Below are 56710 nucleotides of genomic sequence, written 5' to 3'. Positions count from 1 at the left end.
ATATCCTCGTCGTCGATGATCACCGCCAGATTCGGGACTCGGTCACGCGATTTCTGGAACGCAATGGCATGCGGGCGACGGCGGCCAAGGATGCCCGGGAGATGGAAGAAAAGCTCGCGAAAGGTCACTTCGACCTGATGGTGCTCGACGTCATGATGCCGGGCGAGGACGGGCTTTCGATCTGCAAGCGCCTGTCGGCCGAGAAACGGCTTCCGATCATCATGCTCACGGCCCTCGGGCAGGATCAGGACCGGATCGTAGGCCTCGAGATCGGCGCGGACGACTATCTGCCGAAACCGTTCAACCCGCGCGAGCTTCTGGCACGGATCAAGGCGGTCCTGCGCCGCGCCCCCGAGGAGAGACTTGAGGCCGGACCGCTTTCGGGGCGCATCCTGCGGTTCGGCGGACTGACGCTCGATACCGACGCGCACATGCTGACCGACCGGGACGGCAATCGCGTGCAACTGACGACGGCGGATTTCCGGCTGTTGACGGTCCTTTTGGCGCGTCCGCGCACGGTTCTGAGCCGCGAGCAGATACTCGACCTCACGGCGGGGCGCGCGGCGGGGCCGCTCGATCGCACGATCGACAACCAGATCAGCCGGCTGCGGCGCAAGATCGAGATGGACCCGTTGCGCCCGACGCTTATCACCACCGTGCGAAGCCAGGGCTACAGTCTGAACGCCGATGTCGAGGTGGTCGAATGACCCGGCCGCGGATCGGCACCTTGCGCGCGCAACTCGTGCTTCTCATCCTCGGGGCCCTGGCCATGGCGCAGGTGGTGAGCCTGTGGCTCTTCGCGGACGAACGCAGCCTTGCCGTCCGCGCCGCCCTCGGCTTCGAGGCGGCCGGGCGCGCCGCCAATGTCGTGCGGCTGCTGGAGGAAGCGCCGCCCGATCTGTCCGCGTCCATCGTGCGGGCGGCGAACTCACCGCTCGTGCGGTTCGATCTTGCGCCCGCGCCAAGCGTCACCGTGCCCGACCATCATCACGCAGACTACATCGAAACGCGGGTCCGGGCCTTGCTTGACGACAGCTTCAGTCGCGACATCAGGGTCAACCTGAGGGAAACCACCCTCCCTCTTCATCCGATCCCGAATCTGTCCCCGCAAATGGCCGAGATGCATCAGGACATGATGCGCGGCCGAATGCAGGCGGTCGAGATGACTTTGTCCATCGCGCTCTCCGGCGGTCAGTGGCTGAACGTCGCCACGCGGTTCGAACGCCCGCCCTTGCAATGGCCTCTTTCCTCCTTTCTCGCCTTCGGGCTGACGGCCGGGTTGATCCTCGTCGCGGCGTTCTGGTTCGTGATGACCCGTCTGACCGGGCCGCTCCGCGATCTGTCGCGCGCCGCCGAGGGCCTGGGGCGCGGCGACGTGCGTGAGCCGCTGCCTGTCGCCGGCCCCGACGAGGTGCGCGACCTCACCCGCGCGTTCAATCGCATGCAGGATCGGCTGACGCGATTTGTCGCGGACCGCACACGCATTCTCGCCGCGGTCAGCCATGATCTGCGATCGCCCCTCACGGCGATGCGGTTCGATGCAGAACTCGTCGAGGACGTGGAGACCCGCGAGAGCCTGATCGCCTCCATCGACGAGATGCAGACGATGGCCGAGGCCACGCTCAACTTCGCCGAGGGGCTGGCCGGGCGCGAAGCCTCGGAGCTCGTCGACCTGCCCGATTGGCTCGAAACCCTGGCGGGTGACAAGGCCACGCCGTTCGTGCTGACCGGCGGCCCGCCGATGACGGTGCGCATTCGCCCGCTCGCCCTGCGCAGGGCCGTTCGCAACCTGGTCGAGAACGCCACCCGCTACGGGGGCGGCGCCACGGTCGGCTGGCACCGCGCGGGCGACGATCTGGTGATCGAGATCACCGATCATGGCCCCGGCATCCCCGAGGAAGAGCTCGACGAGGTCTTCGCGCCGTTTCACCGGCTGGAAGCGTCCCGTTCGCTCGAAACGGGCGGCCACGGGCTGGGCCTTGCCATCGCGCGGGCGATCGTGCGCGGACACGGGGGCGACATCCGGCTTGAAAATCGGGCCGAAGGCGGTCTGAAGGCGTCGATCTTCATCCCGCTGGCGGAGGACGCACAAAACAACGACCAGACAAAGCAGAAGGAGACCTGAAATGAGACAAGCGGCAATCTGGACGACCATCGGGCTTGCGGCGCCGACACTGGCCGCCGCGGACCCCGGGGAAAACTGGCAGGGAGGATATGGTCACATGATGTGGGGTGGCGGCTATGGTATGTTCGGCGGGCTGATGATGATCCTGTTCTGGGGCATCATCATCGCGCTCATCGTGTTCGCGGTGAAGTGGTTCACCGACAATCAGGGCGGCGGAAATCGCGGAAAGCGCGATGCGCTCGAAATCCTTCGCGAACGCTTCGCTTCGGGCGAGATCGACGAGGAGGAGTTCGACCGTCGGCGCAAGGCGCTGGAAAAGTGAGGCCGCCACTCGGCCGTTCCCGCCGCGGCGGGAACGGTCGAAACCATTTCCACGAAGAGCAGCGCCTGCCGCATCCCGAAACAGGTGCAACACGGGCGTTCAACGCTGGCCGGCGATGTCCCGTTCTTTCCCAACGGCATCGTCGAGCGCCGCCATGACCACGTCCGGGGTCAGCAGTTCCGGCAGGACGATGCCGTCCGGGGCGGCCGGACCATAGACCGCGTTGAACGGAATACCGTACCGGTCGAAGCTTTCCAGATAGCGCGAAATCGCCGGATCGGGCCGCGTCCAGTCGGCCTGCATGGGGGTGACGCCCTCGGCCGCGAGCACCGAGACAACCGGTTCGCGGTCGAGCACGAGCGCCTTGTTGGCCTTGCATGTCAGGCACCAGTCGGCCGTGACGTCCACGAACACGACCTCGCCCCTCGAGACACGGCGGGCGATCTCCGCCCTGTCGAAGCGCACCCACTCGGTCACCTGAGACGAAAGCGCGCGGGGCGTTGACGTGTCGGCCAGATACCCCGCGCCGAAGAGCATGATCCCCACAAGGGGCAGCGCGAGCCCGGCACGAACCGCGCCCCGCAGCCTCGACAACGACAGCAGCATCACGAGGCCGGCGGTCATCCCGAGGACCGCAAGCATCGTGGTCGTGCCGGCCACGCCCCGCAGCACCCAGACCAGCCAAGCCGCGGTGACGGCCAGCAGAAGGCCCAGCATCACCCGAAGCGCGATCATCCACCGCCCCGGCCTCGGCAGGTGACGGACCAGACCGGGGCGAACCGCGACCAGCAGGTAGGGGGCGGCGAGCCCCAGCCCGAGGAAGGTGAAGACCAGCGCGATATCCACGCCGCGCCCGGCCAGAGCGAAGGCAATCGCGGTCCCGAGAAAGGGCGCGGAGCAGGGCGTGGCCAGTACCGCGGCGAATGCACCGGTCAGGAAATCGCCCACATGCCCCCCGGCGCCGCCGGCCCGCGCAAGCCGGGTTTGCAGGCTTGGAGGCAGGCTGATCTCGAAGGCACCCGCGAGGTTCGCCGCGAAGATGGCGAGGATGGCCACCATCAGCGCAAGGAAGACCGGGTTCTGGAATTGCAGGCCCCAGCCAACGGTGACTCCCGCCTGCCGCAGCGCGAAAAGGACCGCGGCGAGGCCCCACATGAAGGCCATGACCCCCGCGGCGGAGGCGAGGAAGCCCCATCGCACGCGCGCGTGACCGGCACCTTCCAGCTTCATGGCAGAGGACAGCTTGATCGACAGCACCGGAAGCACGCAGGGCATGACGTTCAGGATCACCCCGCCCAAGAAAGCCGTCAGGGCGATCCAGACCATGCTGGAAAGCGGCGCGGTGGTGCGGGCTTCGGTGTAGGGCGGGGGCGGCGCGGCCGCGACCCTGTCCGGCGTCACGGTCACGGCCCAGCCATCGGCGTCGGTCGCGGTGAGCGATATCTCGGCCGTTGGATCGGCGGGCGGCGAAAGGATGGGCAGACGCGCCCAGAGCAGATCGCCATCCTCACCCAGCCTGATGTCAGGGGTGCCGAGAGAGGCACTTTCGCCGAGTTCCGGGAACACATCCGGCGCCTCGAAGGGCGAGGCGCGCCGCAGCGTCACGGTCAGCGCGGTGGCGTCGGCATCGACATGCGCGGTGGCGGACTGGATTTGCCCGGCTTCCGCTCCAACCGGGACGCGACCCGCGTAATCGGCGATGCGCGCGGCGCTGTCCGGGTCAATCGACGTGCCTTGGGGCAGGTCCAGCGACAGGCTGAAATCCTGCGGCACGCAAACATTGGAGCAGGTCAGAAGCGTCACCGAAGCGGAGAGATAGGCGGGCTGGCCCGGCTGTTCCAGCGCGATGCGCAGTGGAAAGACGACCTCGTCATGATAGCCGTAATTCTCTATGCCGAAGGCGGTGAACCGCTCGGGCGCGGGCCATTGAAATTCGACCTCGGCCACGTTGCGCGACCCGGCCCAGTCGATCCTGGGCGGGAAGCCGACCTCTCCCGGGGTGCGCCAGTAGGTCTTCCAGCCCTCGCCAAGCGCCAGCGTCAGCCCCGCCGAAACTGTCCCCGCGCCGGGCGCGATGCCGTTTTCCGCCGTGATGAGCTGCGCGCTGACCGCCGGTGTCGTCGCTCGGTCAGACGTTGCGGCGGAGGCCATCGGCGCCGCCATGGTCATCGACACAAGCGCCGCCGCCAGCAGGGAGCCGGCCCTGCCAATCAATCGGCGCAACATGCAGAAATCGTCCGTCACCGGCATAGGGTCCTTTTCGCGTTTCGGATCACGCGGCAATCATTGCGCCACTGTCTCGGGCTCATTGAACGCATAACCCACCCGCCCGTCATCGCAGGCGAGGATGAAGACACCGTCTGGGCCGGTCCGGACGGCGCGGCATCCATTCGGGAGTGCGACCGCCACGCCGCGCGTTGACAGCGTGGCGTCGGTATTCAGGCACTGCCGCACTCCCGCCCCGCAACCGGCAAGCGTAAGAAGGGCAACGAGCGCCAGTTTCGGGCGCGCGCCGTGGATCACTGCCGTGCAATCAGCGCGGGGCATGGACCGGGACAACCGCCGGGCCTTGTTCGGGTTTCTCGTCCGGGGTCTCCTCCCGGGGATCTGCGGTGCTGTCGTGGCAGGATCTGCCCATCATCCGATGCATCACGACATGCGCGCCGAGGCACAGCGCCAGCGGGGTCAGAAGCCCGAGATTGCCCGCAAGCCCGCCGAACGTTCCGCCCGCCACAAGAAAGGCACCGAGGGGGACAAGCATCACGGCGCAACAGGCCAGCATGCCAAGCTTCATTCCAGCACCTCCTGATAGCAGAGTCCGTGGGTTCCAGGCCATCATATCCTCCATTCCGCTGATGAGATAAATGATAGGCGGCTCTGCCGCGCAAAGGTCAAGGATACATTCGGATACAAAAAACACGGGGCCACCGGATTGCAACATGGCTGAGAGCCGATAAATAAACGATCAAATATCGAGTGGTCTGAACCTACAGTGCCCTGACCGGCGCTTAGGCGGAGCGGAGCAGGCCACAGGCAAGCAAAGGGCAAGGAACGTGGACAAGCTGGGGCTTCTCATCGGCGGTGTGTTTGTTGCCGGGCTTGGCATGGCGATATGGCAATTCACGCAACCGTCCGAGCCGCAGGCGGAAGGCATGGTCCACCCGGATCCAACAGAAACAAGCGAGCTGGCTCAGGGCGCGCCCATCGTCGAGGTTCGGCTTCCCGAACAGCTGTCGCCCGAGGCAACCATCGGCAAGCGCGCCTTTGAGGCAAAATGCGCGGAGTGCCACGGTAAAAACGCGGCTGGTCAGAACGGTGTCGCGCCGCCGCTGATCCACCGCACCTATGAGCCGAGCCATCATTCGGACGAAGCCTTTCAGATGGCGGTTCGGAACGGCGTGCGCGCCCATCACTGGCCCTTCGGCAATATGCCCCCGATCGAGGGTCTGACCCGCGCCGACGTTCAGTATATCACCCGCTACATCCGCGAAGTGCAGCGCGAGAACGGGATCAATTGATGCGAGCTCTGTCCTTTCTGGCCGCGCTCGGCGGTCTTGTCTCAATACTCATGATCGCGCTCGTGGCCCTCGCCGCGCCGACTCCCGGCCTCGCCGACACGTGGGATGCCCATTCAGACCTCGTCGAGGTCACGGACGGCGATGTCGCGACGGCCGAGCACGCTGCGCATGAGGACATGCACGACGGATCTTGCCATCCCGACCCGTCCTGTTCCCCGGCCGCCATTCTGATGACCCGACCGATTTTCGGGGCACACGGATTCCGGGCCGTGCGTCAGCCGCTCGCGAAAACAGCAACAGCCGGGAGAAACGCGCCCGTGGATCTTCCGCCTCCGCGCGCCCGGGCCCTGCCAAGACCGAATATCCTGAACGACACACAAACATGAGAGACCAAGACATGATCAAGACACTTCTGACCGGCACCGCCCTCGCGGCCAGCCTGACCGCTTCCGTGGCCCTGGCCGATGCAGGGCACGGCAGCGGTATCGGCAAACCCGGCGACGCCGCACAGGTCGACCGCACCATCACCATCGAAATGGACGAGATGAAATACAGCCCCGAGAGCATCGAGGTCGCACCCGGCGAGACGATCCGCTTCGAGGTGAAGAATGTCGGCCGCGTTGTCCACGAGTTCAACATCGGCACCAGCGAAACCTGGGACGGGCATCGCGGCGAAATGCGCACCATGATGCGTGAAGGCATGATGAACGCGCGTGAAATCAACCATGACCGGATGATGGAAGCCGGGATGATGCATGACGACGCCAACAGCGTCCTGCTGGAGCCGGGCGATACGGGCGAAGCCATCTGGACCTTCCCCGAAGGTGGCGAGATCGGATTTGCCTGCAACGTGCCCGGCCACCGCGAGGCCGGTATGGTTGGCGAATTCCGGATGGGGCACGACTCCTGACGCTCTGACGACAAGGGGGTGGGCGAGACTGTCGCCCGCCTCGACACTTTTTGCGGAAACATGGGCCATGCCGACACGACGCGCCTTTATCGGACAGACCGCCGCCACTCTGGGCCTGGCGGTGAGCGGTCGGCAGATCCTCGCCGCCTCTCACGCGCCCGCGATCCTGACAGCGCGCGAAGCCTCGGTCCAGCTTGCCCCCGACGGCTATCCGGCGACATCCATCTGGGGCTACGAAGGCCGCGCACCCGGCCCGGCGATCCGGCTGCGCCGGGGCGAACGGGTGCAGCGGCGGCTGGTCAACGACCTTCCGGAGCCGACCTCCATCCATTGGCACGGGATCCGCATCGAAAACGCGATGGACGGTGTCTCGGGCCTGACGCAAGAGGCCGTCGCGCCGGGTCAGGCTTTCGACTATGATTTCGTGGCGCCCGACGCCGGAACCTACTGGTACCACGCGCATAACCGGTCCTGGGTGCAGGTCGCCCGCGGCCTGCACGGGCCGCTGATCGTGGAAGAGGCCGAGCCACCGGAAGTGGATCGCGAGGAAACCCTCGTGCTCGACGACTGGCTGCTCGACCCCGAAACGGCGCTTATTGATGAGAGTTTCGACAATCCCATGCGCATGAGCCATGGCGGCCGGATCGGAAACCTGATCACCACGAACGGTCAATTCGATCTTGCAATCCCGGTAGAGCGGCACATGCGTCTGCGGCTGCGGCTCATCAACGCGTCGAACGCGCGGATCTTTCCGTTGCAACTTGCCGGTTTGCGGGGCTGGACCGTCGCGCTCGACGGTATGCCGCTTGCCTCCCCCGAACCGCTGGAGGACGTCATCGTCCTCGCCCCGGCGCAACGCGCCGATCTGATCGTCGATGTGACGGCCGAGGTGGGCGAGACAGCCCATCTCGTGCGGATCGGCAATGACGACCGGCCGGCCTCGCAGGTGGCGTTCCCCGTGCCGGGCAGCGCCGCGCAGACGCCGCGCTCGGCACCAGCGGCGCTGCCGCCCAATTCCGGCGAGGGGATCCGGTCGCTGGCAGATGCACGACAGTTACGGCTGGTGATGTCGGGAGGCGCCATGGGGCGGATGGACAGCGCCTTGCTGGGCGGAGAGCGTCTGGGCTTTCGCGACCTCGCGGCGCGGGGCCGGTTCTGGGCCTTCAACGACATGGCCGAGATGACACAGACCCCGCTGGCCGATCTTTCCCTTGGCGAGCCAGTGCGGCTGGAGATCGTCAACGAGACCGTCTTTCCCCATGCCATGCATCTGCACGGGATGCATTTCCGCGAAATCCGCGACGGCAGACCCGTCGGACCGATGCGCGACACGCTCCTCGCGGCCGCGCAAGAGACGCGCGAGATCGGCTTCGTCGCGGACAATCCGGGCGACTGGCTGTTTCACTGCCACATGCTCAGCCATGCGGAAAGCGGGATGATGACATGGGTGCGCGTGACATGAAGGCCTGGGTGATGATCGCCGCGTCGGCGGTGCTTGGCCTTGCAGGGGCCGGGGCATGGTTGACACTGCGTGACGCGCCGCAGGCCGCCGTGAACCCTGCCATGCCAGTGATGCCGGCGACGGTGGATATCGCGCAGGGCGAAGCGCTTTATGCCCAGAACTGTGCCGCCTGCCACGGTGCCAACCTCGAAGGACAGCCAGACTGGCGAACCCCCGATGCGGATGGGCGTCTGCCCGCGCCGCCTCACGATGAAACCGGGCACACGTGGCACCATCCCGACCGGATGCTGTTTCAATACACGAAACTCGGCGGACGCGAGGCCCTGGCCCGGCAAGGCGTGAAATTCGACAGCGGCATGCCCGCCTTCGGCGACGTCCTGACGGATCGCGAGATCTGGAACATCCTCGCCTACATCCAGTCAACCTGGCCCGAACGCGCCGGCGCCGCGCAGGCCGAACGCACGGCCGCTGATCTGGCAAACGAAGGAAATTGACATGAAACGACTGATCTCGACAATCTTGGTGTGGCTTTCCCTTGCGCTGCCTGTCCCGACAGCAGCCCAGGACCTCTCCGAAGACCGGGTGCGCGAGCTGGTGCTTGAGACGATCCGCGAAAACCCCGAGATCATCATGGAGGCCATCGCGATCCTCGAAGCCCGGCAATCCGAGGCGCAGGCAGCGTCGCAGGGCGAGGTGCTCGCCAAGGAACGCGACGCGCTGGAACGCGACCCCAATGCGCCGGTCCTGGGCAACCCGGAGGGCGATGTCACGGTGGTGGAATTCTTCGACTACAATTGTCCCTATTGCCGTCGTGTCAAGCCCGAGGTCGAGGCCCTGCTCGAGGCCGATCCGAATATTCGCCTTGTCTATCGCGAATGGCCGATCCTTGGCGAAGGGTCGGTGTTTGCCACCCGCGCCGCGCTGGCGGCGCGCGAACAGGGGCTTTACGAAGACTTCCATTGGGCGCTGATGGGCATGAGCGGCCGCGCCGAGGAATCGTCCGTCCTTCGGATCGCGGAAGACATCGGCCTCGACATCGCGCAATTGCGCCGCGACATGGAGGCGCCGGAGATCGACGCACATATCGAGACCTCGATGCGCCTGGCGCAGGCCCTCGGCATCACCGGCACGCCATCTTTCGTGATCGGCGACGCCCTTGTGCCCGGTGTCGTGGATGAGGAACAATTGAGTTCGCTTGTTTCTGATGCACGGGAGCCGGAACAATGACCGCAGCCGGAAAGACGGTCCTGACGCGCCGCCATTTCATCGTGACCGCAACCGCCCTGTTCTCGCCGCCCGTCTCAGGGCCGCTTCTGGCGGATAGCTGGCCGAGCGAGGCGCAGAAAAGCGCATGGGACGCCGAGGTCACGCCACCCTTCTTCGATCTGGAGGTATCCAATCCCTGGGGCCTCGATCCACGATTTCTTCCGCAACGGGTCGAGGCGCGTGCGGGCCTTGTTGCGGGGAACATTCACGTCGATGCCATTGCGCGCTACCTCTATCACATCGAGGAGGGCGGGACAGCCATGCGCTATGGCGTGGCCATCGCACGCGGCAATCTCTACGAACCCGGCACCTACACGATCCGGCGCAAGGTGCGCTGGCCACACTGGACCCCAACGCGCGCGATGATCGAACGCGACCCGGAGCTTTACGCGGACGTCGCCGACGGAATGGAGCCGGGTCCTGACAATCCGCTCGGCTCGCGCGCGCTCTACCTCTACGTGGGCAATCGCGACACCTATCTGCGCATCCACGGTTCGCCCTATCCCCGCTCCATCGGGGGCCGCGCAAGCTCGGGCTGCGTGCGCATGGTGATGGCCCATATCAACGCGCTCTACCCGCAGGTTGAAATCGGCGTCACAGCCTACCTGCACCCGCCCGAAGATTACGTCAACGCACAGAGTTGAGCGTCGAATTCGAGGCACCCGACAGACGCCCGCGACCCCGCTGCGCGAAAGGACCTGACTTGGGACGAAAAGTGATCAACAGCTTGGCATTGTCGGCCCTTCTGGGCGGATGCACCGCCGTCGTCGGCACCGAAAACACGGCTCCCGATCCCGTCCCCGAGCAGGTTGCTGCCCTGGCAGCGCCTTACCAGGATGTCTCGACGGCGCGCCTGTTGCCGCGTGACGGGTGTTACTGGTATCTCCACGAGGGGCCGGTCGAAGCCACCCTCTTGCCGCTTAGAACCATCGACGGGCGACCGATCTGCGCTGCGCGAGAGTAGAGGGCCGCGCTGTGGTTGGCCGTGATCATCGCGGGTCGTCGCTCAACTTCGGGACCTGGCGGCGCGGCGCCGCGACAATTCGCGATAGAGCGCCTCCCGGGTGACGCCCAGTTCGGCAGCCACCTCCTGCCAGCGACCCCTTTCAGGCAGGGCGTTACCTTCTCCGAGCCACGCGTCGAGACGGTCCGCCACCCTTGGCAGCGAGCGGATTTCGGCCCGGAGGCGCGCTGCCTGCACGCTGCGCGCCAGCAGCGTGGCCCAGCTTTCCGCGAGCGCTGGATCTCCGGCGAGCGCGGACAAAAAACGCGCCTTCGGCACGCCCGCGACGACGCTTTCCTCGGCCGCCGCGGCATCGCAGTGATAGCGCGGCGAATAGGCCGAGGCTTCGGCGACAACCGCGCCTGGTCCCGCGTTCTGCAGAACCATGTGCGCTCCGAGCGTGGTGTGTCGCTGCAGATGCATCAGGCCGGAGCGTACCATGTAGATGTTCGCGACATCTTCGCCCGTTGCGAACAATGTCTCGCCGCGGGTCAGCGCGGTGTCGCGTGCATCCTGAAATAGCAATAAAATTGGCTTCTGCATGATCATGATCATATGGCTTGCGGCATTCCTCTGCAATTAACGGGCTACGCACTTACAGGAGATCCCTATGATCCGTTTTGCATTTGTCGTTACACTTCTTGCGTCCCCCGGTCTCGCGCTGGCGCAGGATGCGGCCGGTCAGCATGGCGGTATGAGCCATGAGCACGGGATGTCTCACGAGGGTCATCGGATGAACGCAGACGCACTTTCCGCAAGTCTTACAGAGGGGGGGCAATCTGCTTTTGCCGCCATTCAGGAGGTTGTCGCGCAGCTCATGGCGGATCCGGCAACGGACTGGAGCAGGGTCGATATCGAGGCGCTTCGCCAGCATCTGATCGACATGGACAACGTGACGCTCAAGGCCCGTGTAGACGTCCAAGTGGTCGACGGCGGCGCCCGCTTCGAGGCGATCTCGGAGGACGCAGGCGTGATCAGCTCGATCCGCGCCATGGTTCCGGCCCACGTGGCATCGATGGATGGCGTCGAGGGCTGGACGATGCGGGCGGAAGATATTCCTGGCGGTGCGGCCCTGACCGTGACCGGCGCGGATCCAGACCGTATTCGGGCCCTGGGCTTTATCGGCATGATGACAGTCGGCATGCACCACCAAACCCATCACCTTGCTCTGGCGACAGGGCAAAATCCCCACGCGCATTGAGATCGACCGGGGCGCCGCCGCTATCGGCCTGGGTTATTCCGTCCTCGCTCGATCTCAAGAGCCTACGACCCGGCGCCACACCGTGGAAATTCGCCAAAGAGATTGATGACCACATCTGCACCTGCGTCTGGCCACTCAGATCTCCCAGCCGAGCAAGGATTCTCATCTCCCGTTCGCGCAACTGGCGGTAAGCAACGACAAGGAAATTCCCAGACCCGCAGGCGAGATCAAGAACCTGGATCCGGCCAAGTCTTTCGAGGACCTTTTTCAGGGCGTTGGGTTTATTCCAAGCCTTCTCGATGGAAGCGTCGAGATCATCGACGGAGAGCGGACCCAGGACTTTCAGGATGTTCGGCACAGAGGTGTGGTGCATCCCAAGCTCGCCGCGGGCCTTCGGGTCCCCGATCGACTGGATCATCGATCCGAAAATGTCCGGATTGATCTCCTGCCAGTCGAGCCGCGCGGCATCCTGGAAATACCCCCGGGCGATCTTGTCGAACTCGGGGCAGTCGATGTGGTCGGAGAAAAGACCGCCGTTCACGTACTCGAGCTCATGGGTCCAGGTCGGGAGGTCCTCGCGGGCCTCGCAAGGGAGGCTCATCGCCTCGAAGGCATGAACAATCGCAACATGCGCTTCTGCGCCTTTTTCGCCTGCGTGGTTCACCACAAGACGGGTGAACTGGTCCTTTGAGAAGATCCCAACATCCTCGGCAAAAAAGCAGAAGACCAAACGAGTCATGAACTGGTTGAGGTCGTGGCGTCGTGCCTCATCCGCCCAACCCGGGTTTTTCCTCAGTAGAGCGTCATAGAGCTTGGCGAGCTTGTCGGTCGCTTTGCCATCGACTTCGTTTTCTTCAGCTGCCTTGTATCGGGTCATACCGGCCGCTGGCAGGAAAAACCCGAAATGATGATGCATTTCGCTGTACGGGCATCGCAGCGTCTCTCCTGATGCCAGATGCTCGGCTACGAGATCCACACCATCTGTAGTGATCAGGATGGCTGGTTTATGCTTCGCGGTGTTTTTGGCCGCGCGAAGCTTCTCGAGAACCCCTTCGAAATCGCCGAGTTCCGCCGGGGCGTAGTAGAACTTCTTGCTTAGCAGAACAGCGCGCGTCAGCTTGGAGCGGTTCAGCGAACGCTTCCCAGGGCGGAGCTTCGATACTGTTGCCTTTGCGTTGCCTGTGCGGCTGCAAAGCCATAAGCGAATTCTCCCGAGTCGAACGGTGTGAGAACAAGCTCTTCGAGCGCATCGGAGACTTCAGACGGGTTCATGGTCGGCACTTCCTGGTCGGTTGATCCTCACGAAGTAGGACAGAACCGGAAAACAATCGAATTAAAGACTGTCATCGAGACGTTATCCGTCACCCGGATAAATTGCAAAGGCTTGAGGTAATGCCACTTTTCTCGTGCACCCGGGTCCATCTGATCTGCTCTAACGAAAGCCAGAACCCACTCGAGCTCACTGCCTGGATGTTTTCTGTGACCCTTCAAACTCGGCTGGGCCTTCGAATCTGATGCCCTCAAGCCAAATTTTCTCTGCCATCATCATCACTTTGATTCGAAGCCACGCAGACTTGCGGTCATAACTGCAGCGAAAAGCCTTCAAAACCACACCCGTGACTGCTTCAGGACAATGAACGGAAATTTTTTTGAGCACTACATCTTGTGTTCGCCATCATCCTGAGACTTCTACGTTTGAGACGTGACCCGCCCGACAGGATTCGAACCCTTGACCTTCAACCTCGGAAGTCAGCCCTCTATCCAAGTGAATTTCATTGCGGATTTCATTGCAGATTAAAATCGCCGGCGCAACAAGGTGAGCAAAAACCCAAGAAAATATGGCGCACCTGAAAGGATTCGAACCTTTGGCCTCTGCCTTCGGAGGGCAGCGCTCTATCCAGCTGAGCTACAGGTGCGTTTCCTGCGGTATAGACGCAGCCAAGGGGCCATGCAATCGGCAATTTCGGGATGGCCGGCTGCCACGGCAGCCGGCCAGCGGATCAGCCCAGCAGATCGTGTGCAAGCTCCATCGCCTCGACCAGGGTGTCGATCTCGGCCTCTGTATTGTACATGCCGAACGACGCCCGGCAGGTCGCGGTCAGACCGATATAGTCCATGAGCGGCCCGGCGCAGTGGTGGCCGGCGCGCACTGCCACGCCCTTCTTGTCGAGAATGGTCGAGATGTCATGCGGGTGGCCCGCCCCGTCGATGGTGAAGGAGAATATCGCCGCCTTGTCCGGGGTCGTGCCCTGCTGGTGCAGCCAGTTGAGCCCCGAAAGCCGTGCTTGCGTCACGTCGCGCAGGTGCTCTTCATGCGCGGCGATCGCCTCCATTCCAACGTCCATCATGTAATCAAGAGCCACCCCCAGTCCGATCGCCTGAACGATACCCGGCGTGCCGGCCTCGAATTTCATCGGCGGATCGTTCCAGGTGATTTCATCACGGTGGACCTCGCGGATCATGTCACCGCCGCCCATGAAGGGCCGCATCTCGGAAAGGCGTTCATTGCTGACGAAGATCGCCCCCGAAGCCGACGGACCATAAAGCTTGTGGCCGGTTATGGCATAGAAATCGCACCCGATATCGTCGATATCCACCGGCATGTGAACCGCCGCCTGCGAGCCATCCACGAGCACCGGCACACCCCTTTCGCGCGCACCCGCGCAAATCGACGTCACGTCGACCTTGGTACCAAGCACGTTGGAAAGATGGGTGACGGCAATCAGCTTGGTGCGCGGGCCGATCGCGTCGATCACCGCCTGCGGGTCGAGCGCGCCGTTGGCATCCGTCTCCACCCATTTCAGGACAACGCCCTGGCGTTCGCGCAAGAAATGCCACGGCACGATGTTGGCATGATGCTCCATCACCGACAGGATGATTTCATCACCCGCCTCCATGCGCGGCATCGCCCAGCCATAGGCGACCATGTTGATCCCCTCGGTGGTGCCGGAGTTGAGGATGATCTGCCGCTCGTCGGCGACGCCCAGGAAGCGCGCAACGATACCGCGCACGGCCTCGTACTTTTCGGTGGCGATATTCGACAGCGTATGAAGGCCGCGATGCACATTGGAATATTCGTGCGCATAGGCATTCGTCACCGCGTCGATGACCGCCCGCGGCTTTTGCGCCGACGCCCCGTTGTCCAGATAGACAAGCGGCTTGCCGTTCACTTCGCGCGAGAGAATGGGAAAATCGGCCCGGATTTTCGCGACGTCAAGCATATCAGCCCCCTCAGATTGCACCAGCGCCGATCGCGCCGAGAATGAGCGACAAACCAAACACCATCGCCAGAGCACCAACCAGAAGGACACCCGCCGCGCGGAACATGTTGTCAAACCCGTGCGCCCGGTCGATGAACGCAACAAGGATGTAGATCCCCCATACCGACGCGACAATGGTTATCAGACCACCGAGCAACGGTGCGACCACCAGAATCAGCGTCAGCAGGGCCTGAAGGCCGAGCCGCAGAACCTGCAACCACGTGATCAGTACCAGGATGTCATCAAGGCCGCCCCGGCCGCCGAAGATCTGCCCGATCCAGGTCAGGGCCAACACCACGATCACCAGCGTCCCGCCCAGGAACAGGGCGAAGAACAAGGGCGACTGGAAGATCGGCGGTACCATTGCCATCGCCGCCGGATCGCCGGGCGGCGCCAATGTCAACGACAGCGAATAGACGATCGTGTTGAGAACCGTCATCAGGCCGAGAGCCATCCACAGCGCGTTGCGTGGCAGCTCCAGCGTAATGAGCCGGCCGGCCGCCTCGCGCGGGTCAAAGAGCGTCTGCCGCACAAGATCGCCAAGGGCCTGGATGATCATCGGTCCGGCCATGCCGCCCCCCGCAATCCGGCGATCCAGACCCACAGGAAAACGCCCACCCAGGCGGCACCGCTCAGTTGCAGCCCCGGACCGGGGCCGTTGAAACCGGCCATCAACCCTGCCAAAAGCGCAAGCGGCGTGGCCGCCAACAGCGCCCAGAACATGCTCAGCCGCATTTCGTAGCCGCTGACCCTGACGCCGGCCAGCCGCGACGCGCCCCAGGCCAGCCCCGCAAGAAGGTAAAAGAAGATCGGGCAGAGGAACACGAACAGGATCGCGCTCCAGTAAAGCCGCGCCTGTAGGGGCACCTCCGGATCGAGATGCGCCTGGCGGGCCTGATATGGCGCCTGCGCGACGAAAAGAAGCCCGCAGGCCAGCAGGATGAAAACCAGCGCCCGATCCTCGCGCCGCCCCATGCCCTGAAGCCGGCGCAGGACGCGCCCGGGGCCACGGTACGTGGCCGCGATATCGCGTGTCAGCGACATCAGCCGCGCCGCCGCGACAGCCAGCCCTCGAGCCGGGTCACGATCTCGTCGCGAAGGGCCTCGTCCTCGATCTCTTCGACGGCCTCGGCCAGGAAGGCCAGTGTGAGCAGGTCTGTCGCGATCGACTTGGGGACGCCGCGCGCCCGCAGGTAAAAGAGAGCCTCTTCATCGATGGCTCCGGAAGTCGACCCGTGAGAGCAAGCGACGTCATCGGCGTAAATCTCAAGCTCGGGCTTGGCCAGAAACTGGCTGTCCTCGTCCAGCAGCAGCGACTGGCTGATCTGGTATCCGTCGGTTTTCTGCGCTCCCTCCTTGACGAGGATCTTGCCTTGGAACACCCCTGCCGCACCGTTGCGCAGCACCTTCTTGAAGACCTGCCGGCTTTCGCAACGCTCCGCGTCGTGTGTGATGAAGACCGTATCGTCATGATGGAAATCGCCATCGCCCATGCAGGCGCCTGCGACATGCGCCACGGCGTCGTCCCCGGTCAGTTCGATCACGCATTCATTCCGTGTCAGCACCCCGTTGGCGGTCATGGTAAATGACTTGAACACGCTTTCCTGCCCCAGGCGGGCAAAGATGTGGGTTGCGGCACGGCGCTCATGGTCACGCCCCTGGGTGCGCACATGCTGAAACCCGGCCCTGTCGGCGACATCAATTTCCATAACCTTGTTGAAGCGCGCCGCGGCCGGGCCGTTTTCCAGGACCGTCAATTCCGCGCCCTCCTCCAGCTTCACCACGTGGTGCAGGATCGCGTCCGAGCTTTCGGAGCGGTGATTGTAGACAAGGTTCACGGGTTTGGACGCCGCACCGGTGACACGGATCAGCACACCGTCAGACGCCATCGCCGTGTTGAGTGCCGCCAGAGTCCGCGGCACGGGAACCTGTCCGCGTTCCTCCAGAGCGCCGTAAAGGTCACGCGCCCAGTGGATATCGGTATGCTGCGCTTCGGCCAGCCGCTCGATCGTGACCCCCTCCAGCGCCAGATCATCGCTTGCCTCGGGGTCGAAAACGCCGTCAACGAAAACGATCCGCACGCAGTCCAGAGTCTCGAAAATCGGCGCCTCGTCACCGGTATCGAACAGCGCCGCGCTTGGCGCCTGCGCATCGGTCAGGGTCTCGGGACGGGTGAATTTCCAATATTCGTCGCGACGGTGCGGCAGACCCGTCTCACGCAAACGCGCCACCGCCGCGTCCCGCGCGGCCACCGCCCAGCCCGCGCCGTCGGGGCGTTCCAGGCCGGCAAGCCGCGCCTCGGTCAAATCCTGTTTCGCTTGCGGCAATGCCATCACGCCACCTCCGCCTTGATATCGCGGTACCCGTTCTCCTCGACCTCGATGGCGAGTTCGGGACCACCTGACTTGATGATCCGCCCATCCGACATGATATGGACGACGTCCGGTTCGATATGGTTCAGAAGCCTCTGGTAATGGGTGATGACAAGGAACCCGCGGCCGGCGTCGCGCAAGCCGTTCACCCCTTCGGCCACCAGTTTCATCGCGTCCACGTCAAGGCCCGAATCGGTCTCGTCCAGGATACACATCCGCGGCTCCAGCATCGCCATCTGAAGGATCTCGTTGCGCTTCTTCTCACCGCCGGAAAATCCCATGTTGACCGGACGCTTGAGCATGTCGGCGTCGATCTTTAGGTCCTTGGCCTTCTCGCGCACCAGCTTGAGGAAGTCGGCGGCGCTCATTTCCTCCTGCCCGCGGGCCTTTCGCTGTGCGTTGAGCGCGGTCCGCATGAAGGTCATGTTGCCCACGCCGGGGATCTCCACCGGATACTGAAACGCCATGAAAAGCCCCGCCGCGGCGCGCTCCTCGGGTTCCATTCCTAGGATGTCTTCGCCCTCAAGCGTGGCCGTTCCTTCGGTGACCTTGTAACCGTCGCGCCCGGAAAGAACGTAGCTTAGCGTCGACTTGCCGGATCCGTTGGGTCCCATGATCGCGTGCACCTTGCCCGCTTCCACGCTGAGGTTCACGCCCTTCAGGATGGTCTTTTCCTCTTCTTCAAGATCGACGTGCAAATTATTGATTTCAAGCATTTTCATTCCTTTCCTTATCTTCGGGGCCGTTGCGTTCACGGCTGTGTCATCATCTCGAACAGGTCCATCAACCGTGCCGGTGGGACCGGCTGCGGCGTGACCCGGAATTCGGCCATGCGCCCGATCAGGCGCGGCGTCCCAAGATACGCCTCGATCCGGTGGTACTGCTTGCGCCGGCGGTAATCGTCCACATAAAGGCTTACCGGTCGCCTGGTCAGGAACGCGGTCGCCATCGCGCAGCCTGTCCGAAAGCGTCCGTCAACCAGCACCACTTCGGGCTGTGCAAAGCCGTCCCGCCCCCAGACATCCAGCGGATAGCGCGCGAACCGGCGCCACGCCCGGTCATCAACCGGGTACCCCCATTCCTTCGTCGGCCCGATATCCGACCAGATCACCTCGGCCCGGCTGCCGGGCGCCGGCGGGTTGGCCGAGAACCAGCCGCGCATCATTTCCGCCCAGTCGGCATCGCTTTCTACCGAAAAGACCGTCTTGCCCGGCATTTCGGCCGCCATCACCGTGGACCCGCCAGACCCGTATTCAAGGATCACCGAGGCCCGCTCGTAAGCCGAACGCAGGGCCTGCGCCTCGGCCTCGGGCAGGGTCAGGACCGGCCGTTCTATGGTGGTGCCGCCTGCCATCTCAGCCCAGAACGACCGCCGTTCCGGACACCGAGACCATCAGCATCGAATCTCCCACGACCTCGTAGTCCAGATCGACGCCGACCACAGCATCGGCCCCCTTTGTGGCGGCCCGCGCCTCAAGCTCGTTCATTGCGGTGTCGCGCGCGTCCTGAAGCTTGCTTTCGTAGGCGCCCGAGCGCCCGCCCACCACATCGGTGATCTGGGCGAAGAAATCGCGGACCACATTGGCCCCCATGATCGCTTCGCCCACCACGATGCCGCGGTAATCGACGATTGAGCGCCCCTCGACACTGTTGGTGGTGGTGATGATCATGACCGGGCCCTCGATGATGGTGACGGCTGAATTCTCAACCTGCCGTCAACCGACGCTGCCTTCCAGCGAAATCGCCACAAGCTGCTGCGCCTCCATGGCGAATTCCATCGGCAGCGCCTGCAGCACGTCCTTGCAGAACCCGTTCACCACCAGCGCCACGGCCTCTTCCTCGTCCATCCCGCGCGCACGGCAATAGAACATCTGGTCGTCATCCACCTTGGATGTCGTCGCCTCGTGCTCGACCCGGCTGGAATTGTTCTTGACCTCGATATAGGGCACCGTGTGTGCCCCGCACTTGTCACCGATCAGCAGGCTGTCGCATTGCGTGTAATTGCGGCTGTCCCTGGCCTTGGGATGCATCGAGACGAGCCCGCGATAGGTATTCTGCGCCTGCCCCGCGCTGATCCCCTTGGAGACGATCCGCGAGCGGGTATTCTTGCCCAGATGCACCATCTTGGTGCCGGTATCGGCCTGCTGCCAGTTGTTGGTGATGGCAATCGAGTAGAATTCGCCCTGGCTGTCGTCGCCGCGCAGGATGCAGGAGGGGTATTTCCACGTCACCGCGCTTCCGGTCTCCACCTGCGTCCACATGCACTTGGCCCGGTCGCCCCGGCAATCTGCCCGCTTGGTGACGAAGTTGTAGATGCCGCCCTTGCCGTCCTCGTCGCCCGGAAACCAGTTCTGGACGGTGGAGTATTTCACTTCCGCATCCTCCTCCACGATGATCTCCACCACCGCGGCGTGAAGCTGGCTCTCGTCACGCTGCGGCGCGGTGCAGCCCTCCAGGTAGCTCACGTAGGATCCCTTGTCGGCGATGATCAGGGTGCGCTCGAACTGGCCGGTATTCTCGGCATTGATGCGGAAATATGTGCTCAATTCCATCGGGCAGCGCACCCCCGGCGGCACGTAGACGAAGGAGCCGTCCGAGAACACGGCCGAATTCAGCGTGGCATAGAAATTGTCCGACACCGGCACGACCGATCCCAGGTATTTGCGCACCAGTTCGGGATGCTCCTGTATCGCCTCTGAAATCGAACAGAAGATCACCCCGGCCTTGCGCAACTCCTTCTGGAACGTCGTTCCGACGGACACCGAATCGAACACCGCGTCGACGGCCACCCGGCGTTCGCCCTCGCGCGCTTCGGCAGGGGCGGCCTCGGCGCCCTCGACACCGGCCAGGATCATCTGTTCCTTGAGCGGGATGCCCAGCTTCTCGTATGTTTCCAGCAACTTGGGGTCCACCTCGTCCAGCGATTTCGGCTTGACCTCCATGCTTTTGGGACGGGCGTAGTAATACTGGTTCTGAAAGTCGATCTGCGGATAGTCGACCATCGCCCAGTCGGGCTCTTCCTTCTGGAGCCAGCGCTCGTAGGCCTGCAGACGCCAATCCGTCATCCATTGCGGCTCGCCGTTCTTCTCGGAGATCAGGCGCACGATATCGGGGGTCAGCCCCTTCGGCGCGTAATCCATCTCGATATCGGTTTCCCAGCCGTACTTGTAGGCCCCGCCCACTTCGCGCACGGCATCGACCGTCTCGCGGTCCACGCCCTCCTTGACGTCTGTATCATCGAGTGCCGCCATGATGCTTACCTCCGCTTTCACGCCGCGCGGGCGCGGTGTCTGGCTTGCAGCTCGGCCCATTCGCGGGCAAAGCTCGTTATGTCTTCCTCACGGGTCCGGGGACCCAGCGAAACGCGCAACGCGCACCCGGCCTGTTCCGGGTCCAGCCCCATCGCCTGCAACACGGTGCTGGCGCGGACCTTGCCGCTCGAACAGGCGCTTCCGGCCGATACGGCGAACCCCGCGAGATCCATCCGCATCACCTGCGTCTCGCCTTTCCAGCCGGGTGTCACGAAACAACTGGTATTGGGCAAGCGCGCGACCCGTTTCCCGACAAAAATAGTCTCTTTTGACGCGGCTGCAATGGAATTTTCTAGAATCTTTCTAAATTCCGCCACCCGCTCCCAAACCCCTTCGCGCAGATCCCGCATGGCGGCGGTGGCGGCGGCGGCGAATCCGGCGATTCCCGGCAGGTTCTCGGTCCCCGAACGGCGGCCCATCTCCTGCCCGCCGCCGCGAATGCGGGCCGAGACATCAAGACCGGGTCGCAGGATCAGGGCCCCGATACCTTTCGGCCCCCCCAGCTTGTGGGCCGAAACCAGGCCCATGTCGCAATCGAGGTCGTCAAAGCGCAGCGGCACCTTGCCAAACGCCTGGGTCAGGTCACTCACCGCCAGTCCGGGCGGCAATTCCTGGATGACGCCGGTTTCCGAATTGGCCGCCTGCAGGACGGACCGGGACGGCTCGGCCACCGTCACATGCCCGTCGGAAGATACAGGAAGGCGATCGTGCACCCACGCCCGGAGCGCGTCATGCTCCACGGCAGCGCCCTCGAGGTCACGCCCGGCACAGGCCAGGGCCGCGGCCTCGGTTGCCCCGGAGGTGAAGACGATATCCGCATCCCCTGCCCCGACAGCTTCGGCGATCCGGGCTCGCGCCGACTCGATCAGCCCCCGGGCGGCGCGCCCCTCCTCGTGCACGCTTGACGGATTGCCCGGCAGGTCCATCGCCGCGATCATCGCCTCGCGCGCCTCGGGCCTCAGGGGCGCGGTGGCGTTCCAGTCCATGTAGATGCGGCTCATTCGGCCCCCGTTTTCATCTTTCCGGAAATACTCCGGGGGAGGCCCGCACACCGTGCGGGGCGGGGGCAGCGCCCCCTCGGGCACAGCCGCCCGCAGGCCGTGCCTTGCGGTCCCCGCCAGGCTTTCATTCCTCGTCAACCACCGAGAACAGCACCGGCACCGCCGGACAGGGTGCCAGGTCGTTACCCACGACGTCACTCAACCGTGTCTGGTGCAGGAAAACGTAGACATGTGCGCTCAACCCCTCCCACAGGCGGTTTGTCATCGACTGCGCCTTCGAGCCGGAGGCCGCGCCCGTGGCACCCGCCCCCGTGTGCAGCGCGTCCACCGTTTCGTCGACCGCGGCGAGAATCTCGAAGGCCCGGATTTCCGACGCCGGCCGCGCAAGCCGGTAGCCGCCGCCGGGGCCACGCACCGACTCCACCAGCCCCGCGCGACGCAATTTCACGAAAAGCTGCTCGAGATAGGGCAACGAGATCGCCTGCCGCCGCGACACGTCGCCCAGGGTGACAAGCTCGCCACCATCCTGGAGGGCGATATCGACGAGCGCGACCATCGCGTAACGCCCCTTGGTGCTGAGTTTCACGGCGCTGCTCCCGCGAATAGATTGACCTTGGACCGGCCAGCGCTTATCTCGCTGCAAGCCGTGTCATGACACGCGCACCGGCAGAACCGGCGTTTAGAATTGTTCTAAGGTGCTGGCGCGTTTCCGTCAAGGAACCTCGCCGCACCGTCGAGGGGAAACAGGGAACACCATGCCCGAAGTCATATTCGCCGGTCCCGAGGGCCGGCTCGAAGGCCGCTACCATCCGCAAAGGGAACGCGACGCGCCGATTGCCATCGTGCTTCATCCGCATCCGCAATTCGGCGGCACGATGAACAACAAGGTTGTCTACAACCTCCACTACGCCTTCTACAACATGGGATTCACGGTGCTGCGCTTCAATTTTCGCGGCGTCGGGCGCAGTCAGGGGGAATACGATCAGGGCGTCGGCGAACTTTCCGATGCCGCCTCGGCGCTCGACTACCTGCAATCCATGAATGCCAATTCCAAGCACTGCTGGGTCGCCGGCTTTTCCTTCGGGGCGTGGATCGGCATGCAGCTTCTGATGCGCCGGCCCGAGATCACCGGCTTCGTCTCCGTCTCGCCCCCGGCAAACATGTACGATTTCTCGTTCCTCGCGCCGTGCCCGTCCTCCGGGCTCATCCTCAACGGCTCCGGCGACAGGGTCGCGCCGCCCGCGGACACCGAAGCCCTTGTGGCCAAGCTGCACGATCAGCCCGGCATTACCGTCGAGCATCAACAGATGGAAGGCGCGGGGCATTTCTTCGAGGAACCCTACACCGATGACATGATCGAGGCGGTCACGACCTATGTCAAAAGGCGCCTCACCGAAGCCACGAGGTAAACAATGGGTGTCACCGAGGACCTGGCCGACGAACTGGCACAGGAAGCCATAAAGTATATCGACGCGACGGGTGACGAGCAGATCATCTCTGATCTCGTGAAAGAGTTGGGCGCCACCTCGCAGACCGCCGAGGAAGCCTTCCTGACCTCCGTCCGGGTGCGCCGCGCCAACGCCCGCGCACGTCAGTTGCTGGCCGAGAAGGTCCGGGCCTACAAGGCGCGCAAGGACCAGTCCGGCGGCGGCTGACATCGACGTTAGAGTCGCGACGCACGCCCCCCTCGTCCTTTGTCGGGGGCCCGCCCTTGACGGCGCGGCGCTGCGTCAGCCCTCGGCGCGCTTTTTGCGCGCGGCCACCTTTTCCGCCAGATCCCGGGCGATGGCGAAGGCGCCCTTGATCTTGTCGCTCTCGCGGCGCCAGTCCCGCCGCACCACGATCTTGTTGTCGCGCACCTTGGCCAGACCGTCCTGGTCCTTGATGAACTCGACCAGCCCCTCGGGGGACGCGAACTTGTCATTGTGAAACCGGATCGTCGCTCCCTTGGGTCCGCCATCAAGCCGCGCGATCCCGGCACGCTTGCACATCGCCTTTATCCGCACCACCAGCATGAGGGTATTCACCTCGCGGGGCAGCTTCCCGAACCGGTCGATCAATTCGGCGGCAAATCCTTCCAGTTCAACTTTGCTCTTCAACCCGCTGAGGCGCCGATACAATCCCAGCCGCACATCAAGGTCGGGCACGTAATCGGCGGGGATCAGGACAGGCACCCCGAGGTTGATCTGCGGGGCCCATTGCTCGTCGGCCTCGCTGAGGCCCTCCATCTCGCCGGCACGGATCTTGGCAATCGCCTCTTCCAGCATCGACTGGTAGAGTTCGTAGCCCACGTCGCGCATCTGGCCCGACTGCTCCTCGCCCAGCAGGTTGCCGGCACCGCGCAGGTCCAGGTCCTGGCTGGCCAGGGTGAACCCCGCGCCCAGCGTGTCGAGGCTGCCCAGCACCCTCAGCCGTTTTTCCGCCGCCGGCGTCAGCGGGGCGCGCGGTTTGGTGGTCAGGTAGGCATACGCCCGCGTCTTCGAGCGCCCCACGCGCCCCCGGATCTGGTAGAGTTGGCTGAGGCCCATCATGTCGGAACGGTGGATGATCATCGTGTTGGCGGTCGGAATGTCGAGCCCCGATTCGACGATCGTCGTGGCCAGCAGCACGTCGAACTTGCCGTCGTAGAAGGCGTTCATCCGGTCATCGAGCTCGCCGGCCGCCATGCGCCCGTGCGCGGTGACGAAGCTCACCTCCGGCACCTGCTCGGACAGGAAGGTCTCGATCTCGGTCAGGTCACTGATCCGCGGCACCACGAAGAAGCTCTGCCCGCCGCGGTAATGTTCCCTCAGCAACGCTTCGCGGATGGTCACACTGTCGAACTCGCTGACATAGGTGCGCACCGAAAGCCGGTCCACCGGCGGGGTGCCGATGATCGACAGGTCGCGCACGCCCGAAAGGCTCAGCTGCAGGGTCCGCGGAATCGGCGTGGCCGTCAGGGTGAGCACATGCACATCGCTGCGCAGCTGCTTCAGCCGCTCCTTGTGAGTCACGCCGAAGCGTTGTTCCTCGTCGATGACAAGAAGCCCCAGATTGGCAAAACGCACCCCCTTGGCCAGCAGCGCATGGGTGCCCACCACGATATCCACCGTCCCGCGCGACAGCGCCTCGCGGGTGCGCGCGGCCTCGGCCTGCCCGACGAAGCGCGAAAGCGGCCGCACCGAGATCGGAAAGCCCCGGAAGCGTTCGGCGAAACTCTGGTAATGCTGGCGCGCCAGCAGGGTTGTCGGCGCGATCACCGCCACCTGAACACCCGACATCGCCGCAACGAAGGCCGCGCGCATTGCCACCTCGGTCTTGCCGAAACCCACGTCGCCGCAGATCAGCCGGTCCATCGGACGGCCTTCCTGAAGGTCGCCCATCACGTCCTCGATGGCGCGCAACTGATCGTCGGTCTCCTGGTACGGGAAACGTGCCGCAAAGGCTTCCCAGGCGTGATGTTCGGGCTCCAGCACCGGCGCGCGCCGCAGTTCGCGTTCCGCAGCGATGCGGATCAGCCGGTCGGCCATCTCGCGGATGCGTTCCTTTAGCCGGGCCTTCTTGGCCTGCCAGGCGCCGCCACCCAGCTTGTCCAGAAGACCCTCCTCATGGCCATAACGGCTGAGCAGTTCGATGTTTTCGACGGGAAGGTAAAGCCTGGACCCTTCGGCGTATTCCAGAGACAGGCATTCATGCGCGGCGCCGGCCGCGCTGACCACCTCGAGCCCGTGATACCGCCCGATTCCGTGATCGACATGAACGACCAGGTCGCCGGGACTCAGGCTCTGTGTCTCGGTGAGGAAATTCTCGGCCCTGCGGCGCTGGCGCGGGGCCCGAATCAACCGGTCACCAAGAATGTCCTGTTCCGTGATGACGGTCAGCCGTCCCTCGTCCAGTGGCCCCTCGAATCCGTGCTCAAGCTCCCATACCGCAAGGTGCAGCCCGCGCCGCCCCAGCCGTCCGGCATCGGCCACGGTCACGGCACCGGCCAGCCCCTCATCCTCCAGAAGGCCCTCCAGCCGCTCGCGCGCGCCTTCCGAATAGCTGGCCAGAAGGACCGGACCTTCCGCCATTCTTGCTTCAACATGATCTTTCAACGCCCCGAAAAGGCTAATGTTTTCCTGCTGTCTTTCCGGGGCGAAATTACGCCCGATGCGCCCCCCGGCATCCGTCACGCCCGGTCCCGTCGCCTGTGGCAACGCCATGAACTGAAGTGTGCGGCGCCCGTCGATGGAGGCCGTCCAGGCCGGATCGTCAAGATAAAGCTGCTCCGGCGGGACCGGTTTGTAGACGCTTTCGCCTTTCGTCTTCCGGGTCATCGCGTGCAGGCGCGCCTCGTACTGGTCGGCTATGCTGTCCCACCGGGCGCTGCGGGCTGCGCCGGCCTGGTCATCCAGCGTGATCGTGGCGTCGGGCACGTAATCGAACAGCGTTTCCAGCCGCTCATGGAAGAACGGCAACCAATGCTCGGTGCCGGCCTGCTTGCGCCCGGCGCTCACCGCCTCGTAAAGCGGGTCGTCGCCGCCGGCAGCGCCGAACTCGATACGGTAGTTCTGACGGAACCGGGTGATGGCCGCGTCGTCCAGAATGACCTCGGACACCGGTGCCAGTTCGATCCGGTCCAGCTTCTCGGTCGTCCGCTGCGTGGCCGGATCGAAGCGCCGCACGCCGTCCAGCACATCACCGAAAAGGTCCAGCCGCACCGGCCCGCCCTGTCCCGGCGCGAATATGTCGACGATACCGCCGCGGACCGCATAGTCACCCGGCTCGGTCACCGTGGGGGCCTGCACGAACCCCATCCGCACCAGGAACGCGCGCAGCGCCTCCTCGTCGATCTGGTGACCGACATGCGCGGTGAAGACGGACGTCCGCAGCAGATCGCATGGCGGCACCCGCTGCATGGCCGCGTTGAGCGTGGTCAGCAGCACGAAACGCTGCGGTGCCCCTTGTTGCAGCGTCGCCAGCGTGGCCATGCGCGCCGCGGATATGTCCGGGTTCGGCGATACCCTGTCATAAGGCAGGCAGTCCCAGCCGGGAAAATGCAGAACCGGCATGTCAGGCGCGAAAAATCGCAGCGCGGAAGCCATCGCCGCCATCCGCCGGTCATCCCGCGCGACATGAAGTACGGGGTTGGCACTCTTGCGCACCTCGTCCCGGACAAGGCGGGCGTCAAAGCCTTCGGGCGCACCCGAAACGGTGATATGGGCCTTGGATGTCATTGACATTCTACCTGGATCGGTCCGGCCTCATGTCACCCGCCAAGGGCGCTGGCCGACATGTTCTGGTACATTCCCCACATGGCGGTGATGAAAATCGACGCCACGCCGATCATGCGTGTGTGCAGGCGGTGCCGCCCGAGCCTCTTGATGAGCGCCTCGCCGGACAGTTCGTTCGAGCGCACCGCGCGGGCGGTGAAAATCGACAGCAGCCCGACAATGGTCATCGGAACGCCCAGCAAGAAGACCGCCTGTGCAAATTCGTGGCCGTAGACGAAACCGGTAAGCCCCAGAAAGGTGAAGAGAAAACAGGCAAACCCGGTCAGCAACAGGCCGGATTCCCCAACGATGTAGAGAAGCCGGTTGGTGTGGATCCGCACCATGTCCTCAAGGTCGATCTGTGCCTGACCTTCATTATCGCGGGCGCGCATGACCATGTCCCACGGGACGCCAAGCACCCAGTGATTGACCGTCGACCATATCACGGCAAGCACAATCCAGAACCAAAGGTTGCTGAAGCTGCGCATGTCGATAAGCTCAAATACGCTTGTATACCAGTCCACTGACCGCTCCGGAAATCATTTCGTCGCCCCTCTTATCGGTCGCTGGCAGCAATTCCTACCCTTGAGATGGCGGAATTTCCATGCCACTCAGGAGCCCGTCTTTGAAAGGAAAACCGCCGATGACCCCCATACAGGCCCCGTTTCCGGCAGCCCGCCTGCGCCGGACCCGCCGCAGCCCCGCGATCCGGGCCCTCGTGGCCGAGACGGCGCTGAGCCCCGGTGATCTGATCTGGCCGGTTTTCGTGCGCGAGGGCGAGAACGTGCAGGAGCCGGTTCCCTCAATGCCCGGCGTTGTCAGGCGCAGTGTCGACCGCGTGGTCGAGGCCGCCCGCGAGGCGGCGGATCTGGGTATTCCGGCAATATGCCTGTTTCCCTATACCGAAGCCGACAAGCGCACCGCCGACTGCGCCGAGGCATGGAATCCGCAAAACCTGTCCAACCGCGCCACAAGGGCGATCAAGAAGGCGGTGCCGGACCTCGCCGTGATGACCGACGTGGCTTTGGACCCTTATTCCGACACCGGACATGACGGTTTTGTGGCGAATGGCGAGATCGTCAATGATGCCACCGTCGAGGCACTTGTCAAACAGGCCCTCGCACAGGCCGAGGCCGGTGTCGACATCATCGGCCCGTCGGACATGATGGATGGCCGTATCGGCGCGATCCGACAGGCGCTGGAGGATGCCGGCCACCGGGACGTGCTGCTGCTCAGCTACGCGGCAAAATACGCCAGTGCGTTTTACGGCCCATTCCGTGATGCCGTCGGTGCGTCCGGTGCCCTCAAGGGCGACAAGAAGACCTATCAGATGGACCCTGCAAACAGCGACGAGGCGTTGCGCTGTGTCGCGCGTGACCTCGGCGAAGGCGCGGACATGGTCATGATCAAGCCGGGGATGCCTTATCTGGATATATGCCGCAGAGTTAAGGATACCTTCGGCGCGCCAACATTCGCGTATCAGGTCTCCGGGGAATACGCGATGATGATGGCCGCCGCCGGAAACGGCTGGATCGACGGGGACAGGGCCGTGACCGAAAGCCTGATGGCATTCAAGCGTGCCGGCTGCGATGGAATCCTCACCTATTTCGCGCCGGCGGTGGCACGTGCGCTTTCCGGTCAGGCCCCTGGACCCGGGTAACCGTGCCGGCACCGGCCGATGTCACGGCGTGTCACCCATCGCGGCCGGTGCCGCGTTCCCAAACAGCATGAGGCCGTTCCATTGCCCCGCCGCGTGGCGGATTGCATGCCGTGCCCGCGGGCACGGGACCATGGCGGGCTTGCGCCCATGACGTGATGTATATACACTTCATGGTTGAGTTGGAGTGTTCATGTTGCTTTTCGGCCTTGCCCTTGTTTTTCCGGTCCGTGATCGGGGTTCTATCCCTGCCGCGCGGCACGGGCGCGGGGTGCGATGATGAGGGGCGGGCCCGGCGGATTGCGGCGGTCGATCCTTTTGCCGACGTATGTGGAAATCTTTGGATTGCATTGGCTGACCCGCGTGCTCTGGGCGGATAGAGTGCCGGTATTCGAACCGCGCCGGTCCGGACCCGCGAAGATCCGGAACCGGGTGGTGGCCAGGCAAATCCAGGAGAAAAGAGCATGACCCGTATATTCGTGACAGGAACAGCCGGATTCATAGGGTTTCATCTTGCCCGGCTGCTGCTGGCGGAAGGCTGCAGCGTCCATGGCTTCGACGGCATGACCGATTACTACGACGTCCGGCTGAAGCAGCGCCGCCATGCCATGTTGCGCCAGAACCAGCACTTCGCGGCGACCGAGGCCATGCTGGAAGATACCGATGCGTTGAACCGGGCCATCGACGACTTCGCGCCGGATGTGATCGTGCACCTCGCCGCGCAGGCGGGCGTACGCTACAGCCTGGAGAATCCGCAAGCCTATATCAGCGCCAACATCCAGGGCACCTTCAACGTGATGGAAGCCGCACGCAGATGCCGGGCAAGACATCTGCTCATGGCGTCCACCTCCTCCGTTTATGGTGCCAACACGGAGATGCCGTTTGCGGAAACCCAGAAGGCCGATACTCCGCTGACGATCTATGCCGCCACCAAGAAGGCGAACGAGGCGATGGGGCATTCCTACGCACATCTCCACGACCTGCCGACCACGATGTTCCGGTTCTTCACCGTCTACGGACCCTGGGGACGGCCGGACATGGCGCTGTTCAAGTTCACGAAGGGCATCCTCGAGGGCACGCCGATAGACGTCTACAACCAGGGCGAGATGTGGCGCGATTTCACCTATGTCGATGATCTGGTGCGGGGCATACATGGTCTCATGGGCGTGGTGCCCGGCGGGCCGGAAACAGCCGTGGAGGGCGACAGTCTGAGCCCGGTGGCCCCATTCCGTGTGGTCAATATCGGCAACTCGGAAAAGGTTCGGTTGATGGACTTCATCGAGGCCATCGAATCCGAGGTCGGGCGTGATGCCATTCGCAATTACATGCCGATGCAGGCCGGCGATGTGCCCGCAACCTGGGCCGATGCCACACTTTTGCAGCGGCTCACCGGATATCGTCCGCAGACTCCGCTCCGGGACGGCGTGGCACAATTCGTCGCCTGGTATCGCGACTACTATGACGGGCAGCAGCACGATGCGCCTCCCCCGCCCCGGTGATCCCCCGCCGGTGAGGGCCGGCCCGCTTTCCATAGCGCTGCCGCGTCGGCCGGACCGCCGCGGACGAAGCCGGGCGGCGCTCAACCGAGGGTCATCGCGGGGCACCCGCAGACCGGCCGACGGGGCGAACGGGACGGCGCGGGCATGCTGATCCTGGGGACCGCGCAATTCGGGATGGAGTATGGTGTGGCCAACCGCACCGGCTGTCCGGACCTGACCCGGACGACAGAGATCCTCGACCACGCCTTCGCCCACGGCTTGCGGTATCTGGACACCGCCATGAACTATGACCGGAGCGAAGCCGTGCTCGGTCGTTGCGGGGTCGACGGCTGGAACATCATCACCAAGCTGCCCTCGCTTTCCGGATTGCCCGAAAAAAGCATCGAAGACGCCGTCCGGGGATACATTCTGCGCTCACTTGACCGGCTTAGAACCGCAAACCTCCATGCCGTGCTCGCCCATGATCATCGCGACATGAGGGGATCGCGCGGGCAACGGGTGATTGCGGCCCTGCAAACCTTGCGGCAGCACGGGTTGGTGGACAGGACCGGCGTGTCCGTCTACGGGCCGGACGACATTGACGGTCTGGACCCGGCGGCGACAGGGATCGTTCAGGCCCCCCTGAACGTGCTGGACCAGAGGATCCTTCGGACGGGCCTTGCCGACAGGCTGCACCACGGGGGAAGTGAACTTCACGTCCGTTCGGTGTTTCTTCAGGGACTCTTGCTGATGCCGGCGCGGCATCGGCCCGCCCGATTCAAGCGGTGGTCGGCTGAATTGGCACGTGTAAAGGCATACGCCTGCAAGACGGGGCTTGATCCATTGGCCTTGTGCCTCGGTTTCGTCACTCGGCAGAAACATGTCACCCATTGCGTCGTCGGGGTCGAGCGGCGCGAACAACTGGTGCAGATCCTCGACGCCTACGAGGCAGGTTCGCAAACACCGGTCGACACCGACCAGCTGCATGCGCACGATCCCCACCTGATCGATCCACGCCTTTGGACGGCCGGGGCATGAGCTTGCGGTTCGGCATCATCGGGCAGTCGCCCGGAAACGGGCATCCCTATTCCTGGTCGGCGATCTGCAACGGTTACCGGCCCGATGCAATGGCGCTGTGCGGCTTTCCCGCCATTCCGGACTACCTTGCGCGGCAGCAATGGCCGCACGACCGGCTGCCCGGAGCCCGCGTGACCCATGTCTGGGCGCAGGACCGCAAGACCGCGGCGCGGATCGCCCTTGCGGGCAGGATCGAAACGGTGGTCGCCCGACCCGAGGACATGATCGGCCATATCGATGCCCTGCTGCTGGCCCGAGACGACGCCCGCAATCACCGCCATTTCGCGGCACCTTTCCTGCGGGCCGGTCTGCCGGTCTACATCGACAAGCCGATCGCCCTGTCGATGGATGAACTCGATGCGTTGAACATGATGCAGCTCCGCCCCGGGCAGATTTTCAGTTGCTCGGCCCTGCGTTTTGCGCCCGAAATGCGGCTTGACGCGGAAACCGCCGCCGGTATCGGGCCGATCCGGCTGATAACGGGCATGACGGCGGGATCATGGCAAACCTACGCGATCCACCTTGTTGATCCGCTCCTTGCGATGCTGGGGCATGACACCGCGCCAAGGCTTCTCTTTTCGGCTCCGGCGGGTCATGACGGGCGCACGCTGGCGCTGCGCTTTCCCGACGGGCCGGACGTCCACCTGACGGCAGCCGGCACCGAGGCGCAACCACCGATTTCACTGCGGATCACGGGCCTGCACGGCGAAACCACGCTGACCTTCTCCGACAGTTTCGGCGCATTCAGGACCGCGCTCGCGGAATTTGCCGCCGCGGTCCGAGAGGGGCGCTCACGGCTGCCCGAGGCATTCAACCGGCGCGCGGTGAGCATCATCGAAATGGGTTTGCCATGAAACGAACCGTCCTGATAACCGGCGCAACCGGCAGGTTGGGGCGGGTCATGGCACGGTATCTGGCCGAACGCGGCTGGTCGCTGGTATTGACCTCGCGCGATGCCGCCCGATCCGCGCCTCTGGCGCGTGAGCTGCGTGCCCTCGGTGTTGGCGTTGCGACGGTCGATCTTGATCTCCTGTCGGTCCGCAGCCGGGAAACCCTTGCCGACCGGGTTGCAGACGCCGGCGTGACCGTGACCCATTTCGTCAGCAATGCGCGCTCGCTGGATACGCTGGAATGCGGCGCGAACGGGCTTGCCGGCGGGCAGGCCTTTCTGGACGAACTGACCGTCGGGGTGGTTGCGCCCTACCGGGTGCTCATGGCGTTCGCGCAACACCCTGCACATGATCTGCGGGCCATCGTGAGCATCGGATCGCAATATGGCGAGGTCGCCGCCAACCCCGCCCTCCACATTGACAGCCCGGGCGGCAGCCCCGTCCAGTACGGAGTGGGCAAGGCCGCGTTGCACCACCTGACCCGGGAACTGGCGGTGCGCTTGGCGCCGCGGGTGCGGGTGAATTGCGTGGCGTTCGGAGGCTTTGAAGGCCGCGCCAGCGTCGCCGTCCGGGACCGGTATGGCACCATGGCCCCCGCCGGGCGGATGCTTGCCGAACAGGACGCCGGCGGGCCGGTGGCTTTCCTGCTCGACGATGCGGCAAGCGCGGCGGTGACCGGCCATGTCCTCGTGGCTGACGGCGGCTGGAGCATCTGGTGACCGATATCGCGATCATACCGGCGCGCGGCGGATCAAAACGCATCCCCCGCAAGAACATTACCGGCTTTCGGGGCAGGCCGATGATCGGCTGGACGATCGAGGCTGCATTGGCAAGCGACCTCTTCGATCTCGTTCTCGTCTCGACCGACGATACGGAAATCGCCGAAATCGCCCGCTCCGAAGGGGCTGAGGCACCCTTTCTGCGCACCGGGCATGCCGATGACCAGACGCCAGTCAGCATCGCCGTTCTAACGGCACTTGAACAGGCGGAAAGCCATTACGGCCAGAGCTTCGGCACGGTCACCCAACTCATGCCCAACTGCCCGCTGCGCGGTGACGCCGAGATCCGCGATGCATGGACGCATTTCAAGTCCGGCACGCACCCGTTTCAGATCAGCGCCTCCGCCTTCGGAGCGATGACTCCCTGGTGGGCGGCACGGCTGATGCCGGACGGGCGGCCCGATTGGCTGCACCCGGATGCGCGCCTGCGGCGCTCGCAGGATCTTGACCCGCTCTATTGCCCGACCGGGGCGATCTGGATGGCGTCGGCCTCGGCCCTTCGCATGCATCGGACATTCTACGGGCCCGGCCATGTGCTGTGTCCGATATCCTGGACCGCCGCGATCGACATCGACGACCGGGATGATCTGTACCTCGCCGAGGCATTGGCGGCCCTGAAAGGCACGCATGACAACGGGAGCAGCGGACAATGCGCGTGATCTTCCGTGCAGACGCGGGCCTTCAGATCGGAACCGGGCATGTGATGCGCTGTCTCACACTCGCAGAGGCATTGCGCGAATGCGGCGCGGAGTGCGGCTTTGTCACCCGGGATCATCCGGGGCACCTGGCCGGGCGAATTTCCGCGCGCGGGTTTCCCGTTTCCCTGCTTCCGGCAGGGACGGGCGACTTCGTCTCCCCGCCGCCCGAACATGCCGGATGGGCCGGTGTGCACTGGACGCAGGACGCCGCCGAGACCCTCGCGGCGACCGGCGGCGCCGACTGGATGGTCGTTGATCACTACGCGCTGGACGCGCGGTGGGAACGGGCGGTCGCCGGCGGCCGCATGCGGCTCATGGTCATCGACGATCTGGCTGACAGGCCCCACGCCGCCAACCTGATGCTTGACCAGAAATTCGGGCACTCGCCCGCCGATCACGCCGGTCTGCTGCCCGCCAAGTGCCGGTGCCTTGCAGGGCCGCGGCATGCGCTCCTGCGCCCGGAATTCGCGCAGATCCGGGCACAGTCATTGTCAGACCGGGACGGACGCGGATTGCGACACCTTATCGTGACACTGGGTGGCGTGGATCGCGGCGATGCGACTTCGGCGGTACTGGAGGCGTTGAGAGCGGCCTGCTTGCCCCCGGACCTGCGGATCACGGTCATCATGGGCTCTGACGCGCCCGCGCTGGAACGCGTCAGGGCACTGGCGCGGGACATGCCAAGACCCACCCGGATCGCCGTGAACGTGGAGGACATGGCAACGCTGATGGCCGGTGCCGATCTGGCCATTGGCGCCGGAGGGGGCACCACGTGGGAGCGTTGCTGCCTCGGGCTGCCCTGCGTGACCCTGGAAACGGCACCGAACCAGAAGGGTGTCGCGCCGGCACTGACTGATGCCGGGGCCGGGTTCGACCCCGGGCCACCGGAGGGCCGGGATTTCGTCCACCACCTTCAGGCCGCAATTGCAGAGGCCGGTGATCCGGCGCGTCTCGATGTGATGTCGCGAAAGGCCGCGGCGCTGTGCGATGGCGATGGAACCCCGCGGGTGCTGGCGGCGCTTGTCCCGTCCGAAGTGGGATTCCGGTGCGCGACCCGGACGGATTCCCGGCGTGTCTGGGAATGGCGAGATGCGTTGGACGACTCGTTTCGAGTAAGCGACGAAAGAACACCCTACGCCGAGCATGACAGATGGTTCCGCAAAGCTGTCAACGAGGCGGATCCGATCATCCGTATCCTGACACAAGGCGGGCTTGCCCGGGGGTATCTGCGCCTTGACCGGACCGGCGCAACCTCTGCCCGGGTCAGCATCTGTCTGGCGCCCGATGCGCGGGGTCAGGGTTTGGGGCGACGGCTTTTGGTGGAGGCTGACCGGGTGGGGGCACGCCTCGGCCTCGAGCGGCTGATGGCGGAAATCCAAGAAGGGAATGGTGCGTCTCGCAAGGTGTTCGAGGCCGCGGATTATGTCGAACGGGGCAGCAAGGACGGTTTCCTCAACTACAGTCGGAGATTGGAGAACACGAAATGACCGAGATCAGGATCGCCGGCCGCCCCGTCGGCCCGGGTCACCCGCCCTATGTCATCGCCGAGCTTTCGGCCAATCATAACGGCAGCCTTTATCAGGCATTGAGGATCATCGACGCCGCAATTGAGGCGGGTGCAGATGCCGTGAAGATCCAGACTTATCACCCTGACACGATTACGTTGGAATCCGACGCCCCGGATTTCCGGATCACCGAGGGGCTGTGGGCCGGGCGCACGCTTTATGACCTCTACGAGTGGGCGCATACGCCGTGGGGGTGGCACGAGGCGCTTTTCGCCCATGCCGCCGAACGCGGGATCACGCTGTTTTCCTCGCCCTTCGACCCGACGGCAGTGGACCTTCTGGCAAGCCTCGGCGCGCCGGCCTACAAGATCGCCTCGTTCGAGATCGTCGATCTTTCCCTGATCCGCTACGTGGCCGCAAAGGGCAGGCCGATGATCCTTTCGACGGGCATGGCCGACCTCGCGGAAATCGCCGAGGCTGTCGATGCCGCGCGATCCGGCGGCTGCCTCGAACTGGCGCTGTTGCACTGCGTCTCGGGCTATCCGGCGCCGGCATCCGACTACAACCTGTCCACGCTGCGCGACATGGCGGACCGCTTCAAGGTTCCGATCGGCCTTTCGGATCATACGCAGGACAACGTCACCGCGATCGCGTCAATCGCCCTGGGGGCCTCGATCATCGAGAAACATCTCACGCTGGACCGGGACGGTGGCGGACCCGATGACAGCTTTTCGCTTGAACCGGCCCAATTCGCGGCGCTCTGCCGGGACGCCCGGACCGCGTGGCGGGCGATCGGACGCGTCGATTACGACCGCAAGCCGAGCGAAGCCGCCAACGTGGTTTTCCGGCGCTCGATCTACGCTGTTCGGGACATCGCGAAGGGCACGCGGATTACGTCCGCGCATGTCCGTTCGATCCGTCCGGGCCATGGGCTGGCGCCACGACAGTTCGACGTCGTAATCGGCGCCTGCGCAAAACGGGACATCACGCGTGGTGAAGCGATGCAATGGGACATGATCGAAAGGCAGGCATGACCGGACGCGGCCGGCGCGGCCTGTGGGGCAATGAACCTTTTCAGTTTCCTTCTCGGCTACCCGTTTCACCGCATCGTCGTCGCGGGTATCAGTTTCAGTACGGCGATAATCGCGGCACGCATTTTACCGGCCGGAGAGTTCGCGGCGCTGATGACCGCCGCGTTCATGGGCAAATTCCTTCAGGTCATGAACCTCGGTGCGACGGCGGGATATTTTGTCAGCCGGTATTCCGGTCAAGGGGCGCTGGCCTGCGGGACCATGGCGGATGAACGACGCTACCTCACCATGTTCATGGCCCAACTCGTCGTCATCGGGGGGATTGTGGCGCTGGCCGCGTTGTTCTGGTTTCGGCAGTATCTGCCCGGTACGCTGGTCTTTCTGATGATGGCACCGCTTTTTGTCCTCGAACCGTGCCTGCGTTACAGGAGGATGTTTTCCTTTTCGTTGCTGCCCGAACTGCTCTTGTCGGCTGCGCTGCTAGTGGTGGTGGCGGCGCGCGGGCCCGGCGGCGGACCCGCCGATATCATGTGGCTCTATTTGCCGGTCATCGCTGTTTTGTCACTGGTGGCCGTGGCGATGGCGATGCGCGGGGGATTTGCGTCGCGCAGCCCCGCCACGTCTGAACTGTCGTTCCATGAGTATCGCCGGATCGTCTTGCAGGGTGGGCCGGTCTACCTCGCGACGGCGATCTTCCTGGCCGCGTCTTCAATGGACCGCCTGATCCTGCCACTTCACGCCACGGCCGGAGAATTGAGCCTTTATTTTCTCGCCTATCAGTTGTCGGTCGGGGCGACGGTGCTCGTGACCGCACTGAACTTCATCAACACGGTGTCACTGGGAGAAGCCCGCCAGGGGGCAGACCCCGTCGAGTCCCGCATGTTGAAAGCCAAGCTACGGGCCGCCGGCCTGATCTCTCTGGCCTGCTTCATTGCGCTCGCGGGGGGCGCGGCCATCCTTGAACACCTCTTTCTGAGCACCGGTTTCGACGGCTTGACCCATGTCACCCTGACCCTTGGCGCCGGTCTTGCCCTGTTCTATTGTTCCAACGCGATCACCCCCATCGTTGCCTATTACCACCGTCAAACGCCCCTCACGGTTTCGATGGGTTGCGTGGCCCTGGCCGTTCTGGCCAACAACCTTTTCGCATTCGTTCAGGGTTTGGGTGCCTTGTGGCTGGCCTCGGGGACGGCCGCGGCCCTGATATTCCATTCCGTTTTTTCAATCTGGTTCACCTTTGTCACGATCGGGAATACGGCCTCGGCAAGCCTCGGGGCGCGGCAATGACCACAGGGCAGGAAAACTCCGGCTCCGACGGCCCGCTTTCCGACAGGGGGACGCCCGGATCCACGGGCACCGCGCAGCAACACGACACCTCCGCGCTGCCCGTGTCGGTCCTGGTGTATGTGCGCCCCTGGAACCGCGTGCAGATGGACCACCTCGCGCGGGGGGTCTGGGGAGATGACTCTAGGATTTCGGGGATGAGCGAACACGGATCGGTGGACGATTCGGGGTTCTGGAAAAGATTTCATGACGCCTTCAAGACGGTTAACACGGGCGCCACACCCCACCATTTCGGACCCGCGGAGATCGAGGACATCATCGGCCGGTGCCGGCTTCTGCGGCATCTGGACCTTGACACGGCGATGCGCCTTCTGGTGGCGGCGGAACGGGCGATCAGCGCGGTACTGGACCGCACACGGCCGTCCTTCATCCTGTCGCTGACTGTCGACAGCTACATTCTCGACATCCTTGCGCGCCTGGGACAACAGCGGGCGATTCCCTTCATAGGCATCGTGCCCAGTTTCCTGACGGATCATTTTCGCATCACGACCCGCGGCGAGGGGGTTCATTGCCGCGAGGTCGACGAAGACATGGTCGAAACCACGTTTGCAAATCTTGCTGTTGCCGACTACCGGCCTGATTTCCTTGTCCGTCCGGGACGTGAGGCAAGACGCCGGATGTGGCGCATGTGGATCCGCAACCTTCCAAGACCGGTCTGGTTCGCGCTCCGCAGGCGGCTGTCCGGGGACCTTCTGAACTACCACTTCTGGGTTTCCCAGATCGTCGCGAGACAATTCTGGACACCATGGCCGCAGGGTTATTCCGGCATCGGCAGGCATGAGCTGGACACGCTGGCCCCGAGATACCTTGGCCCGCCGCGGGTGTATCTGCCGCTGCAGATGTCGCCCGAGACCACGATCGACTACTGGAGCGCCGACAGGCGCTGGATCAACTACGAAGACCACATCCTCCGCCTGATCCGCGCCCATCGAGGAAAGGCATGCTTTGCGGTCAAGGAGCACCCCAATCTCGTCGGCTTTCGATCACCGGGCTTCTATCGCCGGCTTGCCGCAGAGCCCAATTGCACGATGGTTCTTCCGGAGGTGCGTTCGAACGATCTTGTGACGCTTTGTGACGCCGTCCTGGTCTGCACCGGAAGTGCCGGGTTCGAGGCGGCCATCCGTGGCAAGCCCGTCATCAGCGACAGTGCCCCCTATTATGCTCCGCAGGAGACACTGTTTCCGATATCCACCCTTAAAGATGGAAGTTTTGTTGACAACTTCCCGCTTAGATTGCAAAACAGGATGGTGAAGCACTTGCTGGAACGTACCCTTCCCGGACGGTTCCTGAACAACGGCACATGGTCGGCCCGCAATGCCGAACATCGTGCATGGAGCAGCACCATGGCCGCATCAATCAGACAGTTCCTTGGTTCGCAGGACGCGCCACGGACGGAGACGTGACTCCGGGCGGCGACAGGGACCGGAAAGCAAGATGATCCCATACGGCAAGCAGAACATTTCCCGCGAAGACGTGGATGCGGTCGTCAGGGTTCTGCAATCGGATTTCATAACCCAGGGTCCGGTTCTTCCCCGATTCGAAGCGGCCATCGCGCACCACTGCGGGGCGGTGCATTGCGTGGCCGTCAACAACGCCACCAGTGCCCTGCATATTTCCCTGCTCAGTCTCGGGGTCGGTCCCGGCGATCGGGTCTGGACAGTTCCGATCACATTTGTCGCCACCGCGAACGCGGTGCTTCATTGCGGGGCGGACGTCGATTTCGTGGACATATGTCCCGACACCTTCAACATGGATATCGGGGGGCTGGAAAGAAAACTGGCGCAAGCCAGGGCTGACGGCGCACCGCTTCCCAAGGTCGTTGTGCCGGTGCATCTGACCGGGCGCAGCTGCGAAATGGCCGCGATCGCGGACCTTTCAGGGGAATACGGCTTCCGCGTGCTGGAAGACGCGTCGCATGCGATCGGCGGCCATTACGACGGCACTCCGATCGGGGCCTGTGCCCACAGCGACCTTTGTGTCTTCAGCTTTCATCCGGTCAAGATCATGACGACGGGCGAAGGCGGCGCCATCACCACCAACGATCCCGGTCTAGCCCGGAAACTGTCGGTTCTCAGAAGCCACGGCATAACCCGGGATCCGCAGGAAATGGAACGCCATGACGGCCCGTGGCATTACGAACAGCACTGCCTGGGATACAACTACCGAATGACAGAAATGCAGGCGGCGCTCGGCCTGTCGCAGTTGACGCGGCTCGACCGCTTTGTCGCGCAGCGCCGCCGGCTTGCCGGGCGATATGACGTCCGGCTCGAAGGCAGCCGATATCTTCTTCCCTCTCCCGACACGCCGGCCTTCGGATCGTCGTGGCATCTGTATGTCGTCCGCCTGCCGCAGGGCAGTCCGCCGCTCGAACGTCTTCATCTTGTGGAAAAACTGCGCTCCGGCGGGATCGGCGTGAATGTCCATTACATACCCGTCTACCGCCATCCCCACTATCGCAGGATGGGATTCTCGGCAGCGGATTTTCCGGCAAGCGAGAGCTACTACGACCGCGCGGTCAGCCTGCCACTTTTCTACGACATGACAGAGAGACAGCAAGACGAGGTCGTGGCGTGTTTGCTGGAGCCGCAGGGCTTCCAGACGATTTTCTGAATGGAGGGCCCCATGCTCCGCAACAAGACGCTCTTGATCACAGGCGGCACCGGCTCGTTCGGATCCACGGTTCTGGAACGGCTTGTCGACAGCGATCTGCAGGAAATCCGTATCCTGAGCCGTGACGAGAAAAAACAGGAAGACCTGCGCCTGAAACACGCGTCCGAAAAGATCAGGTTCTACATCGGCGACGTGCGCGACACGGAGTCGATCCGTCCCGCGGTCGAGGGGGCGGATTACATCTTTCACGCGGCCGCGCTCAAGCAGGTCCCGTCATGCGAATTCTTTCCGATGGAAGCCGTCAAGACCAACGTTGTCGGAACCCACAACATGTTGACCGCGGCGATTGCGGCGGGGGTATCGCGCGTCGTGTGCCTGAGCACCGACAAGGCGGTCTATCCGATCAACGCGATGGGGACCTCTAAGGCGATGATGGAGAAGGTGATCGGCGCCAAGGCCCGGGACAGCGGCAAGACACGGATTTCCATTACCCGATACGGGAACGTGATCGGTTCTCGCGGGTCGGTGATCCCGCTTTTCATCCGCCAGATGCGCGAAGGTGGTGCGATGACCGTGACCAAGCCAAGCATGACGCGGTTCATGATGACGATGGAGCAATCGGTCGATCTGGTCCTCCATGCTTTCGAATACGGATCCTGTGGCGACATCTTCGTGCAGAAGGCCCCCGGCGCGCGGCTGGACATCCTGGCGCGGGCGGTCGGCGCCCTGATGGGCAGGAACGATCCGGAAATCAGGATCATCGGCAAGCGCCATGGTGAAAAGGACCGCGAGGCCCTGCTCAGTGTCGAGGAACTGGAGCGGGCCGAGGACCGGGGCGACTACTTTCGCGTCAAGCAGGATGCGCGCAGCCTGAACTACAGCCGCTTCACGATCGAGGGCGCGGACAGGAACGATGCCGACCTTGACGGTTATCACTCCGGCAACACCGAGCAACTGAACGCCGAGCGCGTCTGCGAGCTGCTGCGCTCGACCCGTGCTCTGGATTTTTGAGGCATGGGACGGATCGTCGTAACCGGGGCATCCGGTTTCGTGGGGCAGAACCTCGTCGTCGCCCTGAAGACCCGCACGAAGTTCGATGTCGTGGCGCTGACCCGCACCAGCGACCTGAATTCATTCTCGGGATGCAAGGCCGACCATATCGTGCATCTGGCGGGCACCAGCCGGGCGGCGACAGAAGATGAGTTCCGGACCGGCAATGTGACCTACATGCGGCAGGTGCTGGAATGTTTCGTCCCGCGCGGGCCGGCATCGTTTTTCCATTATGCCTCAACGGTCAAGGCCCCGCAGGGTGGCCTCTATGGCCGTTCGAAAAGGGACGGAGAGGACCTGCTGCGAAGCATCGCACCGCAAATGGGATGGATACCTGCCATCTGGCGGCTGCCGAACCTGTTCGGCAAATGGGCGCGACCCCATCACAATTCCTTCGTGGCCACATTCGTGTCGCAGGTCATCAACGAAGAGCCACTCAGCGTTCACGACCCGGACTCGGCCGTGGACCTGCTGTATATCGATGACCTGATCGACATTATCCTCCGCAAGCTGGACGCGACCGATACGGCAGGGGCAACGATCTTCGAAAGGTTTCCAACCCGGCGGACCACGGTCGGAGAGGTCGCCCGCGTCATAGAAGCCATCCACGCAACGCGCGACACATCGTGGTTGCCCGAGATCGACACCCCGCTGGGAAAACAGCTGCAGGCCACTTACCTGAGCGCGCTCGAACAGGAACGGCGCGTGCATACCCCCGGCCGGATCGGGTCGGAAACCGGCAGCTTCAGCGAAGTGTTCAAGTCCGGGAAATTCGGGCAGGTGTCCTTGCTTACCATAAACCCCGGCAAGACCCGGGGGCAGCATTTCCACAACACCAAATGCGAGCGGTTCCACCTCGTTCAGGGCCGAATAAAACTGGTGGAGCGCGACACCCGTGGCGGCACTCCGATTCACCGGACCGTCAACGAGAACCAATCATTCTGGACCCGGCCGGGCTGGATCCATACCCTCGAGAACATCGGCAAGTGCCCTGCCATCCTTCTCATATGGGCCAACGAGATTTTTCAGCCCGATGCCCGGGACACCTATCATGAGGACGGTTTGAAAAACGGGCCTCGGGACGGGTGATGCAATGACGCTCAACATCACAAGGACCCATCTGTGTTTCATCACCATCGGGTACACGCTTTTCCTGGTGTCGTTCTTTCAGGAATCCATTGCCCCGCATTACATGCCGTCCTTTCACGTGACCGGAGCGTCGCTTTTCGGACGGATCATTTTCGTGGTCATGATGGCCTTCTTTCTGGCAATGAACCTGATCCGCGGGCGCCACGTGCCCTGGCTGGCAAGCCATGTCCTCGTCATCATAGCGGGATTGTCGGTTCTGGGCCTCGTGACGGGAGTCGCCGCTGGAAACGGCACAAGAATGATTGCAGCCCATCTTTTTCACAACATCATAGCGTTCACCTGCATCGCCTCGGCCTCGACAATCGCCCTGGACTCGCACGCATTCCTGTTCCGATGGGCAAGGACTACGTCGCTCTTGATCCTCTCGTTCTCGACTTTCGTGATCGTGGGAATCTTCTCTACGGTCAGTGGCGCAATCCACCTCTCCGTTTCCCTTCAGGCGCTGGCGTGGCCGCTCTGTTTCGGGTTGGCATACCGGGGCCCCAAGGTGATACACGCCGTATTCGCGGCACTTCTGCTTTTCCTCACCCTAAAACGCGGATTGTGGGTTGCCGCGATCGTGGTCATCCTTCTGGGAAATGGATTGATCCTTTCGGCCGGTCTGGCCGTCATTTCAATTGTCCTGGCGCCGGTCCTGATCGCGTCGGATGTCGGGGCGGGCATTGCGGAAATGATCAATCTTCGACTCCTGCGTGATTTCGGGGGGCTCGATGATTTTACCAGCGGGCGCTGGAGCGTGATTTCCTCGGTTTTCCTAGAGTTACAAGAGGGCGTGAGATTACTTTTCGGGACCGGGTTCGGCTCGCAATTCAACGCCAGGGCCGCGATGGAGTTCAGCACAACAGACTGGATCACGAACGGTGTCGATGTCATCTTCGCACATTTCTGGCTGCTGTACGGTATTGTGCCGGGAACCCTCGTCTTTCTGGGCCTTTCGGCACTCGTCGGTCACCTCCTGCTCAGAAGCCGGCAATACGGGGACAGCCATCTGACCTTCTTTGTCCTGCTCGTCATCTTCACCTATTTCGCGAGTTTCTCGACCTTCATCGCCTGGGATCCTTTCATGTGGACAATCATCGGGCTCTCGATCGGGCGCCTGCGATCACTTGAACGTCACGAGGCCGGCGCATGATGCGCGCGCATTGCGAGAACCAATCCTTTCCGGGACGGGCATATCCATGAAACTCAAAATCCACACAATCCTTGGAACGCGGCCCGAGATCATCCGTCTGTCGCGCATCATCGCGCGTCTGGACAGGTATTGTGATCACAAGATCGTCCATACCGGCCAGAACCCCGACCCTGCCCTGGGTGAAGTCTTCTTCAGGGATCTGGACTTGCGGCAACCCGATCATTTCCTGGGCGCCGGCGGTGGCACGCTGGGCGAGATGCTGGCCAGGATCCTGACCGGAACGGAACGTATTCTCACGGCCGACAGGCCGGATGCCGTTCTGGTTCTCGGTGACACCAACTCGGCGCTTTCGGCCATGATCGCCAGACGGATGAAGATCCCCGTGTACCACATGGAAGCCGGCAATCGCTCCTTCGACAGGAACGTTCCCGAAGAAACCAATCGCAAGGTGGTGGATCACATCGCGGACTTCAACCTGGTCTATTCCGAACATGCCCGCCGGCACCTCCTGTCCGAGGGGATTCATCATCGTCGCATCTACCTGACTGGCTCACCCATGGGCGAAGTGCTCAGCCACTACCGCGGCGGTATCGACGCCTCGGACGTGATCGAACGCCTCGGCCTGAGCGCCGGGAAGTATTTCGTTGCCTCCCTGCATCGCGAGGAAAACGTTGACAATTCCGCACGGCTTTCCGGGTTGGTCGAGGCGCTGAACGCGCTGGCGCTCCGGCATGACATGCCGGTGATCGTGTCGACGCATCCGCGAACCCGCAAGCGTCTGGATGCGATGGAAGCGGGATCGTCCGACAACAGGATACGCTGGATGCCGCCATTCGGCTTTCACGATTACAACAAGCTGCAAAAAGATGCTTTCTGCGTCATCTCCGACAGTGGCACGATTGCCGAGGAAAGTGCGATCCTCGGGTTTCCGGCCGTTACCCCGCGCGACGCCATAGAGCGCCCCGAAAGCCTGGATGCGGGCAACATCATTCTGTCGACACCGGATCCCGAAGGCATTCTTGAGGGTGCCACGGCGGCCACGAGGATGTTCGCGGAATATCAGGGCAATGCCACCGCACGACCGGCGCCGACGGAATATTGCATCACCAACACGTCCGAGCGGGTGGTTTCGCTGATTATCGGGACAGCGCGCCTCTCGAATGGCTGGGACGGGATTCGCGGGAACGACCTTGGCTGAAGACGCGGCGGGAAAAGACACGGCGACAAGGCCCCGTATCATCCTCCTGATGCAGTTCTATGATCCCGAACCGGTCTACAAGGGCCAGGCATTCGCCGAGGCTGTCGCAGAGGCGGGATACGACGTTGAGGTCGTGACCGGGTTCCCGAACTATCCCGGCGGCAGGATTTATGACGGGTTCCGCATCCGGCCGCTCAGGCGAACCTCGCAGAACGGCATTTCGATCACCCGTCTCGCCCTGTTCCCCAGCCACGGGAAAAGCCGTATCGGACGCGCCCTGAACTATCTCAGCTTTCTTCTGTCCGCATTCTTGTACCTGACGCTGGTCGCACGCAGGGCAAATCTTGTCTATGCTTATCACCCGCCTCTTACGGTCGGCCTCGCGGCCACCGGCGCAAGCCTTTTTCGCCGCACACCCTTCGTCGTCGACATACACGATCTGTGGCCCGATACCCTGCCCGCCACGGGCATGGTTGCAAACCCCGCAATCCTCTGGACAATCAATCTTGCATGCAACTGGATGTACGCCCGTGCCGGTCACATCATCCTGCATTCGCACGGAATGTGCCAGAGACTTCGCGAACGCGGCGTCCCGTCCCGGAAGATGACAACAATCACAGGCTGGACGCAGGAGGCAGCGCATCTCGACGACCCGGGCCCGCCCCCCGGCAGTATGCAGGATCTTCCCGGGCTGAAGATTCTTTTTGCGGGCAACATAGGTCCGGCGCAGAACCTTGAAGCGGTGATAGGCGCGGCGCATCTCCTTGAACAACAGGGTTTTGGCAAGGTCGCGACTTTCTGCATTCTCGGGTCGGGCGTCGCGCTGACCGGGCTGAAGGACAGGACCAGGGCACTGGGCCTGAGGAATGTCGTCTTCCTTCCGCGCGTGGCGCCTTCGGATGTCGGCGCTTACCTGACCGCGGCGGAGGTTCTGTTGGTCCATCTGCACGACGACCCATTGTTCGCGATCACGATCCCGTCAAAGCTTCAGGCCTACATGCTGGCCGGCAAGCCGATCCTTCTGGGGGTTCGCGGCGACGCGGCGCGGCTGGTGGCCGACGCAGGGTGCGGATTGACGGTGGCCCCCGGTCAGCCTGCGGCAATCGCCGCAGCCACACGGACATTCGCCGGAATGACCCCGGGGGACCGCGCGGCACTGGGCGGGAAAGCACGCGCCTATTATTGGCGCGAACTTTCGATGCGCCGGGGAATGCGCAGGTTCCTGGATATATTCGAGCAGACCCGCCGGCAGTAACGCGCCGGGATGCGTCGCGCGTCGCCGGGGCCGCGCGACCCGTTGATCGGCCTTGACGTCGTCCTTGCCATCTTCCCGGGCCGGTCGCGTATCTAAACGGCGTCCGGTGCCCTTTCGATCATCCACGTCTCAAGGTTTGACAGTTCGACCGCCGAAAGTTCGCGCCCGCAAACCAGGGCCCCGTGAAGATGGCCTTGGTGAAAGGCCGTCGCGTTGGGTCTTGCACCGATACTCAGCGGGCCGTTGCCGAATGTCCCGTTGTTCTCGGTACCCGTGCCGATTGTCTGGGCAAATTCTTCGGAGTCGATGCGAAGCCGCACCTCCCCTCCGGCCGGGGCGGAGAAATCCATCCGTCCGGTAACGACCAGGGAAATGGGGGGTGTTCTCCATTGTGTCACGCCACACTGAGAGGTGCTGCCCGATGTCGAGCGCGCCAGAACCGAAACAAAGGCATTGGCCCCGGTGGAGGTCAGAAGATCGAACCCGCCCGGCGAAACGGATGGCACGTTGTGGCCCAGTACCACGCGGGCGTGATCGCTGCTCAGTTTGCGCAGACCGGCAACAGCCGTGGCCCGCTGTGTGGCCGTCATGTCCACTGGGGCGGTGAGAAGATGATCGTCAATGCCGTCAAACTCCAGGTACCGCCTGCCCTCCGGGTCCTGCCTGAGAAAAGGGCGCGCCGCCGGCGCGGCCTGAACCGCATGATGGCCGTTGCCCGACTTGTCGGCCATGTGCGCCACAGCATCGCCGGGCGCCGCGAGGATCGTGCCGGCCACATCAGTGAACACCGATGCGGCATCCATGGGATCGAACCAGGCCCCTTGCGCCCCGCCGTTGAACAGCCTGCCCGGATGCCAGGCGCGGCGGCCGGGCGCAGGCATTGCGGTGACGGAAAGATCCGTGATGATCTTCATGCCAGTACCAGCGCATGGATGCCCGCGGCCGTTGTCCCGGTGGACCGCACCCGGCGCACCCCGACCGGCAGGATCGAGAAGTCTGTCATCGCGAGCGTCCGGGTGCCGCCTGATACCGTATCCACGCTGACCGCACCGCCGGTTTCTATGTATAGGCCAATCGCCACGGCGGGCAGATCGGCCGCATCGTCGGGGATCACCGGCAAGGCATCCGTTGCCGGGCCGGAAAGGGACACGGATCGATTCTCGAAGGGATTCATGGGCGCTCCTGTGATTGCGGGCATACGCAAGACCGCGATGCCGGTTGAAGTGCACAGGGTTTTCGACCGGAAGGACCAACAAATCGTGGGCGGCGCGTCCGGGCAGTTTGGAACTCGTTAATCCCGGCCGCCGCAGGCGGGGATCTGTCAGGTTTCGTCTTTCGGAATGGTCCGCCGGCCCGGACGCCCCGGAAAGCCTTTTTCCGACAGCCAGATACCTGCGCCCACCAGAAGCATCGCCAATGCATGATGGGCGCCGAAACGCTCTCCGAGAACAAGGATTGCCAGCAATGTTCCCATGACCGGCACCAGATTCACGAACAGGCCACCACGGTTCGAACCTATGATGCTGACACCGCGAATATAGAGCGTCTGCGCGATGATGGCCGGGAAGACCGCGGCGTAAATGATCACCAGCCATCCCTGACCATCCGGCCAGATCCCGCGTGGCCCGGAAAGCTCCAGCAGTGCCATGGGCCAAGAGATCACCGTCGCGGCGATGGCCATGACCAGAACATGCGCGCTCCAGTGGATGTCCGGACGGAAGCGAAGCGCCACCGAATAGCTGGCGTAGAAAAGCGCCGCCAGAGCCATCAGTGCATCACCGGCACCGATCCGCAGCGCCATGAGCCGCGCCATGCTGCCCTCGGAGGCCACCACCGCCACACCTGCCAGCGAGATCACCACCCCGACAGCCTGCGCCCAGCTTGCCTGTACCCGGAAGGCCGCGAAATTCAGCATGAAGATGAAGATCGGAATCGCCGCCTGCCAGATTGCCACATTGATCGCCGTGGTGTGGTTGAGAGCGGAATAGAGCGCAATGTTGAAACCGGCGAAACCTATGGCGCCATAGGCGAACAAGAGTGGCAGATGCGCCTTCACCTTTTGTCGTTCCCGCAGTAGGCGCGGCCCTGCGATCACCGAAAGGATCGCCACCGCCACGGTCCAGCGCAACGCCGTGAGCACCATGGGCGAAACGTGCCCGACCGCCAGACGCCCCGCGACGGCGTTGCCGCCCCAGAAAATCGTCGTGAGTATCAGCACCGCGTAGGCAAGCCTCACCTGCGCGGATGGCGGGTCGGTGGTAAATCGGGACATCACTTCAACCTGATTGCATCGAGAAACGGTCGACCGGTCTCGCCCGAGGGGTATCCCAACATTCCCGGGGCCGCCACCCCCGCATCAATCCACGACAACGGACCCTGTTTTTCATCGCGGCATATCATTTATTGGACATGGCCGTTCGTGTCGGGTTTAACTTCCCGCGCAAACCCTTTTGGTGCGGAGGATCCCCTTGATACGCCATGTCGCCAGCGCCTTTGTATTTGCCATCAGCCTTGCGGGTTTTGCGCTTGCGGAACCCACGGGCACGTTTCGCTGCGCACATGATCTCGGTTTCGGTGCGCGTTCATCGCTCGATCCGATCGCCAACGGCCGGGTTCTGCAGGTTACGGAAAAGATCATGAACCGGCTCGTGCGTCCGGGTGCCGACGGAGCCCCGCAGCCCGCCCTTGCCACCGGCTGGAGCGCGAACGAAGACGCGACCGTCTGGACATTCGACCTGCGCGAGGGCGTGACCTTCCACGACGGCAGTGCCTTCGACGCCAGCGATGTTGTCTACTCCCTGCGTCGTGTGCTCGATCCGGAGCGTGACAGCCCGGCCCGTGCGCCGGTGGCGATGGTCGAAAAGGTCGAGGCACTCGGGTCGCACCGCGTGCAACTCACGCTCGGGTCGCCCTTCGCGGACATACCGTTGCAATTCATGGACTTTCGCCTTCGCATCATCCCGCAGGGCAGCGGCGAGACCATTGGTCAGACCGGCATCGGCACCGGACCGTTCAAGGTGGAACGGTTCGATCCGGACGGTATCACTGTCCTGACGGCCAATCATGACTACTGGGAGGGGCCGCCCGGCGTCGCGCGCATGGAGGTGATCGCCATTCCCGATGCGCAAGCCCGTCTTCAGGCCCTCCTTGGCGGTCAGATCGACATGGAGCGCGGCATCACGCCACAACTGCAGATCGTCCTGGAAAGCTCGGACCGTTACCGCGTTCAGCAGGTGCCGACGGGAAACTGGATCGGAATGGTCTTTCGCACGGATGTGGAGCCGTATGACGATGTGCGCGTCCGGCGCGCCCTGCGCCTCGCCGCCGATCGGCAGGAACTTCTGGACTTGGTGCTCGGCGGTCGGGGCGTCGTTTCCTGCGACACGCCCGTCGCTCCGAATGATCAGTACCGCGCGAATCTTTCCTGTCCGCAGAACATACCCGAGGCAAAGCGCCTGCTGAAGGAAGCCGGGTATTCCGACGGGATCGACGTCGAATTGCATATCTCCACCCTCGATCCCTCCTGGCCCGCGATGGCCGTTGCCTACCAGGAACAGGCCGCCGCCGCCGGCATCCGCGTCAGCATCGTGAAAGCCGCGACAGACGGATACTGGTCAGAGGTCTGGATGCAGAAGGATGCCGTGGCCACGCGATGGAACGAGCGTCCCGCAGATCAGGCCCTTAACGAGATCTTCCGGTCGGACGCGAAGTGGAACGAAAGCTATTTCGACGACCCGGTCTTCGACCGGATGCTGAAAGAGGCCCGGCGGACCCTCGACTACGAGGAACGCAAATCCCTTTATATCGATGCACAGGAATATATTTTCCAAAACTCGGGAACGCTGATCCCCTATCACGTGTCCCAACTGGTCGGGCTGACCTCACGCGTGCGCAACCTCGATCCCGTCAAGAACGATGCGATCCGCTGGCACCTTCTGGAAGTCGAGGACTGAGCTCGGCTTCATTGCTCAATATTGCCCGGCCACATACTTGGCGATCGCGCCTCCGCGTGAATTCACATCAAGCTTCTGGTATATCGTCTTGAGGTAATACTTGACCGTGTTCTCGGACAGTCCGAGACGCGCTGATATCTGGAAATTCGTCAGGCCGTTCACCAGCAATCCAAGTATCTCATGCTCGCGGCGCGTGAGGGAATCACCGTTATCGCTGGTCAGCCGGCGCAATACGTCGGTTGGAAGTATGCTGTGCCCTTCAACAAGCTTGCCAAGGATCTTGGGAAGGCTCACGAGTATCTGGCTCATCATGCAGACAGAATTCGCACCGGACTTGACCGCGGTGCGGATGAAGGCAAACTCCGTTTCCTCCGCGACGACCACGACCATCGCATCGGGAAATTCGCGGCGCAGCATGTCAAGGACGCCATTGATATCGGCATCAGCCAGCCTCACCCCAACGATGACGATCGTGCAGCCTTCCGTTTCATTCAGCGCGCGGCGCAGTCCGGCCATATCGGTGGCGTGGGTTCCAAGTGCCACATCCGGCAACTGCGCCACAAGCGAACCGATACCCTGACACACGATCGCCTGCCTGTCGGCCACTATGACGCTGGGAACCGTCAAGTTATGTTCCTTTTCTGCTGCCCGCAGCATACCAGACCCTTCGCGATAAGGTGAATTTCACCACTAAACGCGCGGAAGGCCATGAAATCAAACGAAAATTGAGTATGCAACGGCATGCGGTAATGGCTGTTTCGCACCTCACCCGAAAGGGTGGGCCACCCTACCCGTTAGATGACCGCACTCTGCCTTCGATGGCCACGGCCATACACACGGGCGTTTCCCGAACCGGTGTTCACGACGATACAGGACGGCAACACATCTTTGGAGACACCCATGAACGGCCACCAGCACCTATTCATCCCGGGCCCCACCAATGTGCCCGAACCCGTCCGACAGGCCATGAACATCCCGATGGAGGACATGCGGGCCCCCGATTTCGGAGATTTCGTTGCCAGTCTGCTGACCGATCTCAAGGCGGCCTACAGACTGGAAAACGGTCGTGTCTTCGTGTTTCCCGCCTCGGGAACCGGCGCCTGGGAGTCCGCCATCACGAACACGTTGAAGCCCGGCGATCGGGTCTTGATGTCGCGTTTTGGTCAGTTCTCACACCTCTGGGCCGACATGGCCGCACGGCTCGGACTGAATGTCGACCTGTGCGAAGTGGAATGGGGCAAGGGTGTCCCGACAGAGGAATACGCCAAAAGGCTCGAAGCCGACAGCGCTCATGAAGTAAAGGCGGTATTCGCGACCCAGAATGAAACAGCGACCGGCGTGACCTCCGACATTGCCGCGGTCAGGTCAGCGCTGGACGCGGCAGGCCATCCCGCCATGCTGTTCGTGGACGGCGTCAGCTCGATCGCGTCAATCGAATTCGAGATGGAGAAGTGGGGAGTTGACCTCGCCGTATCAGGCTCGCAGAAAGGCTTCATGCTGCCGGCGGGTCTGGGCATACTCGGTGTTTCGGACAAGGCGCTCGAGGCCAATCGCGCGCTCGCCGGAGCCGGCATGAATCGCTGTTATTTCAGCTTCGAGGACATGATAAAGCTCAACGATACCGGCTACTTCCCCTACACTCCGGCCACGCAGTTGCTACGCGGGCTCCGGGTGTCGCTTGACATGCTGCTTGACGCCGGAATGGAAACGGTATGGTCCCGCCATCAAAGGCTTGCGGGCGGGGTGCGCGCGGCCGTCGATGCGTGGAAAGGATGCGATCTGGTCGCCCATGGGCCACAATGGCATTCCGACACGGTTTCAGCCATCACCGTTCCGGATGGTGTGGACGCGCGTGACGTGATATCCACCGCGTATTACCGCTATCAGACGTCGTTGGGATCGGGGCTGGCGCAACTTGCCGGCCGTGCCTTCCGCATCGGCCACCTGGGATCGCTCAATCCGGTGATGCTTTGCGGCGCCATTTCGGCGGCGGAAATGTCACTTCTGGATGCCGGCGCCGATATCGAACCGGGTTCGGGCGTGGCGGCCGCACAGGCCCATTACCGCGCAACCGCGCAGTAAGCAGCAAGGAGACAACAATGGCAAAGCCGAAAGTCCTCGTTACGCGGGCTTGGCCGGACGCGGTTCAGAACCGGCTGGCCGGCATTGCCGATGCAGTGTTCCGCAACCCTGACACGCCGATGACAGACGCGGACTTCATGGCAGCGGCCAGATCGTACGACGCGTTGATGCCCACCGTCTCGGACAGGATCCCGGCGGTTTTCTACGAGGCCGCGGCGGGCAACGTGAAACTGCTTGCCAATTACGGTGTCGGCTACAATCACATCGATCTGGACGCAGCACGCAGCGCCGGAATCACGGTCACGAACACACCCGGTGTCCTGACAGACTGCACCGCGGACATCGCCATGGGATTGCTTATCGCGACGGCGCGTCGTATCGGTGAAGGGGAGCGGGAACTCCGTGGCGGAGACTGGAAGGGCTGGCGACCGATGCACCTGATCGGCCGCAAGGTCAGCGGGGCAACTCTTGGAATTGTCGGGTTCGGCCGCATCGGACAGGCAATGGCCCGCCGCGCCCATCATGGGTTCGGCATGAAGGTTGTTTTCCACAACCGCTCGCGCGTGGCGCAGGACATCTGCGATGCACATGCAGCCACGCAGCTGGACAGCATTGAGGATGTCGCGGCACAATCCGATTTTCTGTCTCTTCACTGCCCGGGAGGAATTGAAACGCGCCACCTGATCGGGACCAGAGTCTTTGATGCCATGAAACCCGGTTGCATCCTCGTGAATACGGCACGCGGAGACGTCATCGACGAAGAGGCGTTTTTCAATGCGCTCGACAACGGCAGGCTGGGGGGCGCCGGTCTTGACGTCTATCAGAACGAACCCGGGCTTGATCCGCGATTTCTCAGGTATGAAAGGTGTGTTTTGGCCCCGCACCTCGGCAGCGCAACTGACGCGACCCGGGCCGCGATGGGACATTGCGCCGTCGACAACCTCGAAGCCTTCTTTGCCGGTGACACGCCGGCTGATGTGGTGACCTGAAACCGGTTGCCCTTCCGGCGGGACCGGAGGGTTGGCAGAGTTTGCCAATGTCACCGGGCCTTCTGATCAACGGCCCCCCGGGGCCGTCTTCGTATCGTGCGCGATCCGCCAGGGGATCGCGTTCAGATACCGGATCGTACAGTGGCGTGAGGTCCTGTCCGGTAACAGGACTGTCGCCCGCCACGGCCCGGCAGTTTTCAGGACCAGAGATCAAATCGTTTCACACCTTGAGCCGCCAGGGCACGCCTTGTGCATGAGAACGGGTAGACTGATCCTACCCGTTCAGGTCCGCTGATCATCCCCGGGCATGGAATGCTACCCAACGGAAAGTGTTCCCGCGCCGGCGTTTCCGCCATCAATGACCATGACGAAAGCGAAACTCCGGGCGTCGCTCCGGTCATCGAGGGAGGAAAATCAACATGAGCTACACACTGCACCCGCTGAAAAGGCAGCGTCTGCAGCGCTCGGAACTTGCCGTACCGGGATCCAACCCCGGCATGATCCAGAAAGCCGCCGACAGCGACGTCGACTACATCTTTCTCGATCTCGAGGATGCCGTGGCGCCGCCCGACAAGGTTCAGGCCCGCGCCAACATCATCGAGGCGCTCAATGACATCGACTGGCGTGGCAAGGGCAAGACAATGTCGATCCGGATCAACGGTCTGGACACGCACTACATGTACCGCGACGTCGTCGAGATCATCGAGCAGGCTGGACAGCATCTGGACACGATCCTCGTGCCAAAGGTGGGAGTGCCGGCAGACCTGTACACCGTCGAAACGATGGTCAGCCAGATCGAGGAGGCGATGGGTTTCACCCACAGGATCGGTCTCGAGGCGCTGATAGAAACCGCGCTCGGAATGGCGAATGTCGAGTCCATCGCCGCCACTCCCGGTCGTCTCGAAGCCCTGCACTTCGGCGTGGCGGACTACGCCGCTTCAAACCGCGCACGAACTGTGGTGATCGGCGGACTCAACCCCGATTATCCCGGCGATCAGTGGCATTTCGCACTGTCGCGCATGACTGTGGCCTGCCGCGCATACGGTCTGCGGGCCATCGACGGGCCGTTCGGGGATTTCTCCGATCCGGACGCCTACACCGCCTCGGCCAGACGTGCCGCGGCACTGGGGATCGAGGGCAAATGGGCCATTCATCCCAGTCAGGTCACCCTCGCCAACGATGTTTTCTCTCCGCCCGAGGCCGAGGTGACCCGCGCCCGCCGGATCCTCGAAGAATTGAAGAAGGCCGAGGCGGAAGGCCGAGGCGCCGCCTGCCTTGACGGCAAGATGATCGACGCGGCGAGCGAGCGCATGGCCAACAACGTGCTGAGCGTTGCCGACGCGATCGCCGCCAGGGGATAGGGAGGTTCAGATGGATATCCACGAATATCAGGCCAAGGACCTGCTCCGGCGGTTCGGCGTGCAGGTGCCTCGTGGCGGCATTGCCTACAGTCCCGAGCAGGCGGTTTACCGCGCCAGCGAACTGTCGGGGGACAAGTGGGTGGTCAAGGCACAGATACATTCGGGCGCCCGTGGCAAAGCCGGCGGGGTGCGCATCTGTGCGTCCGAGGAGGAAATATCCGATGCCGCTCAATGGATGCTCGGGCGGAAGCTGGTAACACACCAGACCGGACCCAGGGGCAAGCTCGTGAGCCGCCTTTACATAGAAGAGGCCACCGACATCGCGCAGGAGATATATCTGGGTTTCGTGATGGACCGCAAGGAAGAGCGCGTCGTCGTCGTCGCCTCGGCCGAGGGCGGCATGGAGATCGAAGAGATATCGGCACGTGAACCGGACTCGATCGTACGTTCGGTCGTCGATCCGGCGGTCGGCATGCAGGCGTTCCAGGCCCGCGAGATCGCCTTTCAGCTCGGGCTGGATCCGTCCCTCATCGCCCAGGCCGTGAAGACGATAACCGGCTGCTACCGCGCCATGAGCGAGCTGGACGCGAACATGGTCGAAATCAACCCGATGGTCGTGACGCGCTCCGGCGAGATCGTGGCACTGGACGCCAAACTGTCTTTCGACGACAACGCCCTTTTCCGCCATCCGGAAATCTCGGAATTGCGCGACAAGAGCCAGGAAGACAGCCGGGAAACCTTCGCCGAGGATCGCGGGCTAAGCTATATCGGCCTTGACGGACGTATCGGCTGCATCGTGAACGGCGCGGGGCTGGCCATGGCGACACTGGACATGATCAAGACCGCCGGAGGAGAGCCGGCGAATTTCCTCGATGTCGGCGGTGGGGCCAGCCCTGAGCGGGTTCTCATGTCCTTCAAGGCCGTGCTCAACGACCGCAATGTAGAGGCGATCCTCGTCAATATCTTCGCCGGCATCAATCGCTGCGACTGGATCGCGGAAGGGGTGATACGCGCGGTGAAGGAGCTGCAGCTCGACATGCCGCTTGTCGTCCGCCTGTCGGGCACCAATGTCGAGGAAGGCATGCGGATCCTGGCGGAAAGTGGCCTGAACATAACCACCGCCGAAACGCTCGCGGACGCCGCTGAAAAGGTGGTCGCAGCCTGGAAGGCGGCGGACAAGCAACAAGCGGAGGCGGTCTGATGCCCATCCTGATCGACGAAAACAGCAAGGTCCTGGTCACCGGTCTTACGGGCCGCATCGGAAGTTTCCATGCCGAGGAAATGCGCGCCTATGGCACCAATGTCGTGGGCGGTGTCACCCCGGGCAAGGGCGGCGCGACCCATAACGGTCTGCCCGTCTTCAACACCGTCAAGGGCGCGGTAAAGGAAACCGATGCCGAGGTGGCGATCTGTTTCGTTCCACCACCTTTCGCCGCCGACTCGATCATGGAAGCCGCCGATGCCGGCATCCGCACCTGTGTTTGCATCGCCGATGGCATTCCGGCGCAGGACATGATCCGGGTCAAACGCTACATGCGCCGATATCGCGCCGAGAAACGCATGCGCCTGATCGGGCCCAATTGTGCCGGCATCATTTCACCGGGACAGGCATTTGCCGGGCTCATGCCACCACATATCTACTTGCCGGGCCGGGTCGGGATAGTTGGCCGGTCAGGGACACTCGGATACGAGGCGGCCAGCCAGATGAAGGCGCGCGGGATCGGGGTGTCGTCCTCCATAGGGATCGGCGGTGACCCGATCAACGGATCGAGCTTCCGCGACATTCTGGAACTCTTCGAGAATGATTCCGATACCGATGCCGTGGTCATGGTGGGAGAAATCGGTGGCCCGCAGGAGGCCGAGGCCGCGGCCTATATCCGCGACCATATGAGCAAGCCGGTCGCAGCCTACATAGCCGGGCTTTCGGCTCCGAAGGGACGGCGGATGGGGCATGCCGGCGCAATTGTCTCGGCATTCGGTGAATCCGCACAGGAAAAGGTCGAGATCCTTGGCGATGCCGGGGTTTGCATCGTTCCCACGCCCTCGGCCTTCGGTGAGGTGGTGGAGGAAATGCTGGCCGCCTGAGCCCGGGCTGGTCAAAGACCCCGGCGCTGCTCTGACGGTGCCGGGATCACTGTTTCCGCTTCATGCCAAGGGCAAGTTTGAGCCCACTTTGACCAATGCTGCCGTTTTCTCGAATTTCCGGTATCCGGATGGTTCAAACGTTCGAGACCTTGCGCGTGGGTCGCCACTTGGACCACATTCGGGCAGCCTTTGTTCGAGGAAAGCTAATGACCTATGGCGATTTCGGTGAACATGAGATTCCTGACGACCTTTTTGAATGTGCACTGTTTCTTAGATGTTCCGTCCCGGATGATCACATAGCCCCTCGTCGATCCGCGCTTTTCATGGCACGATCTGTTTTGAACGAGGTGCGAGACGGGAGATCGGCATGCTGATCAAGCTTCACAGCCAAGCGACGACCAC

Annotated in this window: 58 protein-coding genes and 1 tRNA gene (1 of these 59 cut by a window edge); 36 read left to right on the top strand and 23 right to left on the bottom strand. The window is 63.2% G+C overall.

The window, feature by feature from the left end:
• The 3 genes in view from DQW77_RS11000 to DQW77_RS10990 are tightly spaced (at most 1 nt apart) and all read left to right on the top strand, a layout consistent with a single transcriptional unit that may run on beyond the window.
• Positions 1–707 carry the 3' portion of a response regulator gene (locus tag DQW77_RS11000; RefSeq protein WP_113258274.1) on the top strand. 16 nt of this gene lie to the left of the window's left edge, so 707 of the gene's 723 nt are visible here — the last part of the coding sequence; its start codon lies beyond the left edge, outside the window; the stop codon is at positions 705–707.
• Positions 704–2125, top strand: a complete 1422-nt coding sequence (locus tag DQW77_RS10995; protein ID WP_113258273.1) for an ATP-binding protein — start codon at positions 704–706, stop codon at positions 2123–2125. The genes DQW77_RS11000 and DQW77_RS10995 overlap by 4 nt, the downstream gene beginning before the upstream one ends.
• A 1-nt stretch (position 2126) precedes the next feature.
• On the top strand, positions 2127–2447 hold the full coding sequence (locus tag DQW77_RS10990; protein ID WP_258523832.1) for an SHOCT domain-containing protein: 321 nt from the start codon (positions 2127–2129) through the stop codon (positions 2445–2447).
• A 99-nt stretch (positions 2448–2546) separates the two neighbouring features.
• On the opposite strand, the gene DQW77_RS10985 is transcribed toward DQW77_RS10990, so the two are convergent.
• From DQW77_RS10985 to DQW77_RS10975, 3 genes are read right to left on the bottom strand one after another with little or no spacing between them, the layout of a single operon-like run.
• Entirely contained in the window at positions 2547–4697 is a 2151-nt protein-coding gene (locus DQW77_RS10985; RefSeq protein ID WP_404947933.1) for a protein-disulfide reductase DsbD family protein, read from the bottom strand.
• Between the two features lie 33 nt (positions 4698–4730).
• Positions 4731–4994 (bottom strand): hypothetical protein, encoded by a 264-nt coding sequence (locus DQW77_RS10980; protein ID WP_113258272.1) that lies wholly within the window; start codon positions 4992–4994, stop codon positions 4731–4733.
• On the bottom strand, positions 4981–5241 hold the full coding sequence (locus tag DQW77_RS10975) for a DUF2933 domain-containing protein (RefSeq protein ID WP_258523830.1): 261 nt from the start codon (positions 5239–5241) through the stop codon (positions 4981–4983). Before DQW77_RS10975 ends, DQW77_RS10980 begins: the two co-directional genes overlap by 14 nt.
• 259 nt (positions 5242–5500) lie before the next feature.
• On the opposite strand from DQW77_RS10975, the gene DQW77_RS10970 reads away from it, so the two are divergent.
• The 8 genes from DQW77_RS10970 (at position 5501) to DQW77_RS10935 (ending at position 10567) form a co-directional block, all read left to right on the top strand.
• Positions 5501–5965: a cytochrome c gene (locus DQW77_RS10970; protein WP_113258271.1), complete on the top strand. Its 465-nt coding sequence runs from the start codon at positions 5501–5503 to the stop codon at positions 5963–5965.
• The gene (locus tag DQW77_RS10965; protein ID WP_113258270.1) at positions 5965–6351 is read left to right on the top strand and encodes a hypothetical protein; all 387 of its coding nucleotides are present in this window, start codon (positions 5965–5967) and stop codon (positions 6349–6351) included. Before DQW77_RS10970 ends, DQW77_RS10965 begins: the two co-directional genes overlap by 1 nt.
• A gap of 11 nt (positions 6352–6362) precedes the next feature.
• Entirely contained in the window at positions 6363–6875 is a 513-nt protein-coding gene (locus tag DQW77_RS10960) for a plastocyanin/azurin family copper-binding protein (protein WP_113258269.1), read from the top strand.
• 67 nt (positions 6876–6942) lie between these two features.
• Positions 6943–8337, top strand: coding sequence for a multicopper oxidase family protein (locus DQW77_RS10955; RefSeq protein ID WP_113258268.1), 1395 nt, complete (start codon positions 6943–6945; stop codon positions 8335–8337).
• Positions 8338–8438: 101 nt separating this feature from the next.
• On the top strand, positions 8439–8831 hold the full coding sequence (locus DQW77_RS10950; RefSeq protein WP_258523834.1) for a c-type cytochrome: 393 nt from the start codon (positions 8439–8441) through the stop codon (positions 8829–8831).
• A 1-nt stretch (position 8832) separates the two neighbouring features.
• Complete coding sequence (locus tag DQW77_RS10945; RefSeq protein ID WP_181711242.1) at positions 8833–9564, top strand: DsbA family protein; 732 nt, start codon at positions 8833–8835, stop codon at positions 9562–9564.
• Positions 9561–10247 carry a L,D-transpeptidase gene (locus DQW77_RS10940; RefSeq protein ID WP_113258266.1) on the top strand — a complete coding sequence of 229 codons (687 nt, stop codon included), beginning with the start codon at positions 9561–9563 and terminating at the stop codon, positions 10245–10247. Before DQW77_RS10945 ends, DQW77_RS10940 begins: the two co-directional genes overlap by 4 nt.
• A gap of 71 nt (positions 10248–10318) precedes the next feature.
• Positions 10319–10567, top strand: a complete 249-nt coding sequence (locus tag DQW77_RS10935; RefSeq protein WP_404947932.1) for a hypothetical protein — start codon at positions 10319–10321, stop codon at positions 10565–10567.
• Positions 10568–10609: 42 nt separating this feature from the next.
• Here the strand turns inward: DQW77_RS10935 and DQW77_RS10930 are convergent, their stop codons facing one another.
• Positions 10610–11149, bottom strand: coding sequence for a Crp/Fnr family transcriptional regulator (locus DQW77_RS10930; RefSeq protein WP_181711240.1), 540 nt, complete (start codon positions 11147–11149; stop codon positions 10610–10612).
• A gap of 67 nt (positions 11150–11216) precedes the next feature.
• Here DQW77_RS10930 and DQW77_RS18035 point away from each other — a divergent pair, with 67 nt between their 5' ends.
• Entirely contained in the window at positions 11217–11807 is a 591-nt protein-coding gene (locus DQW77_RS18035; protein ID WP_147094962.1) for a hypothetical protein, read from the top strand.
• Here DQW77_RS18035 and DQW77_RS10920 read toward each other — a convergent pair.
• The 13 genes from DQW77_RS10920 to DQW77_RS10865 all read right to left on the bottom strand — a co-directional run bounded on the left by DQW77_RS10920 (position 11725) and on the right by DQW77_RS10865 (position 22337).
• A complete protein-coding gene (locus DQW77_RS10920; RefSeq protein ID WP_309301314.1) occupies positions 11725–12909 on the bottom strand; it encodes a type IIL restriction-modification enzyme MmeI in 1185 nt (394 codons plus the stop codon). The two genes, DQW77_RS18035 and DQW77_RS10920, sit on opposite strands and share 83 nt — an antisense overlap.
• A gap of 26 nt (positions 12910–12935) precedes the next feature.
• On the bottom strand, positions 12936–13079 hold the full coding sequence (locus DQW77_RS18220; RefSeq protein ID WP_181711239.1) for a hypothetical protein: 144 nt from the start codon (positions 13077–13079) through the stop codon (positions 12936–12938).
• Positions 13080–13646: 567 nt separating this feature from the next.
• A tRNA-Arg gene (locus DQW77_RS10915) sits at positions 13647–13723 on the bottom strand.
• Positions 13724–13807: 84 nt separating this feature from the next.
• A complete protein-coding gene (locus DQW77_RS10910) occupies positions 13808–15028 on the bottom strand; it encodes a cysteine desulfurase (protein ID WP_113258262.1) in 1221 nt (406 codons plus the stop codon).
• A gap of 10 nt (positions 15029–15038) precedes the next feature.
• The gene (locus DQW77_RS10905; RefSeq protein WP_113258261.1) at positions 15039–15638 is read right to left on the bottom strand and encodes a Yip1 family protein; all 600 of its coding nucleotides are present in this window, start codon (positions 15636–15638) and stop codon (positions 15039–15041) included.
• Positions 15623–16111, bottom strand: coding sequence for a YIP1 family protein (locus DQW77_RS10900; RefSeq protein WP_113258260.1), 489 nt, complete (start codon positions 16109–16111; stop codon positions 15623–15625). Before DQW77_RS10900 ends, DQW77_RS10905 begins: the two co-directional genes overlap by 16 nt.
• Positions 16111–17400 carry a Fe-S cluster assembly protein SufD gene (sufD, locus tag DQW77_RS10895; protein WP_113258259.1) on the bottom strand — a complete coding sequence of 430 codons (1290 nt, stop codon included), beginning with the start codon at positions 17398–17400 and terminating at the stop codon, positions 16111–16113. The genes DQW77_RS10900 and sufD overlap by 1 nt, the downstream gene beginning before the upstream one ends.
• On the bottom strand, positions 17400–18155 hold the full coding sequence (gene sufC / locus DQW77_RS10890) for a Fe-S cluster assembly ATPase SufC (RefSeq protein ID WP_113258258.1): 756 nt from the start codon (positions 18153–18155) through the stop codon (positions 17400–17402). The genes sufD and sufC overlap by 1 nt, the downstream gene beginning before the upstream one ends.
• Before the next feature lie 35 nt (positions 18156–18190).
• The gene (locus DQW77_RS10885) at positions 18191–18793 is read right to left on the bottom strand and encodes a hypothetical protein (protein ID WP_113258257.1); all 603 of its coding nucleotides are present in this window, start codon (positions 18791–18793) and stop codon (positions 18191–18193) included.
• Position 18794: 1 nt separating this feature from the next.
• The gene (locus tag DQW77_RS10880) at positions 18795–19109 is read right to left on the bottom strand and encodes a heavy metal-binding domain-containing protein (protein WP_113258256.1); all 315 of its coding nucleotides are present in this window, start codon (positions 19107–19109) and stop codon (positions 18795–18797) included.
• Between the two features lie 45 nt (positions 19110–19154).
• A complete protein-coding gene (gene sufB, locus DQW77_RS10875; protein WP_113258295.1) occupies positions 19155–20690 on the bottom strand; it encodes a Fe-S cluster assembly protein SufB in 1536 nt (511 codons plus the stop codon).
• Positions 20691–20707: 17 nt separating this feature from the next.
• The gene (locus DQW77_RS10870) at positions 20708–21751 is read right to left on the bottom strand and encodes a cysteine desulfurase family protein (protein ID WP_113258255.1); all 1044 of its coding nucleotides are present in this window, start codon (positions 21749–21751) and stop codon (positions 20708–20710) included.
• 124 nt (positions 21752–21875) lie between these two features.
• On the bottom strand, positions 21876–22337 hold the full coding sequence (locus tag DQW77_RS10865) for an Rrf2 family transcriptional regulator (protein ID WP_113258254.1): 462 nt from the start codon (positions 22335–22337) through the stop codon (positions 21876–21878).
• 169 nt (positions 22338–22506) lie between these two features.
• Between DQW77_RS10865 and DQW77_RS10860 the strand changes: the two genes are divergently transcribed.
• Positions 22507–23160 (top strand): alpha/beta hydrolase, encoded by a 654-nt coding sequence (locus DQW77_RS10860; protein ID WP_113258253.1) that lies wholly within the window; start codon positions 22507–22509, stop codon positions 23158–23160.
• A 3-nt stretch (positions 23161–23163) separates the two neighbouring features.
• The gene (locus tag DQW77_RS10855) at positions 23164–23406 is read left to right on the top strand and encodes a hypothetical protein (RefSeq protein ID WP_113258252.1); all 243 of its coding nucleotides are present in this window, start codon (positions 23164–23166) and stop codon (positions 23404–23406) included.
• 75 nt (positions 23407–23481) lie between these two features.
• Here the strand turns inward: DQW77_RS10855 and mfd are convergent, their stop codons facing one another.
• Both mfd and DQW77_RS10845 read right to left on the bottom strand, forming a co-directional pair.
• Positions 23482–26949, bottom strand: coding sequence for a transcription-repair coupling factor (gene mfd / locus DQW77_RS10850; protein WP_113258251.1), 3468 nt, complete (start codon positions 26947–26949; stop codon positions 23482–23484).
• 32 nt (positions 26950–26981) lie between these two features.
• Positions 26982–27509 (bottom strand): component of SufBCD complex, encoded by a 528-nt coding sequence (locus DQW77_RS10845; protein ID WP_113258250.1) that lies wholly within the window; start codon positions 27507–27509, stop codon positions 26982–26984.
• A 119-nt stretch (positions 27510–27628) separates the two neighbouring features.
• Between DQW77_RS10845 and hemB the strand changes: the two genes are divergently transcribed.
• The 16 genes from hemB to DQW77_RS10760 all read left to right on the top strand — a co-directional run bounded on the left by hemB (position 27629) and on the right by DQW77_RS10760 (position 45838).
• Positions 27629–28645: a porphobilinogen synthase gene (gene hemB / locus DQW77_RS10840; protein WP_113258249.1), complete on the top strand. Its 1017-nt coding sequence runs from the start codon at positions 27629–27631 to the stop codon at positions 28643–28645.
• A gap of 461 nt (positions 28646–29106) precedes the next feature.
• The gene (locus tag DQW77_RS10830) at positions 29107–30141 is read left to right on the top strand and encodes an NAD-dependent epimerase/dehydratase family protein (protein ID WP_113258247.1); all 1035 of its coding nucleotides are present in this window, start codon (positions 29107–29109) and stop codon (positions 30139–30141) included.
• A 144-nt stretch (positions 30142–30285) separates the two neighbouring features.
• The gene (locus tag DQW77_RS10825; RefSeq protein ID WP_113258246.1) at positions 30286–31158 is read left to right on the top strand and encodes an aldo/keto reductase; all 873 of its coding nucleotides are present in this window, start codon (positions 30286–30288) and stop codon (positions 31156–31158) included.
• Positions 31155–32051: a Gfo/Idh/MocA family oxidoreductase gene (locus DQW77_RS10820; RefSeq protein WP_113258245.1), complete on the top strand. Its 897-nt coding sequence runs from the start codon at positions 31155–31157 to the stop codon at positions 32049–32051. Before DQW77_RS10825 ends, DQW77_RS10820 begins: the two co-directional genes overlap by 4 nt.
• Positions 32048–32806 (top strand): SDR family NAD(P)-dependent oxidoreductase, encoded by a 759-nt coding sequence (locus tag DQW77_RS10815; RefSeq protein ID WP_113258244.1) that lies wholly within the window; start codon positions 32048–32050, stop codon positions 32804–32806. Before DQW77_RS10820 ends, DQW77_RS10815 begins: the two co-directional genes overlap by 4 nt.
• Positions 32803–33525, top strand: coding sequence for a cytidylyltransferase domain-containing protein (locus DQW77_RS10810; protein WP_113258243.1), 723 nt, complete (start codon positions 32803–32805; stop codon positions 33523–33525). The genes DQW77_RS10815 and DQW77_RS10810 overlap by 4 nt, the downstream gene beginning before the upstream one ends.
• Complete coding sequence (gene pseG / locus DQW77_RS10805; RefSeq protein WP_113258242.1) at positions 33516–35051, top strand: UDP-2,4-diacetamido-2,4,6-trideoxy-beta-L-altropyranose hydrolase; 1536 nt, start codon at positions 33516–33518, stop codon at positions 35049–35051. Before DQW77_RS10810 ends, pseG begins: the two co-directional genes overlap by 10 nt.
• Positions 35048–36103 (top strand): pseudaminic acid synthase, encoded by a 1056-nt coding sequence (pseI, locus tag DQW77_RS10800; RefSeq protein ID WP_113258241.1) that lies wholly within the window; start codon positions 35048–35050, stop codon positions 36101–36103. Before pseG ends, pseI begins: the two co-directional genes overlap by 4 nt.
• A 30-nt stretch (positions 36104–36133) precedes the next feature.
• Positions 36134–37387: a hypothetical protein gene (locus tag DQW77_RS10795; RefSeq protein ID WP_113258240.1), complete on the top strand. Its 1254-nt coding sequence runs from the start codon at positions 36134–36136 to the stop codon at positions 37385–37387.
• Positions 37384–38847: a hypothetical protein gene (locus DQW77_RS10790; RefSeq protein WP_113258239.1), complete on the top strand. Its 1464-nt coding sequence runs from the start codon at positions 37384–37386 to the stop codon at positions 38845–38847. Before DQW77_RS10795 ends, DQW77_RS10790 begins: the two co-directional genes overlap by 4 nt.
• Positions 38848–38878: 31 nt before the next feature.
• Positions 38879–40054, top strand: coding sequence for a UDP-4-amino-4,6-dideoxy-N-acetyl-beta-L-altrosamine transaminase (gene pseC, locus DQW77_RS10785; protein WP_113258238.1), 1176 nt, complete (start codon positions 38879–38881; stop codon positions 40052–40054).
• A gap of 12 nt (positions 40055–40066) precedes the next feature.
• Complete coding sequence (locus DQW77_RS10780) at positions 40067–41065, top strand: polysaccharide biosynthesis protein (RefSeq protein ID WP_113258294.1); 999 nt, start codon at positions 40067–40069, stop codon at positions 41063–41065.
• A 3-nt stretch (positions 41066–41068) separates the two neighbouring features.
• A complete protein-coding gene (locus DQW77_RS10775; protein ID WP_113258237.1) occupies positions 41069–42193 on the top strand; it encodes an NAD-dependent epimerase/dehydratase family protein in 1125 nt (374 codons plus the stop codon).
• 4 nt (positions 42194–42197) lie between these two features.
• Entirely contained in the window at positions 42198–43385 is a 1188-nt protein-coding gene (locus DQW77_RS10770) for a hypothetical protein (protein ID WP_113258236.1), read from the top strand.
• Between the two features lie 46 nt (positions 43386–43431).
• Positions 43432–44583, top strand: coding sequence for a non-hydrolyzing UDP-N-acetylglucosamine 2-epimerase (gene wecB, locus DQW77_RS10765; RefSeq protein ID WP_113258235.1), 1152 nt, complete (start codon positions 43432–43434; stop codon positions 44581–44583).
• Positions 44576–45838: a glycosyltransferase family 4 protein gene (locus DQW77_RS10760; RefSeq protein WP_258523829.1), complete on the top strand. Its 1263-nt coding sequence runs from the start codon at positions 44576–44578 to the stop codon at positions 45836–45838. The genes wecB and DQW77_RS10760 overlap by 8 nt, the downstream gene beginning before the upstream one ends.
• Positions 45839–45930: 92 nt before the next feature.
• Here the strand turns inward: DQW77_RS10760 and DQW77_RS10755 are convergent, their stop codons facing one another.
• The 3 genes from DQW77_RS10755 to DQW77_RS10745 form a co-directional block, all read right to left on the bottom strand.
• A complete protein-coding gene (locus DQW77_RS10755; protein WP_113258233.1) occupies positions 45931–46752 on the bottom strand; it encodes a hypothetical protein in 822 nt (273 codons plus the stop codon).
• The gene (locus DQW77_RS10750) at positions 46749–47012 is read right to left on the bottom strand and encodes a hypothetical protein (RefSeq protein ID WP_113258232.1); all 264 of its coding nucleotides are present in this window, start codon (positions 47010–47012) and stop codon (positions 46749–46751) included. The genes DQW77_RS10755 and DQW77_RS10750 overlap by 4 nt, the downstream gene beginning before the upstream one ends.
• A gap of 147 nt (positions 47013–47159) precedes the next feature.
• Positions 47160–48110: a DMT family transporter gene (locus tag DQW77_RS10745; protein ID WP_113258231.1), complete on the bottom strand. Its 951-nt coding sequence runs from the start codon at positions 48108–48110 to the stop codon at positions 47160–47162.
• Positions 48111–48306: 196 nt separating this feature from the next.
• Between DQW77_RS10745 and DQW77_RS10740 the strand changes: the two genes are divergently transcribed.
• Positions 48307–49791 carry an ABC transporter substrate-binding protein gene (locus DQW77_RS10740; protein WP_113258230.1) on the top strand — a complete coding sequence of 495 codons (1485 nt, stop codon included), beginning with the start codon at positions 48307–48309 and terminating at the stop codon, positions 49789–49791.
• A gap of 15 nt (positions 49792–49806) precedes the next feature.
• Here the strand turns inward: DQW77_RS10740 and DQW77_RS10735 are convergent, their stop codons facing one another.
• A complete protein-coding gene (locus DQW77_RS10735) occupies positions 49807–50418 on the bottom strand; it encodes a response regulator transcription factor (protein WP_258523828.1) in 612 nt (203 codons plus the stop codon).
• Positions 50419–50691: 273 nt separating this feature from the next.
• Between DQW77_RS10735 and DQW77_RS10730 the strand changes: the two genes are divergently transcribed.
• From DQW77_RS10730 to sucD, 5 genes are all read left to right on the top strand, one after another.
• Complete coding sequence (locus DQW77_RS10730) at positions 50692–51873, top strand: alanine--glyoxylate aminotransferase family protein (RefSeq protein ID WP_113258293.1); 1182 nt, start codon at positions 50692–50694, stop codon at positions 51871–51873.
• Between the two features lie 17 nt (positions 51874–51890).
• Positions 51891–52862, top strand: a complete 972-nt coding sequence (locus DQW77_RS10725; protein ID WP_113258228.1) for a D-glycerate dehydrogenase — start codon at positions 51891–51893, stop codon at positions 52860–52862.
• Positions 52863–53281: 419 nt separating this feature from the next.
• Entirely contained in the window at positions 53282–54223 is a 942-nt protein-coding gene (locus DQW77_RS10720) for a CoA ester lyase (protein WP_113258227.1), read from the top strand.
• A 10-nt stretch (positions 54224–54233) separates the two neighbouring features.
• Positions 54234–55424, top strand: coding sequence for a malate--CoA ligase subunit beta (locus DQW77_RS10715; RefSeq protein WP_113258226.1), 1191 nt, complete (start codon positions 54234–54236; stop codon positions 55422–55424).
• A complete protein-coding gene (gene sucD, locus DQW77_RS10710) occupies positions 55424–56308 on the top strand; it encodes a succinate--CoA ligase subunit alpha (RefSeq protein ID WP_113258225.1) in 885 nt (294 codons plus the stop codon). The genes DQW77_RS10715 and sucD overlap by 1 nt, the downstream gene beginning before the upstream one ends.
• The last annotated feature ends 402 nt before the right edge of the window (positions 56309–56710 follow it).

It is taken from the genome of Roseovarius sp. TE539 (assembly GCF_003298505.1).
GTDB lineage: Bacteria > Pseudomonadota > Alphaproteobacteria > Rhodobacterales > Rhodobacteraceae > Roseovarius.
This window is presented reverse-complemented; position numbering and strand designations above follow the sequence as displayed.

Bases quoted from the DNA above. Each gene is read 5' to 3' on its own strand.
- DQW77_RS10910 (WP_113258262.1), bottom strand. From the start codon at position 15,028: ATGCTTGACGTCGCGAAAATCCGGGCCGATTTTCCCATTCTCTCGCGC.
- mfd (WP_113258251.1), bottom strand. From the start codon at position 26,949: ATGACATCCAAGGCCCATATCACCGTTTCGGGTGCGCCCGAAGGCTTT.
- DQW77_RS10985 (WP_404947933.1), bottom strand. From the start codon at position 4,697: ATGCCGGTGACGGACGATTTCTGCATGTTGCGCCGATTGATTGGCAGG.
- DQW77_RS10795 (WP_113258240.1), top strand. From the start codon at position 36,134: ATGAACCTTTTCAGTTTCCTTCTCGGCTACCCGTTTCACCGCATCGTC.
- DQW77_RS10930 (WP_181711240.1), bottom strand. From the start codon at position 11,149: ATGCAGAAGCCAATTTTATTGCTATTTCAGGATGCACGCGACACCGCG.
- DQW77_RS10790 (WP_113258239.1), top strand. From the start codon at position 37,384: ATGACCACAGGGCAGGAAAACTCCGGCTCCGACGGCCCGCTTTCCGAC.
- DQW77_RS10725 (WP_113258228.1), top strand. From the start codon at position 51,891: ATGGCAAAGCCGAAAGTCCTCGTTACGCGGGCTTGGCCGGACGCGGTT.
- DQW77_RS10995 (WP_113258273.1), top strand. From the start codon at position 704: ATGACCCGGCCGCGGATCGGCACCTTGCGCGCGCAACTCGTGCTTCTC.
- sufC (WP_113258258.1), bottom strand. From the start codon at position 18,155: ATGCTTGAAATCAATAATTTGCACGTCGATCTTGAAGAAGAGGAAAAG.
- DQW77_RS10770 (WP_113258236.1), top strand. From the start codon at position 42,198: ATGACGCTCAACATCACAAGGACCCATCTGTGTTTCATCACCATCGGG.
- DQW77_RS10990 (WP_258523832.1), top strand. From the start codon at position 2,127: ATGAGACAAGCGGCAATCTGGACGACCATCGGGCTTGCGGCGCCGACA.
- DQW77_RS10980 (WP_113258272.1), bottom strand. From the start codon at position 4,994: ATGCCCCGCGCTGATTGCACGGCAGTGATCCACGGCGCGCGCCCGAAA.
- DQW77_RS10880 (WP_113258256.1), bottom strand. From the start codon at position 19,109: ATGATCATCACCACCACCAACAGTGTCGAGGGGCGCTCAATCGTCGAT.
- DQW77_RS10855 (WP_113258252.1), top strand. From the start codon at position 23,164: ATGGGTGTCACCGAGGACCTGGCCGACGAACTGGCACAGGAAGCCATA.
- DQW77_RS10975 (WP_258523830.1), bottom strand. From the start codon at position 5,241: ATGAAGCTTGGCATGCTGGCCTGTTGCGCCGTGATGCTTGTCCCCCTC.
- DQW77_RS10720 (WP_113258227.1), top strand. From the start codon at position 53,282: ATGAGCTACACACTGCACCCGCTGAAAAGGCAGCGTCTGCAGCGCTCG.
- DQW77_RS10965 (WP_113258270.1), top strand. From the start codon at position 5,965: ATGCGAGCTCTGTCCTTTCTGGCCGCGCTCGGCGGTCTTGTCTCAATA.
- wecB (WP_113258235.1), top strand. From the start codon at position 43,432: ATGAAACTCAAAATCCACACAATCCTTGGAACGCGGCCCGAGATCATC.
- hemB (WP_113258249.1), top strand. From the start codon at position 27,629: ATGACCCCCATACAGGCCCCGTTTCCGGCAGCCCGCCTGCGCCGGACC.
- DQW77_RS10955 (WP_113258268.1), top strand. From the start codon at position 6,943: ATGCCGACACGACGCGCCTTTATCGGACAGACCGCCGCCACTCTGGGC.
- pseC (WP_113258238.1), top strand. From the start codon at position 38,879: ATGATCCCATACGGCAAGCAGAACATTTCCCGCGAAGACGTGGATGCG.
- DQW77_RS10830 (WP_113258247.1), top strand. From the start codon at position 29,107: ATGACCCGTATATTCGTGACAGGAACAGCCGGATTCATAGGGTTTCAT.
- DQW77_RS18220 (WP_181711239.1), bottom strand. From the start codon at position 13,079: ATGAACCCGTCTGAAGTCTCCGATGCGCTCGAAGAGCTTGTTCTCACA.
- DQW77_RS10870 (WP_113258255.1), bottom strand. From the start codon at position 21,751: ATGAGCCGCATCTACATGGACTGGAACGCCACCGCGCCCCTGAGGCCC.
- DQW77_RS18035 (WP_147094962.1), top strand. From the start codon at position 11,217: ATGATCCGTTTTGCATTTGTCGTTACACTTCTTGCGTCCCCCGGTCTC.
- sufD (WP_113258259.1), bottom strand. From the start codon at position 17,400: ATGGCATTGCCGCAAGCGAAACAGGATTTGACCGAGGCGCGGCTTGCC.
- DQW77_RS10905 (WP_113258261.1), bottom strand. From the start codon at position 15,638: ATGGCCGGACCGATGATCATCCAGGCCCTTGGCGATCTTGTGCGGCAG.
- DQW77_RS10960 (WP_113258269.1), top strand. From the start codon at position 6,363: ATGATCAAGACACTTCTGACCGGCACCGCCCTCGCGGCCAGCCTGACC.
- DQW77_RS10780 (WP_113258294.1), top strand. From the start codon at position 40,067: ATGCTCCGCAACAAGACGCTCTTGATCACAGGCGGCACCGGCTCGTTC.
- DQW77_RS10945 (WP_181711242.1), top strand. From the start codon at position 8,833: ATGAAACGACTGATCTCGACAATCTTGGTGTGGCTTTCCCTTGCGCTG.
- DQW77_RS10885 (WP_113258257.1), bottom strand. From the start codon at position 18,793: ATGGCAGGCGGCACCACCATAGAACGGCCGGTCCTGACCCTGCCCGAG.
- DQW77_RS10940 (WP_113258266.1), top strand. From the start codon at position 9,561: ATGACCGCAGCCGGAAAGACGGTCCTGACGCGCCGCCATTTCATCGTG.
- DQW77_RS10815 (WP_113258244.1), top strand. From the start codon at position 32,048: ATGAAACGAACCGTCCTGATAACCGGCGCAACCGGCAGGTTGGGGCGG.
- DQW77_RS10745 (WP_113258231.1), bottom strand. From the start codon at position 48,110: ATGTCCCGATTTACCACCGACCCGCCATCCGCGCAGGTGAGGCTTGCC.
- DQW77_RS10900 (WP_113258260.1), bottom strand. From the start codon at position 16,111: ATGTCGCTGACACGCGATATCGCGGCCACGTACCGTGGCCCCGGGCGC.
- DQW77_RS10820 (WP_113258245.1), top strand. From the start codon at position 31,155: ATGAGCTTGCGGTTCGGCATCATCGGGCAGTCGCCCGGAAACGGGCAT.
- sucD (WP_113258225.1), top strand. From the start codon at position 55,424: ATGCCCATCCTGATCGACGAAAACAGCAAGGTCCTGGTCACCGGTCTT.
- DQW77_RS10775 (WP_113258237.1), top strand. From the start codon at position 41,069: ATGGGACGGATCGTCGTAACCGGGGCATCCGGTTTCGTGGGGCAGAAC.
- DQW77_RS10730 (WP_113258293.1), top strand. From the start codon at position 50,692: ATGAACGGCCACCAGCACCTATTCATCCCGGGCCCCACCAATGTGCCC.
- DQW77_RS10750 (WP_113258232.1), bottom strand. From the start codon at position 47,012: ATGAATCCCTTCGAGAATCGATCCGTGTCCCTTTCCGGCCCGGCAACG.
- pseG (WP_113258242.1), top strand. From the start codon at position 33,516: ATGCGCGTGATCTTCCGTGCAGACGCGGGCCTTCAGATCGGAACCGGG.
- DQW77_RS10755 (WP_113258233.1), bottom strand. From the start codon at position 46,752: ATGAAGATCATCACGGATCTTTCCGTCACCGCAATGCCTGCGCCCGGC.
- DQW77_RS10950 (WP_258523834.1), top strand. From the start codon at position 8,439: ATGCCAGTGATGCCGGCGACGGTGGATATCGCGCAGGGCGAAGCGCTT.
- DQW77_RS10715 (WP_113258226.1), top strand. From the start codon at position 54,234: ATGGATATCCACGAATATCAGGCCAAGGACCTGCTCCGGCGGTTCGGC.
- DQW77_RS10860 (WP_113258253.1), top strand. From the start codon at position 22,507: ATGCCCGAAGTCATATTCGCCGGTCCCGAGGGCCGGCTCGAAGGCCGC.
- DQW77_RS10825 (WP_113258246.1), top strand. From the start codon at position 30,286: ATGCTGATCCTGGGGACCGCGCAATTCGGGATGGAGTATGGTGTGGCC.
- sufB (WP_113258295.1), bottom strand. From the start codon at position 20,690: ATGGCGGCACTCGATGATACAGACGTCAAGGAGGGCGTGGACCGCGAG.
- pseI (WP_113258241.1), top strand. From the start codon at position 35,048: ATGACCGAGATCAGGATCGCCGGCCGCCCCGTCGGCCCGGGTCACCCG.